Consider the following 57,446-nt stretch of genomic DNA (forward strand, 5'->3'; position numbering starts at 1 on the left):
GACCGCGGGGCCTCAAAGGCGGACGCTCCTGCCGGAGGGGCGACAATCGGCCTGGCGGCCGATGGCGCCGGACGGGCTGGTTCCCGTCAAAGTTAGCCAACCTGATGGTGAAGATGACGGTCCCGCACGGGGTTAGGAAGACCGGGCTGGTCCCGTCAAGTAGGCCAACTTGATGGTTAAGGCGACGGTCCCGCACGGGGGTTGGGAAGACCGGGCTGGGTCCCGTCCAAGTTGGCTAACCTGATGGCGAAAGGGACGGTCCCGCACGGGGTTAGGAGGGCGGGGCTGGTCCCGTCAAAGTTGACCAACTTGGCGGTGAAGATGACGGTCCCGCACGGGGTTGGGAGGGCGGGGCTGGTCCCGTCAAAGTTACCGACTCGGCGGTGAAGGTAACCGTCCCGCACGGGGCGGGAGGCGGGCTAGGCGGGGACGGCGGTGTAGCGGCGGGTGCGGGGTGGGAGGGTGCCGGCGGCTGCTTCGGTGTCCAGGTAGGACAGCAGAGTGGCGCGGAGTTCGGCGGCGGCGCGCGGGAGGCGTACGTCCCGGCGGTGGGCGAGTGCGACGACCCGGGACGGGCTGGGCTGGGCGAAGGGCGTGACGCGCAGATCGGTGCGGTTGGCGACCACGGTGGCCGGTACGACGGCGACACCGAGGCCGACCGCGACGAAACCCAGGACAGCGTCCATTTCGCCACCTTCGATGGCGATGGTCGGATCGAAGCCGGCCCGCTGGCAGGCGGTCATGGTGAACGTACGCAGGTCGTAGCCGTGCCGGAACATCACCAGCGGCAGTCCGGCGAGGTCCGACAGCCGCAGGCCGCCCGATGGGCTGCGTGGTTCTGGTGCCGCTGCGGCCGGCGAGGAGGCGACGATCAGCTCCTCGACGAGCACCGGGGTGATCACCAGCGCGCCCTCCTCGGCTGGGCCGCCCTGGGCCGGGATGACCAGTGCGAGGTCCAGCGCGCCGGCGGACAGCTCGCGGACCAGGTCGCCGGATCCGGTTTCCTGGACGACCAGCTGGATGCCTGGATACTCGCGGTGAAAGTCGCGCAGCACAGTCGGCAGCAGGCCCGTACAAACACTCGGAGTGGCCCCCAGCCGCACCCGTCCACGCCGCAGCTGCGCCAACTCCTGCACCTCACGGGTGGCTGTGTCGACGTCGGCCAGGATCCGCTGGGCGAGCGGAAGCAGCGCCTCGCCGGCCGCGGTGAGGGTGATATTTCCCCTAGCCCGACTGAACAACGTGGCCCCGAGCTCGCGCTCAAGGGTGGCGATCTGCTTGGACAGCGCCGGCTGGGACACGTTTACCCGCTCGGCGGCCCTGGTGAAATGCCGCGTTTGGGCCACCGCGACGAAATACGTGAGGTATTGGAGCTGCATGCTGTCCAACGATAACCAACGGCTATCGAGACGAGAGAAACGATCGCTTTTTCAAACCGTGGATCGCAGGCGTAGCGTGACCGCCTGTGGTACATGCCGTCGATACGGGAACTCTGCGCCCCGCTGGCTCGTTGCCGCTTTTTTCGGCGACACAGGTAAGGCTTACCTTATCGCCCGCGGTCGGGCCCCCGATCTGCGGCGCCGACAAACCGGGTTTAAGTTCCCCATGCTGATGTTCTGTCACACACCTCTGGAGGGGATGCGGTGAGCGCACCCGCGGCAGTTCGAGATATCGCCCGCCGACGCGCGACGATCGCTGGTCGCACGCTGCGCACCGACCGTTGGTGGCTGCAGCCGCTGATCACCGTGGTCGGCCTGGTCGCCTGGGTGCTTTACGCGGTGATCCGTACGGCGACGCAGAAGTACTACTGGGTCCCGCAGTATCACTACCTGACGCCGTTTGCGTCCCCGTGCATCAGCGCCTCCTGCATTCCGGAGGCGAGCCACCTCGGTCAGTGGCTGCCGGCCTTCCCGCCGCTGGTGCCGTTCGCGATCATCACTTTGCCGTTTCTGCTGGGATTCCGGCTCACCTGCTACTACTACCGGAAGGCGTATTACCGCTCCTTCTGGCTGTCGCCGCCGGCCTGCGCGGTGTCCGAGCCGCACAAGAAATACTCCGGCGAGACCCGGTTCCCGCTGATTTTCCAGAACGTGCACCGCTATTTCTTCTACGCGGCGGGCATCATCGCGCTGCTGAACACGTACGACTCGATCGTGGCGTTCCACGGCAAGACCGGCGGCTTCGGTTTTGGCCTGGGCAATGTGATCCTGCTGGCAAATGTCGTCCTGCTGTGGGCGTACACGGCGTCCTGCCACTCCTGCCGGAGCCTGGTCGGCGGCCGGTTGAAGCACTTCTCGAAACACCCGGTGCGCTACTGGATGTGGCGCCAGGTCTCGAAACTGAACGAGAAGCATATGGCACTGGCGTGGACGACGCTGGGCACGCTCGCGCTGACCGACGCCTACATCGGACTGGTGTCCGCCGGGGTGTTCACCGACCTGCGCTTTATCAACTAGGGATTGGGACGATGAGCGAGGAAATCGAGCGCCTGTCGTACGACGTGGTCGTGGTCGGCGCCGGCGGGGCCGGGCTGAGCGCGGCGATCGCCGCCCGGCAGGCCGGCAAGCGGGTCGCGATCGTGTGCAAGTCGCTGTTCGGCAAGGCGCACACGGTGATGGCCGAGGGCGGCGCCGCCGCGGCCATGGGCAACGTGAACCCGAACGACAACTGGGAAGTGCACTTTCGCGACACGATGCGCGGTGGCAAGTTCCTGAACCACTGGCGGATGGCCGAGGTGCACGCCAAAGAGGCTCCCGACCGCATTTGGGAGCTGGAAACGTACGGCGCGCTCTTCGACCGTACGCCTGAAGGAAAAATCAGCCAGCGCAACTTCGGCGGGCACGAATACCCGCGGTTGGCACACGTCGGTGACCGCACCGGCCTGGAGCTTATCCGTACGATGCAGCAGAAAATCGTCTCGCTGCAGCAGGAGGACAAGCGCGACCACGGTTCGTACGAGTCGCATATCCGGGTTTTCGCCGAGGCGACCATCACCCGGCTGCTGACCGACGGCAACAAGATCGCCGGCGTTTTCGGTTACCAGCGCAAGACCGGTGAGTTCTTCTGCCTGGACGCGCCCGCGGTCGTGCTGGCCGCCGGCGGCATCGGCAAGTCCTTCAAGGTCACCAGCAACTCGTGGGAATACACCGGTGACGGGCACGCGATGGCGCTGCTGGCCGGTGCCACCCTGATCAACATGGAGTGCATCCAGTTCCACCCGACCGGCATGGTCTGGCCGCCTTCGGTACGCGGAATCCTGGTCACCGAATCCGTCCGCGGCGACGGTGGGGTGCTGAAGAACTCCGAAGGCAAGCGCTTCATGTTCAACTATGTCCCGGAGGTCTTCAAAAAGCAGTACGCGACCACCGAGGAAGAGGGCGACCGCTGGTACGAGGACCCGGACAACAACCGGCGTCCCCCGGAGCTGCTGCCCCGTGACGAGGTGGCCCGCGCGATCAACTCCGAGATCAAGGCCGGTCGTGGTTCACCACACGGCGGCATTTTCCTGGACATCGCGTCCCGGCGTACGCCCGAATACATCCGCAAGCGGCTGCCCTCGATGTATCACCAGTTCAAGGAACTGGCCGACGTCGACATCACCGCCGAGCCGATGGAAATCGGGCCGACCTGCCACTACGTGATGGGTGGGGTCGAGGTCGACCCCGACTCCGCGGCGGCCCGCGGCAGCATCGAGGGCTTGTTCGCGGCCGGCGAGGTCTCCGGTGGAATGCATGGATCCAACAGGTTGGGCGGAAACTCGCTGTCGGACCTGCTGGTCTTCGGCCGGCGCGCGGGGGTCGGCGCCGCCGAATACGCGACCAAGATCGGCGAACGACCGAAGGTCGCACAGTCCGATGTGGACGAAGCGGTCACCGAGGCGCTCGCACCGTTTACCCGTGACAGCGGCGAAAACCCGTTCGCCCTACAGGCCGAACTGCAGCAGAACATGAACGACCTGGTCGGTCTCATCCGTACCGCGGACGAGCTGGAGCAGGCCATCAAACGGCTGCAGGAGCTGGCGGCGCGGGTCCACAACGCGGCGGCCACCGGCGGTCGCGCGTACAACCCGAGCTGGCATTTGGCCCTGGACCTGCGCAACATGCTGTTGGTGAGCGAATGCGCGGCGAAGGCGGCGCTGATGCGGCAGGAAAGCCGGGGCGGCCACACCCGCGACGACTTCCCGAAGATGGATCCGGTCTGGCGCAAGGTAAACCTGATCTGCAAGCTGGACGAGTCCGGGGTTCAGGTGGTCAAGCAGGACATCCCGGAAATCCCGACTCGGCTGCTCGACCTCTTCGAGATCGACGAGCTGCACAAGTACATGACCGATGAGGAACTGACCCGGCACCGCGACGGTGGGTCGCTGTCCGACACCACGGCCGCGAGCGAGGGGAGCCGTTAATGGGGTACGACGCGAAACTGCGCGTTTGGCGCGGCGACGACGAGGGTGGTGAGCTGAAGGACTTCACCGTCGAGGTGAATGAGGGCGAAGTCGTCCTGGATGTGATCCACCGACTACAGGCCACCCAGGCGCCCGACCTCGCCGTCCGGTGGAACTGCAAGGCCGGTAAATGCGGGTCCTGCAGCGCCGAGGTGAATGGCCGGCCGCGGCTGATGTGCATGACCCGGATGAACACCTTCACCGAGCAGGAAACCGTCACGGTCACCCCGTTGCGGACTTTCCCGGTCGTACGGGACCTGGTCACCGACGTTTCCTTCAACTACGAGAAGGCGTTGGAAATGCCGGCCTTCCAGCCGCCGGCCGAGCTCAAGCCGGGTGAATACCGGATGGCGCAGGTCGACGTCGAGCGGTCGCAGGAATTCCGGAAATGCATCGAATGCTTCCTGTGCCAGAACACCTGCCACGTCGTCCGTGACCACGACGAGAACAAGCCAGCTTTCTCCGGCCCGCGGATGTTCATCCGGGCCGCCGAACTGGACATGCATCCCTTGGACGCCGCGGAGAACCGTAAGGAATTCGCGCAGGAGTCGCAGGGCCTCGGAATGTGCAACATCACCAAGTGCTGCACCGAAGTGTGCCCCGAGGGCATTCACATCACCGACAACGCGATCATCCCGATGAAAGAACGTGTCGTCGACCGCAAGTACGACCCACTCGTCTGGCTCGGCAGCAAGATCTTCAAGCGCGCCGGCGCGTAGCAGCACTCGAAAGCCGGGGTACGCAGTCGCGTACCCCGGCTTTTTCTTTGGCTATAGTGGGGTCTGATGCCTCTTTCGGGCGGCGACTGGAAGTCGTTCTCAGCTGGCTGACGTGAGCTCTTTCGCCGTCGGCGGCGCGGTCGGCTTTTCGGTGGTCGTACGGTAAATGTGCTGTTCGTAGTCGACCACCGACCACCGCCCGACGCCGTGCACCCGGGTCTCCTTCGTTTTGGTCGGGTCTTTTTTCCTGACCGGCTTTCCGTCCTCCACCAGGCGTACGTCCGTCGGGAGCGGGTTTCGGGTGAGATCCACGGCATGGTTGTGGGCGACCGAAGAAGCACCGCGGCCGCTGCCCTGGTTGCCGCCGACGGTGCTCAGAAACCGCCCGTCAAACGAGATGGCGGTGGTGATGTGGTCGGGGTCGGTGCCGAAAGCGTTGTCGATCAACACCAGATCGCCGGGCTGGATGCCGTGAGCCGGCGGCGCCTGGCCAATCGCCTCGTACCACCGGCTCGACCCATGGTTGGTGTGGTATTCCGACAGTTTCTCCCAGTGGTCGAAGGCCCAGACCCACGGGTTCGAGGTGGCGCCCTGGTACGCCAGTGCGCCACGGATGCCACCTTCGCCCTGCATCAACGGCACCCAGTGAGAGTCCATGCCGGCCGCGAGGTTCTGTTGCGTGAAGGCAAAAGCACCGCACCAGGAGGCGTCCCCCGGCAGCCGCCCGACCCGGCGCGCCTCCGGCTCCGCGGTATCACCATGGCCAACCTGGTCGAGTGCGCGGCGGGACGCCCGGAGCCGCAGGGCGGCGAACACGTTCTGCTGCACGGTCTGGTTGAAGTGCTCATACCGGAACTGCGGATCACCGTCCATCAACACGTCCAGCCGGTCCGTGAGCTGGCTGTTCAGCTGGGTTTCGGTCTGCTCGACCGCGGCGGTGTGGTTGGCGCCGTCGGCGGCCACGTCGGCGGCCGGCCGGCCCTGGACGTAAAGCGCGGACACCTGGTCCATCACGGTGTGCCGGATCTCGGCGAGCGCGGCGCGCAGGTCCTCCGACGGGGTCAGCTGGTTCTGCGCCAGCTGCGTACGCAAGCGCTGGTTGAGCGCCCGTACGGCGGCAAGGTCGCCGCCCGCCAGCGCGGTTTTTGCCTCCTCGAGCGAACTGGTGGCCTCGCGTTGGATCACCGCGGTGACAGCGGCGTTGCCGCCGGCCGTCTGAAGCCGCTGGACGGCCTGTGGGCTCATCCCGCGCTGGCCGGCCAGCAAAGCGGCCACCTGCCGGGCGTCGCCGCTCTCAGCGGTCGCGCGGGTCCGGTGGACTGGCGGCCGGGTCGGTCCGGAGTCGCGATCGTGGACAGGCATCGAACCTCCCGCTTGGGTTTGATCACGACCCTGCCAGCACGACCGCAGGTCGGACATGGCCTCAGCGCTGTTCGCCGTGCAAGGACGCCTTCCTCATCGGGCACGCCGCGGCAGGGACGGCCGCAGCGCCTCGACGAACGGCAGGTCGGCGGGCATCCACCGGACCGAGTCCAGTTCGTCGGCGCCGAGCCAGCGCAGCTCACTGTGGTCGGAAGCGACCGGGGTGCCGACCACGATCCTGGCCCGCCACACCGAAAGCACGCCGTCGCCAGCAGGCAGCGCGGCGTCATCGGCGACCCGGTCGATCACCTCGACCAGAATGCCCAACTCCTCCTCGCATTCGCGGACCAGCGCCGCCTCGACGCTCTCCCCCGGCTCGACCTTCCCGCCCGGGAACTCCCACAGCCCAGCGGCCGAGCGCGGCTCTTTTCGGCGCCCCGCGAGGACGAATCCGATCTCATCCAGGATCGCGGCGCCGACCACCACCAGCCGGCTCAGGCCAGCACCGTCCGGTAATGGGTGGTCAGCCGGCCTTCGTCGTCCAAAATATGGAAAGCCAGTGATGGCGGCAGCCGCAGGTCGACGTGGTCGTCCGGTCCTTCCTGGGACTCCCAGGGAAACTTCAGGGTCGACACCACTCCGGGTGCCACCAGCAGCGGGCGGCTGGCGAAGGTGGTCACGGCGGGCGTGTGCGCGTGGCCGCAGAGGAATGCGACGATATTGCGGTGGCGACTGGCAAGATCGGCCAGCCGCTGCTCTCCGTACTGCCGGATCCCGTCCACATACGGCGTGTTCAACGGCACCGGCGGGTGGTGGAACCCGACCAGTACGGGCCGGTCGTCCGGGATCCCCGCCAGCACACCGTCGAGCCATTCCAGCGTCTCGTCCTGCAGATATCCGTCATCCTTGCCTGGCACCGAGGAATCGCACAGGACGACCGCGAATCCGGCCGCCTCAAACACCTGGTTGACCGGCTCCGCCGACCCGGGCTGACCCAGCAGATGCTCCCGGAATGCGGCCCGCTCGTCGTGGTTTCCCGGGCAGATCAAGACAGGATGCCTGGACGTCAACAATTTCCGCGCCTGCTCGTACTCGGACGGCAGGCCGTGGTCCGCGATGTCGCCGGTCACGAGCACGACATCAAGGTCGTACGCGAGATTTTCCAGATATGTCATCACCGCGCGGGTGCGCTCGACGCTACGCGCGTCACCGTCGATGTGGACGTCACTGAGGTGCGCGATGACGATCAAGGCGTACGTCCTCCGATTAGCCGAAGAGGCGTTTGAGTTCGACGTTGACCAGGCCTTCGGCCTTGGCGAGCTGTGATTCGGCGTCGCCGCCGTTCTGCACGACCTGGGTGACCACATCGCCGTACGCGCTCTGCATCTTCGGCGTCCACTCCGGCGGAGTGGAGTTTTTCGCGTACTGCTGGCTGAAAGTCGCCACGTCGGCGCCGATGCCGGACTTCAGCGCGGCGGCCTTGGCCAGCAGGCTGGTCCGCACCGGAATGTGGAAACCGTATTTGGTGGCCCATTCCAGCTGGTCATCGGTCTGGTCGATCCAGAGCCATTTCACGAACTGTTTGGCCGCGTCGACGTTCTTGCTCTTCGCGCTGACCATCGCACCCCAAGTGCCAATAGGCACCGACGGTTTGCCGGTCGCGGTCAGCGCCGGCCATGGCGCCACCCCGAAGTCATCGCCAAAGGCCGCCTTGATCTGCGGGATCGCCCAGATGCCTGACCACTGCATCGCGGTCAGACCCTGAATGAAAGCGGACGGGTCCGACCAGTCGGTGGGTGCGCCCAGCAACAGACTGCCACTGCTGAAAAGCTGGCGGAGCTGCTGCAGGGTCTGCACCACTCCGGGCTGGTGGAAGCCAACTTTGTGGTCCGGGGTCAGGAAATCCGCACCGGACGGCCACACCGACAGGGCGGACAGCACCGAGTTTCCGTTCGTACGGCTGAAGTTTCCGACGAACAAGCCCTTGACGGTCTTGTTGGTCAGCTTCTTGGCCGCCTCGATCAGCTCGGGAATGCTCTTGGGTGGCTGCACACCGGCCTTGGCCAGCAGGCTCTTCCGGTAGAAGAGCAGCTGCATGTCCTCGATCATCGGAATCGCATAAAGCTTTCCGTCATATGTGTTCGCGTCCACCGCGGGTCCGACGAAGTCGCTCTTCGCGGCGGCGAAAATGTCGTCCAGCGGGACGATCTGCTTGGCGCGTACGAGATCGACGTTGAGCTGGTTCTCGAAAACGTCCGGTCCGCTGCTGGACAGCAACCCGGTGGCCAGCTTCTGCGAGTAGTCTCCGGGCGTCCACTGGATCTGGACGTTCGCCTTGGTGTAGGCCTTGGCGAAACGCTCCGCGGCCTGCTGGGTGCCCTTCTCGCCGTACTGGTGATACCACTGGCTGATCCCGCCGGCGCCGGCCCGCCCACTGTTCGAGCCGCAGGCCGCGAGCGCACCGGCCAGGGCGACGGCGCCGGCCCCCCGCAACACGTCACGGCGGCTGTACGAAGCTGAAGTGCCCATTTCTCCGGTTCCCTTCACCAGGTGCGACCAGCAGGATAGCCCAACGGGTACGGATACCTGCCCGAACCGGACGGTGTCCCAGTATCCGTGTCCGCCCCTGGCCGCCGAACGGCAGCGCAATTCTGCCCGAACATCTGAAACTTGGCCTCCGATCGGGTATATCCAGCCAATCCCGGCCGCGTCCGGCCGCGCGGTGCCGCAGACTCGTCGAAGGCGATCAATGGTGATCAACGGCGAGCGAGGGAGACGTGCGGATGAGCAGCCCGTTTCCGCCCGTTCCGCATCGGCGTCCGGCGCCCCGACCCGCGTTGCTGATCACCCTGCTGATCTCGTCCAGCATGATCGTGCTGCTGGTCGGCATCATCACTTTCGCCCTGGCGGTCAGCTCCGGCAACGGCGTGTCGCCGGCCGCGACCACCAAGCCGCTGCCGCATTCCTCACACCGTTAAAGGTCTTCGTAAAGATTGTCCAGGACTGTCGCATAAAGGCCGGCGATCACCGCTCTGCGCGGTTTCAACGTCACCGTCAGCTCGCCGGAATCGATGGTGAAATCCCTGGGCAGGATGGCGAACCGGCGGATCCGTTCGACCGGAGCGTAGTTCGCGTTCGCGGCGTCCAGCTCGAAACGCCGGACTCTCCAGCCGACGGGACCCGGTTTTGCCCTTTGGCGTCGCCAACGGGCTGCCCAAACGGGTCGCCGATTGTTCGGTTCGCACCATCGCGGGGGCCGGACCGCCCGGGTCGGGCAGGGTGGTCGTCATGAAGCTTGAAGCACGGCTGGTCAGCAGCGTGGAGCGGCCCGAGGCGTACCGGATCATCAGCCACCGGCATGGCGTCATCCGGCCCAATAGCCGGATTTTGGTCGGCCTGCCGGAGTCCGACCGGTTTCAGGTATTCGACCTCGACACGTTGCTGTCCGGTGACCAGCGGCCGGCAGCGGACTTTCGCATTCCGGCGACCGCTGTGGGCGATCACGCGTTCACGCCAGATCTGCGCACGGCGGTGTTCTGTACGGCCGACAAGGTCGTCGCGACCGGAGAGTCCTCCTGGGAATGGCCGTTGGCCGTGGCCGGCAGCAAGAACGGCTCGGTTTTCGTTCCTTCCGATGGAAAGCACGTGTGGGCAGTGGTCCCTGCCGCGGGCGACGGCCAGGAATGGGTCGTACTCGACGCCGCTGACGGAAAACTCGTGGGCCGGGCCAGCCTGCCCTGGCGGGCCTACTCCACCCAGCAGCAGAGCATCGACGGCCGGGTCAGCGTGACGCTGATAGAACAGGACAGTTGCGCGATCTTCTGGGGCGAGTACGGGCAAGACGGGCTGCGGCTCACAGAGGTCTACTCCGACGAGGAGGTCCTCGCCGATGTCGATCCGAGTGGGCGGTGGCTGATGACCATCAACCAGCAGGGCTGGTTCGTCGGGCTGCGGACCATGCCGGACGGCAACTCGGTGGCCGGCTGGTGCGACAGCCGTGACATATCCCGAAAACTCGGTTTCAGCGGCGACGACCCCACTCACTGGTGGTCCACGTATGGAGGATTTGTCGACGAAACAACGGCAATCGTGTCCTGCCGCGACGACGACTGGGAGATCCATACGCACTGGCTGTTGCCGTCGCCGGCAACAGACGCCGACGAAGCGACGGTCGACCTGCGTGGACCCGTCAAATATCCAGGTACGGCTGCCGAACGGCTCTGGGCGTTGGGCGACGGCACCTGGATCACCGCCGACGACGACTCGATATGTCGATGGACGCTGGACTGATCCTGACGCCTCATCAGGATCCGCAGGTGTTCGGCGCTGGGCGGCCGGCGAAGCGGTCGGCGAGATACTGCATCGCGCCGGGCGCGCCGGTCACTGTCTCGCTGATGTGTTCGGCGATCAGGTCCTCGACGTGCTGGACTTTCGCTCCAGCGGCACAATAACGCGCGACCAGCTCGCGGTCCGGACCGATCGGCGCCAGCTCGTCCGGGATCGCGTGGTAGTCGTAAACCGGCGCGGACGGCGTGCCGACGACCCCGAGCGGACTGTTGTCGCGCATGAGTTTTTCCACCCAGGGAAGGTCGATGGCGTTCGGAGTTGCTTCGAAATCCGTTATCTTCTTGCCCAGATGCCGGGTGATCGCGTCCGCGATGCAGTCCTGTGCACTAACGGCCATCGCCTGTCTTCCCGCCGCATTAAGCACGGACGACAGGTTGGCCTCCGGATAGCCGCGGTTCAGCCCGATCACACCAATGATTGCCGCGCCTGCCAACGGGGTGGCGTTGAAGGCGTCCAAAGTGGACCTGATGTCACCGACGACCCCGCCCAGCGCGATTCCGGCGAACTTCAGCTCTGGTGCGTACGACGGCTGCAGTTGGGCGGCGACACTTGTCGCGTACGCGCCGCCGGAATAGCCGATCATGCCGATCGCTGTGGTCGCCGGGAATCCGGCCGGGCCAAAGCGCAGCACGGCTCGTACGCCATCGAGAACGCCGTGCGCCGACTGACCCGCGCTCAGAAAAGTGGACTGCGGGCCCTCGTAGTCAGGCGCGACCACCGCCCACCCGCGACCAAGGGCGGTGGCCATCAGAGCCGATTCCAACGAGGAGTTTGTGACTCCGGCCGCCAAACCGGCCCGCAACGAGTACGAAGGCGTGCATTTGAGCCCGACGCCGTCTTCCGCGGTCTGGTACGACAGCAGCGGCCGCGGGCCTTTTCCCAGCCAGGGAGCCAACGGCACCATGATCGTGGTGACATCGGCGGTCGGCTGCTGGTGGCTGTCGAGCGACTTGTACTGCAGCTGCCACGCTTTCACCGCCAGCGGGATGCTGTACGCGTTCACCGCGACCTGGCGGGATTTCAGCACGGTGCCGTTGGCCACGCCACCGATGTCCGCCGGCACGCTGTAGAAGGGATCGTTGTCCGGCAAGGGAACCAGCGCGGCACTCGCCGGCTGCGCGGCCGTACCCATCAGTGCCAGCGCCAGAACCGCGGCCGCGATCGTACGAATCATGACGCGCACGTGCTGGGAGCGGGCTTTGCGGCGAACCGGTCGGCCAGGTAAGCCACCGCGAGCGGCGCACCAGTGACGGCGAGCGAAGCATGCTCGCTGGCCGGGTCGCGATAATGCTGTACGGTGACGCCTTCGGCGCAGTATTGGGCGGCCAGTGCGTCATCGCCGGCGATCGGGATCAGCTCGTCGAAAATCGCGTGGAAATCGAAGATCGGACCAGCCGGCCGGTGCTGGCCGAGGTGGTTCGCGGCGATGACCTGCTGGATGCGCGGCAGCGCCAACGGATCCGGCACGGTGCTGTATTCCGCCATGCGATGAAATGCTCCGATAGCGGCGATGTCGGTGATGCATTTGGTCCCAATGCTGGCGACCAGCTGCTTGCCTTTGTCGTTCAGGATCGCGTTGATGTCCATTTCCGGATAGGCCCGACTCAGGCCCACCGCGACGGCGAAATAGATGCCGGCGAAGGCGCCGCCGTCGATGTTCCTGGCCACCGCGGCGAGGTCCGGTGGCACGCCGCCCTCGGCGACACCGGCCAGCTTCACCTCAGGCGCGTAAGTCGGCTGCAGTTCGGCGGCCCATGCCGAGGCCAAGCCGCCGCCGGAATATCCCCACAACCCGATGGGCGCACTGGCGGCGATGCCAGCCGGCGCGAAGTGCAGGGTCGCTCGGATGGCGTCCAGGACAAAATGGCCGGCCTGATAGCCCGCACCGTATTCGGACTGTGGGCCCTCGTAGTCGGACACCACGACCGCCCAGCCCTTGGCGAGTCCCAGGCTGATCAGTGCCAGCTCTTTCTCCGTGCCAGCGGGCAAAGTCGCCGACGGCGCGCAACCGGTGGCGAGGCTGTCCTCGGCCGTCTGGTACGACAGCAGCGGCCGTTTCCCATGTACGTACGGAATCAGCGGCACCAGGACGGTAGCCACGCCGGTTTGGGGCTGTCCTTTGGCATCGGTGGACGCATAATGCAGCTGCCACGCGCGTACCGGCACCGGTAACCCGACCGCGCTGATGGTCACTGATTTCGAGCTCACGATCGTGCCGGGCGCGGTTGCCCCGCGCACCGACGCGGCGGCCGGGGCAAAGCCCACCAGGGCCGCGACCAGCACCGCCGGCAACAGCAGGCGCCACAGTTTTCCAGGCATGGACGGATTCCTCACGACTCGTTGAGCAGGACGGAAAGCTGGCTGAGCGGGGTGGCGCCGGACAGGCCGTCGCCGACCACGGCAATGTCTGTTCTGCCGTCACCGTTGAAATCCGCGACGACCGGAGTCTGCGGATTGGCGTCAACCGGGAACTTCCCGCCGAGCGAGAAGGTCCCATCTGGGTGACCGAGTTGGACTACCTGGTTGTTGAGCAGGGTGTCGCTGCCGATGATGTCGAGGTTGCCGTCACCGTTCAGGTCCGCGATTTCGGCGTTGGCGTCGGCGAAACCAGCGTCATAGTGCTTGGCCGGCAGGAATCCGCCATGCCCGTCGCAAATCAGGACGGCGAGCGAGTTGGTGCCGGTGTCGAACTCGTCGATGGCGGCCAGGTCCGTACGCCCGTCATGGTTGAAATCCCCGGCCACTACGCTGCCCGGCACCACGGCCGTACTGCCGTCGCCGAGCCCGACGTATCCACTTGCGCCAGCGGTAAACCCGCCTTTGCCGTCCCCATAAAGGGTAAACGCCTGCTGGCTGATCGCATTCGCGCCGGCGAGATCGGGATAGGCGTCGCCGTTGAAATCATTCAGCGTGATGCTGGAGGTGGACACCGCGGGCGCGGGCAGTGCGGAAAACGGGCCGACGCTGAAAGTCCCGTTGCCGCGGCCCAGGTAACTCTGCACTCCAGCCGCGGTCTTCACCACGAAATCGAGCTTTCCGTCGTGGTTCAGATCCCCGATCGAGGCATCGTCCTGAAATCCCTGCGGGAGCACCGCGTCGTACGACACGGTGAAAGTGCCGTTGCCGCGGCCGAGGTCGATCTGCACCGCCAGATCGGTGGTCAGCAACAAATCCGGTTTACCGTCGGCGTTGAAATCGCCGGTGTAGACGATGCCGACCGGCCCGGCCGGCGGCGCCGGCACCGACCGGCCCGGGCTGGTGAACGTGCCGTCACCGCGATTGGTCAGCAGAAATGGTGGGCCGAAGGCAAAGTAGTCGGCGGCCACCACATCCGGCCGGCCGTCGCCGGTGAAATCCGCCGCCGCGACACTGTGGGCGTGCCAGCCGCTGCCACCCACACCGCCGGTCCAATAGTTGGCGACGGCACTGAACCGTACCGCCGCGGCCGCGCCAACTGGGGCCGCGATGCCCAGTATTGTCAGGAAAACAGCAGCGAGGGCGAGCGTTTTCAGGCGGGTCATCGGTGGCTCCTTTGACGGGAGGCGGGAATGCCGGCCATTTCGATGCGGACCCGATACAGTGGCGCCATGGCAGGTGTGGTGCGGCGGACCCAGGCGCAGCGGCGCGCCGCCACTCGGACGGCGTTGCTGGACGCGACGCTGGAAAGCCTTGTGGAGCACGGATATGCGAATGTGACGGCGGCCCAGATCGCCGCTCGGGCTGGCGTCACCCGGGGCGCGCAGGCGCATTATTTCGCCACCAAGGCGGAGTTGGTGACCGCGGCGCTGGAACACGCGGCCGACCAGATTACCGACAAGTTCCGGGCCGATCCGCCGATTTGTGACAGTGAGACGAAAACCGTGATGGCGTTGGTCGACCGGCTGTGGGATCTGCACGACAGTCCCACTTTCGTGGCGATCGCGGAGTTGTGGCTCGCCAGCCGGACGGACGCCGAGCTGCGCCCGCACGTCATTCGGCTCGACAAGCGGGTGACCGTCGCGGTGACCGAGATTCTCACCAGTGCGGCGCCGGGGATGATGGCGAGTCCGGACGCGACCGCCGTCATGCTGACCGCGCTCGCGGTGATGCGGGGCGTCCTGCTGACGAGCTTCGTGTCCAGCCAGCGGTCCGTCGCGGCGCTCTGGGCGACCACGCGCGGCGAGCTGGAGAAGCTCATCGCCGTCGCCGCCGACCACTGATGCCTCCCCTACCACGCGTGACCCCGATCACTGCGCAGAAACATACCGGCTCGCATGTATATTTTCTAGTGTTCTGGGTTCGAAGTTCGTTGCTTTATTCGGTGATCCAGACGGTGGCCTGAGTGCACCGGAGGATCGTCCTCATACTGGTGGTATGTGGGCGATTCTCCGGTGCTCTCAGACGCCGTCTGGGCGCCGGAGAAAGTAGCGAACTTCGGGCGCAGGACACTAGAGGAAGATCTGTACGGGTTTGCCAGCGCGGCTGTTTATGGCAGAGAAGTGAGCGGAACGGCGTAGAGAGTGCGGCCGCACGTCTGCGCGGCGGCAGTGCAGTCCGAAGGCGACCACTCGGACTGGGACCAGACCAGGCCGGTGGCCCAGTCGTAGGTGAGCGCCTCCGGATGCATCGCCCAACACACCGTCGTCGAAGTGGCACCACAGGTGGCCGACTTGCTGGCGGCGGTGGTCTGCGCCCAGAGCTGGCCGGGCTGGGTGGCCGAGCTGTGCGCCACATACCAGGTGCCACCGTGGGCCAGCACGCCTTGCATGTTGCCGACGTGGCTCCGGTACGCGTCCTGCGCCGGCACAGTCCCAGAAGTCGCGGCCAGCAAATAGTCGGTGCCCATGTTATAGCGATAAAGGCGACCGTAGAGACTCTGATCGGAGAAGTATTCGGTGGTCACCAAGCTGTCCGGTGACGTGCTGCGATCCAGTGAGATGGACGAAAAACACGGCACACCCGAGTCCGACGCCATGTCACAAGTGCCACCCGCGTACGTGTAATAGCCGACCTGCATCATCGCGTATTTGTAGCCGTACGCGGCATAACCGCCGGATGTTTTGCCGATCGCGCTGGAACTGTCGGTCATCTGCAGAATATGCGTCGTACTGAAAACCCGGATCGCGGTGGACGTGTCGCCAACCGCCGTGACGTAGATTTTATCGCCGTACCAAACCATCCCGCCCATGTGTGCCTTGGCTGCGATAAAAGTGCTGCCAGTGCTGTTGGGTACGGCCAGGTAAACCATCCGGAATGTCGGCGCGGCGGGATTGTCATAGTTGACGACCATGATCCGGGCGTCGTTGTATCGACCCAGCGCGTCGGTGCCATGCCAGCCGGACAGGATGATCTTGTCCGCTCCCCACCTCCCGTCCGCGTCCGCGTCACCCGACGTGGTGATTCCCTGTGGCGACCAGGCCGCACTGCCGGCCCGGTCCGAGTCCCAGCACATCGAGGTGGTCGCGGCCGGCGCGATCGGCAGCGCGGCCTTCTCGGTGCTCGTACAACCCGTCATGGAGTAGTCGCCGTCGTGCGCCACCGTGTTGGCGCTGACGTTGGGCAACGCGTTGTCGAGCGCGGTCAGCGCGGCGGCTGGGGTGGCATGCCAGTCGAGGCTCTGCTTGGTCGTCGTGGTCAGCGGGTCGGCGTACGCGGCACTCGCCGCGCTGGGCACGGCCACTACCGCGGCCAGGACAACGCAAACCAGGACACCGCAGATCACCCGCATGACGGCCCTCCGCAGTAGGAATTCACCCGCGAATGTAACGAAACGGCCCGTTTTGTGAGCCGTTCCGTTACATTCGCGACTGTTAGTGAGTTCGCTAATAGCCCTGGGCGCCAGTCGCGAGAGTCCCGCGCCCACCGCTAGGCGGTAGCTGTGACGCTGACGACCTGGTTTCGGCCGGCGGTTTTGGCGGAGTACATGGCTTTGTCGGCGGCCTGCAGGAGGCGGTCCACGCCCGTGCCCGCATGCGGGTAGGTGGCGACGCCGATAGAGACCGAAAGATTGTTGATCACCGCGGTGTCGTCGTCGGACAGTACGGTGACCGCGAGGTCGGCGACCGATTCGCGGACCCTTTCGGCGACCGCGAGCACCGTGGTTTCGGGGATGTCCGGGAGAAGTACGACGAACTCCTCGCCGCCGAAGCGGCCAACCGAGTCATAGACCCGGACAGCGTTGCTGATGGCGGTGGCGACACCTTTGAGCACCTGGTCGCCGGCCAGGTGCCCATGAGTGTCGTTGACCTGCTTGAAATGATCGAGGTCGATCATCAGGATGCCGAAGCTGGCCTGGGCGTGCCGTTGGGCCCGGGCCAGCTCCTGGGTCGCGATGTGCCGCCAGGCGGTGGTGTTGAAAAGGCCCGTCTTGTCGTCGGTGGTGGCCGCGATTTCCAGCTGTTTGGCGAGAACTCCGCGATGCAGCAACAACATCGGTGGCACGACTATCAAAGCGAGCGCCGGCAGGGTGGCCAACGCGAGCGCGGTCAACATGCCCAGGCACAGGGTGGCGATTTCGAGCAGGTTGTCCGCCCAACCGCCAAAGAACTCCTTAACTGACGGCTGGGTAATCGTCAGGCCGGGGAGGGCGACCAGTGCGCCGACCACGAAATAGACGATGGCCGCGCCGCCAATCGCGGCGACGCCCTGCCATTGTGCGGTCAGCGCGGCATGCATGCCGGTGACGCCGGCGTACGCCAGCACCGACGCGGCGCTGTAACAGGTCAGGATCACCAGGGACGCGTTGAAAATCGTCCGGAAAGCTGGCACTCTGCGCAGCCGATACCAGCTGCGTACGGCGAGGTGGGTATAAAGCACGGCGACCAGCAGTGCGACCAGGGCCGGCGGCAGCAGGAGGACAGCGGCGAAGGTCCACACCGAGGTCATGTTGATGTGCGGAGTCGCGTTCACCAGCCGGCGCAGCCGCTCCACCTGCCGGCCCAGCTCGGCCTGCGCGATCCCCATCCCGGCCAGCCCGGCGAGCACCACCGCGTCGGTCAGCTGGAGGTGCGTCCTACCGACGAGAAACACCGTGGCCGCGATTGCGACGACCTCAACCAGCAGGCAGTACGCGATCAGCCGCGGCCGTTGCGTCCACAACGTCCACCGATGCGGCGATATCATCGCCCGGGTCGTGGCTCGTACCACCGCGGCGGTGTCAACGGGCAGCGCAACGGCACCGCCGCCGACTGTCACGTCATCCATACTCATAACAACGCCACCCCTGGTATGTCGCCCACCAGTGTCCACCCGAAAATCGCCGGGGCCAAGGACGAACCTCGTACTTCGCCCCCAAACCGCCCTGGAGGGGGTTGTTGTCATGCGCAACCGCGACACGTGAGCCCCACCTGTCCCAGCCGACACACGCAGCCGCAGAGGAGGGCCGTCATCATGCGAAACCGGGACACCTGAGCCATCCCTGGTACGCCGTCAAACAGCCATGAAGGAGGGCCGCAGCCATGCGCAACCGCGACACCTGAGCCTCATTCGTCCCACCAAACACACACAGAAAGGCCGCCGTCATGCGCAACCGCGACACGTGAGGCCATCGTCTCAGTCACTCCTGCCTCGTACGTCACCAACAGCCACAAAGGAGATCGACGTCATGCGCAACCGCGACACCTGAGCCCATCACTCACCCACCACGTCACATTCGCGGCTGATCGGCCGCGATCGAGCCGATCAGCTCACGCATGATTCGTACGTCGACAGGTTTTCCCACGCCTTATCGCGCTTATTCTCCCCAAGAGGGTGACATTCGGCACACGGCCAACTACATTGAGTCGTCGGCTGAGCGGGGATATCGATGGCGCAGACTGGCGAACGAGTGCGTTTTGCGGCCGTCTTCGCGATCGCCGAGTTCCGGGCGATGTGGACGGCCGAGCTGTTGTCGGTCGGCGGCGACCAACTGGCCCGGGTCGCGCTGTCCGTGCTGGTCTTCCAACGGACCAGTTCGGCCTTCCTGACCGGGCTGACGTATGCCCTGACCTTCGTACCCGCATTGGTGGGCGGGATCCTGCTGTCCGGCCTCGGCGACCGGTACCCGCGTCGCGAGGTGATGGTGGTCGTCGACCTGGCGCGCGCGGCGCTGGTCGGTGCGATGGCCATCCCAGGCCTGCCGCTGTGGTCCTTATGTGCGCTCGTCACAGTCGTGACGCTGCTCAACGGCCCCTTCAAAGCCGCGCAACAGGCGTTGCTTCCAGACGTACTAAGCGGCCCGACGTACACGGTCGGGATGGCGATCCGGAACATCACCAGCCAGTCGGCGCAGCTGGTCGGATTCGCCGGCGGCGGCCTGCTGGTGGCCGCGATCAACCCGTCCGTCGGGTTGGGGTTGGACGCGGTCACGTTCTTGCTGTCCGCCGCGCTGCTTCGGCGCGGAGTACGCCGGCGTACGGCCGCCAGCCCGCAGACCGCGACCGGACGCCGGCCGTTCCTGGCATCGACGGTCGTCGGCGCACGAGTGGTGTTCGGCGATCCGGGACTGCGCGCGCTGATCGCGTTGTGCTGGCTGGCCGGCTTCTACGTGACGCCCGAAGCACTGGCCGCGCCGTACGCCTCGAGCCTGCGAGCGGGGGCCGTGGCGGTCGGGTTGATCATGGCCAGCGACCCGGTCGGCAGCGTGATCGGCGGCATCATCTTCGGGAAGTGGGTCCCCGAACACCTGCAGATTCGGGTAATCGGCGTTTTGGGGATATTCGCTGGAATCCCACTGATTCTGTGCGTGCTGAAACCCTCGCTGCTCATCTCGATGGCGTTGTTCGCGATGTCCGGCATGCTGGCCACCGCGTACAACATCCAGGGCACGGCCTCGTTCATGCGCCGGCTCCCGGACGCACAACGCGCCCAGGGAGCCGGGCTGTTGTCCTCCGGCCTCATCACCGCTCAAGGACTCGGCGCCCTGGGCGCGGGCGTACTCGCCGACCGCCTCGGGCCGGCACCCACCGTCGCACTCGCCGGCCTGGTCGGCGCATTGGTCGCCATTCCCATCGCCATCGGCTGGCACCGAGTCGCCAAGAACCGTTAGCTGGAGCCAGCTGGACTTCACGGTGCGCCGGCGTGGGCGGTACGTTTGGACCTTCGTACGCTGCGGCGTACGAAGGACACGAGGGGAGCAGCGGATCCGTGGGCGCCGAACCGAAAATTGACACCACCGTTCCCAGCATCGCGCGGGTGTACGACTACGCGCTCGGCGGCAAGGACCACTTCGAGGTCGACCGGGCCGTCTTCAACAAGATGATCGCCATCGACCCGCACATGCCAACGGTCGCCCGGCTGCACCGGGACTGGTCACGCAAGGTGGTCCGCTGGCTGGCGGAGTCGGCCGGCGTCGACCAGTTCCTGGACTGCGGATCGGGCCTGCCCACCATGGACAACACCCACGAGGTGGCCCAACGCGCCAACCCGGACGCGCTGGTCGTGTACGTCGACAACGACCCAACGGTGGTGGCACACGGGCGGGCCCTGCTTGAGGACAACGACCGTACCGTCTTCGCCGCCGCTGACCTGCGCAAACCAGACGAGCTGTTCGCGCACGACAAGATCCGCGGGTTTCTGGACCTGGACCGCCCGATCGGGATGATCCAGGGCTCCACCCTGCACCACATCGACAAGCTCAGCGACCAACAGTCGTTGATGGCGCGCTACCTCGGCTACCTCCCGTCCGGGTCGTATGTGGCGCTGACCCACGTGCACAACCCGCATGACGACAGCGAGCTGGACCGGATGACCACGGCGATCGAAGAGGCATACCGGACCACTAACGCGACCACCCATTTCCGGCCGTACGAGGAAATCGTCACGCTCTTCGACGGTCTGGAATTCGTCGAGCCGGGCCTGGTCCAGCTGCACAGGTGGTGGCCTGGCGGCCCGCTGACCGGCAGCGAACCGACCATTTACGGCATGGTCCTGGGCGGCGTCGCCCGAAAGCCCTGAACTGTCGGCCCAAGGTCACGAGAAGCCGGACCAGCCCCGCTCGGGCTGATCCGGCTTTTGGTTACCAGGAAATGAAAAATGATTCTCGTCGCGTACGGAAATGAGCTCCAGCGCCGAGAAGTGGCGCGGGAGCTCATTTCGCAGGTGTTGTCTACCGCCGGCCGTATCGGCCGCCAAAACCACCCCGGATGGACAGGACGACATCGAGGAAGCCGAAAATGCTGCCTCCGCGACAGCGCCGACGCTCGTTGTTGCTGCTCATGTTTCTCCACCTCCTTTCAATAAATCCGCCAGCTGACAGAGAAGTTTCGCTGGCTTTGAACTTCCTTACCTAAAGCATTCGGTGCGGATGCGGTCCCGGTTCATTGTTTTGCTTTGTCTGTTGAGGTCCACTACCGGCCAGCGATTCCGCGGTCAGCAGCTGGGTTTGCGCCAGCGTACGATAGAGCTCGCTGCTCGCGAGCAGATCCTGATGCGTGCCGGCGGCGTCCACTGTGCCGTTGTTCACCACGATGATCTGGTCCGCGGCGACCACGGTGGACAGGCGGTGCGCGATGGTCAGCACCGTCGTGGTTTCGCGCAGGTTGTCAATGGCCTCGATCAGAAAACGTTCGTTGATGGCGTCCAGGTTGGCGGTCGCCTCATCCATCAGCAGAATTCTGGGCCGCCGAAGGAAAGCGCGGGCGATGGCGACTCGCTGACGCTCGCCGCCGGACAGCCGGGTGCCGCGATGGCCGACCATCGTGTCCAGCCCGGCCGGCAGCCGTTCCACCAGCGAAGTCAGCCGGGCCCGCCGGACCGCGTCATCGACCTGTTCCTGGCTCGCGCTTTGGTCGGCGAGCAAGAGATTGTCCAGCAGCGAGCCGGAAAGCACTGGGGCATCCTGCTCGACATAGCTGATCATGGCCCGCAGTCTGCGCAGTTTCCAGTCGTCGATAGCCCGGCCACCGACCTCGATCTTGCCCGAGTTCGGTTCGAAGAATCTTTCCAACAGCGCAAAAATGGTCGACTTGCCGGCGCCCGACGGGCCGACGAACGCGGCCGTGCTTCCGGCGGGTACCTGGAAACTCAGATTGCGGTGCACCGCGGGATCGGTTTCCTGGTAACCAAACCACACTCGGTCGAACCTGATCGCGGCCGGACCCGGCTGAGCGGGCCGGGTGCTGGCGCCACGGCGCTGCTCGGCGGGCTCGATCGGCAGCCGGTCCACCTGCTGGATGCGGGCCACCGCGGCCGCGCCGACCTGCAGTTGGGAAATCGCCTGGACCAACTCGCTGAGCGGTTCGGCAAGGTAGAAAAGATAAAGCAGGAAAGCAATGAGTTCGGCGACGCGCAGCCCGCCGGAGGCGACCCGGGCACCGCCCACCCCGAGTACGGCCAGAAAGGCGACCTGCAGCGAAAGTCCGGTGGACGTGCCCGCGATGGCCTGCCATTTCGCTTCCAGTACGCCCTGTTTCCAGGCGGCCCGCGCGGTGGTGTCGATCGCGTCGTACTCATGTGTCTCGGCGCCGGCGGCCTTGACCGTACGAAAGGCGCCCAGCACCCGCTCCAGCGCCGATCCCATCGCCCCGACCGCTTCCTGCGCGCGCAGGGTGGCCTGCCGGATGCGCGGCATCATGACCGCGGCGATGACCCCGATGACCGCGACGACCGCGGCCGTGACGCCCAGCAACGGCAGGTCAACCACTGCCATAAGAACAATCGTGCCGACCAGCATCAGCGAATTCGTCGCCAGCTGGACCAGCGACTGGGTGGTCACCTGGCGGAGCAGGGTGGTGTCGGCGGTGACCCTGGACATCAGGTCGCCCGGGGCGAATTCGTCCACCTCGCGCATCCGCAGCCGCAGAATCCTGCCCACCAGCTGCCGGCGGGCCGCCAACACGACCGACTCGGCCGTACGTTCAAGCAGGTAGTAGCCCAGTGCGGAGATCACTCCCGCGCCCATCACCAGGCCGGTGAGCAGCACGACCGCGGTCCAGACGGACCGGTGCTCGCCGAGCGAGTCGATCACCGCGGCCGCCGCGAGCGGCTGCGCCAACCCGGCGGCGCCGCCGACCAGGCTGAGCGTTCCACCCAAGACCAGCACCCGGCGAAGGCCTTTGGTATACCCCAGCAACGCCCGCCATGGCCGGTCGGCTGGTACGCCGGCCTCGGGATCGGCACCCGCCACGATCATCGCCTCCAGCCCCTCCGTACTCACCGGCATGCGCGGATCGCGCCGTGCACCGGACTTACCTGACGTTCGGTACGAACCCTCGGCTTGGCCTTGTCCGGCGAATGTCAGTGCGCGATGTCCGCAACGCCCGTTGCTTGCGGCGGGCGCGCGCATCGGGGCGTTGCGGACATGGGGCTGGTATGGCTGCTCGATCAGCCGCCGCTGGTGTTGATAGCGCCGTTGACGCCGTTGGGAAAGAAGCCGCCGGCGGTGGCCGTTTTCGGGGTGAGATAAACGACGTTCAGCACCCGGTCCGCGGACCGGGAATACGCGACACCGTTACTGTCGGTGGGAACGATGTTCGCGTTGCCCTTGGCGGTGATGCCCTGGTCGTCGTCGGTCGAGCCGTCGAGGCTGTCCCGGGCGTCCGAGATCTTGTTGGCAGCGCTGCACAAGTCGCGCTGGAAGAGCGTGCTGCGGATAGTGGCGGCATGGTAGGCCTCGACGGCGAGAATCCCGGCAGCGGCTTCCAGGTAGGTTTTGTTGCTGACCAGCGGGGCCGCGCCTTTGTACGCGGTGACGCCGACGTCTTCGAAGATGAAGGCGGCGAGCAGGAAATTGTTCTCGTTCTGGTAAGGGTCGAACGTCTGGTGCGACCCGATCAGACCGGCCGCGCGGGCAGCCGCGGTGAAACTGTTCTTGATGTCGATCGCCGGCCGGGACACCGCTGCACCGCCCAAGGCCGTACGCAGGAATTTCACGTGCGCCAATTCGTCGCCGGCGATTTCCTGGGCGAACTGGCGTACCGTACGGGACAGAAACGGCACCGCGCGACCGCCGGTCACGCCGCCCCGGGCGCCGGTGCCGGTGGTGAGGCTGTCCGCGAGTCCGTAGCCGTGGACTGCGTACGAATAGAACTCCGCCTCCAGGTATTCCAGGTTCAGCGCGAAGTTCAGGATCGCCGAGTCACTGATCGCGGCGGCGGAGGCCGCCTCTTTCTTGGCGGCCGGCGCGATGGCGGCGTTCGCCGTCGGCGCGAGAGCGGTCGCCAGCGCACCCGTACCCACCAAGCCGAGGCCGGCGGCGCCAGCGGCGGCCAGGAACTTACGACGATCTGGGCCGCTTTCAGCGCTGCGGCTGATGAGGTCGCGAACGAAGGTTTTTCCGAACACTGGATGGACCTTTCTCGAGCTGCTGAGTCGCGAGGGTTCCCGCAGCTATGTGTTCGCGATCACTCCTGCCCCGGTTCAGATTTCTTTTTCGCATCCCCGTCCGGTCACAAAAAGCCCGACCAGCCCGCTTGGGCTGATCCGGCCTTGGGGTTGCTAGTGGTCTGTCTGTGATTTGGGATGGTGGATCCGGTGATCCAGGAGCCGGCTGGGTGTGCCGGGGGATCGCCCTCATACCTGGTCGTATGGGGGCGGTCCCCCGGTGCGGCCAGACGGCTTCTGGGCGCCGGAGCCGCCGTGCCAAATCACAGACAGACCGCTACCTTACGCCGGCGGCATCAGGACAGTGTCGACGATGTAGACGGTGGCGTTGGCGGTCTGCACGTTGCCGCAGACGATTTTCGCGTTGCCGTTGACGGTCAGGTCCTCACCGCTGCCAGCGACGGTCAGGGTGCCCTTTTCGACGGTGGTCTGGGTGCCGATGACCTGCTCCGGGGTGAGCTTCTTACCGGCCACCACGTGGTAGGTAAGGATTTTGGTGAGCGTCGCCTTGTCCGCGAGCACCTTTTTCAACTGGTCCGCCGGGATCTTGGCGAAAGCTGCGTTGGAGGGCGCGAAAACGGTGGCCGCCGGGAGGCTGTTCAGAGTGTCCACCAGACCGGCCTGCTTAACCGCTGCGACCAGCGTGGAAAGCACCGGGTTGGCGCTCGCGGCGTTGGCGACCGAGGCGCCCGACATGCCCTGGAAGCTGCCGGCACCGGTCTTGGGCACGGACGCACAGCCCGAGCCGAAGTTCTCCCCGACCGGGGCGGCCGCGGCCGCGGAGGTGGCTGGCGCGGCCGGCGCCGAAGAATTGTTCGAGGAGGCAGTGGTGCTGCCACTGCAGGCACTCATGCCCACGGCGAGCGCGCCGGCGACCACGACCATGCCGACCCGAGTCAGTTTCTTGGTGTTCCACGGGTTCACGGTGGAACTTCCTTTCTGGTAACCGGCCCTGCCGGTAATCTTCCGCGCCAGGACCGGTGTCCGGGCGGTCAAACGGGTTTGTGCTGTTTTGTTGCGGCGATTCTGAGCAACGTTCGGGGCGTCTGGCGGATTGGATTGCCCCTCGTCGAAATTTTTCGACTGACTCTCCAACCGTCGGTCGAGAACCGCCACGTGAAGTGTTCGTAGCACTTGTCATTTTGGTTTGCCGGTTGCCACGAATTTCTCTTTCCCCCGTGCTGACCTGCGAAAACCACGACAGGTATACGTGCGCGGCGGATTTTCGGATGGGCACGTACGATCACATCTCACCCCACTGTCGAGATCATCGCGAGCGGTTAGCCGTACCGGGAATCCGGATCGGGTTCGGTGACGAACGAATGGCATGACGAGGAGTCCCATGGTCGGTCAGACATCGTCAGGCGCCAGCAGGGCGTCGGGCCGTCGGACAGCGGAACCAGGTGAGACCAGCGACGCCGAGCTGATGGCTCAGGTGGCCGAGCGGAACACGTCCGCGCTGGACACTTTGTACGAGCGTTACGGCAAACCGGCGTACAGTCTGGCCCGCCGGATCACCGGCGACGAAGGGTTCGCCCAGGACGTGGTCCAGGACGTTTTCCTGGCGCTGTGGAAAGATCCCGACAGTTATCACCGGGCGCGCGGCGGTTTCGCGTCCTGGCTGCTTTCGGTGACCCACCACAAGGCGGTGGACGCGGTCCGCCGGGAAGAGTCGCTGCGGCGCCGGCGTAGCCTGGCCACCCAGGAGTTTCTGGTGGAACAAAACGCCAACGGCGTGTCCCAGGCGGTGTACGACCGGGTCTGGACGACAGTCATCGGCGAGCGGGTCAGAGGCGCTCTCAGCCAATTACCCAGCCCCCAGCGAGATGCTTTGGTGCTGGCGTATTTCGGCGGCTACACCCAACGCGAGGTCGCGACCTTGACCAACACTGCGCTGGGCACCGTGAAAACCAGGATGTTGGCCGGCATGCGCCGGCTCCGGGTGGTGCTCGGCGCGGGTCTGGCACCAGAAGGAGGTGCGCTGTGAGCGAGCTCGACCTCACCGACGCCCGATCTCATCAACGGTTCGAGGAACTCGCGGCGGGCTGGGCGCTGCACGGCCTCGATGTCAGCGACGAGCAGCTTTTCCAGCCGCATCTGGACAGTTGCGAGGGTTGCCAACGTACGGTCGACGAACTTGTTGACACACTGGGAGATCTCGCTTTCGAGCTGCCCTCCGACGAACCGCCGGCGACGCTGGGCGATCGGATTCGGGCGGCAGCGGCACATTACGAGGCAGGTTCAGTACGGCCGCTGATTTTGAGCGTAAGCCGGAAGGACCGATCAAGGCGTCCAACAGTGCGATCGGTGCCCTGGATGGTCACCGCGGCCGCCGCTGTGATCGTGGTCGCGCTCGGCGGCTGGAACGTGGTGCTGCGCGGCTCGCAAACCAGCGATAGCCACGCCACCGTCCAACAGCAGCATCTGATCCACCAGCTGCTGGCACCCGGCAGCCAGTCGACCGCATTGTCCACATCGGACGGGCACCGAGTCGCGTACGTCGTCACCAGCGGCGCGGATCTGGAAGTGGTGACGGACGGCGTCGCCGCCAACGACTCCGCGCGTACGCGATATTGGCTGTGGGGCGTGTGGGGTGCGAACACAGCACCCCGGCCACTGGGCAGCTTCAGCGTCTCCGGTTCCGGTGCGGTGCCCCGCCCTGTCGATCTGTTGGTGGGTGGCAAGCAGGTGGGCAAGGCGACCGCTTTCGCCGTGAGTCTTGAGTCGGGACAAAGCATTCCGGCTCGGCCGAGCGTGGTGATCGCTAGCGGCCTCACCACCCACTAGCGCATTTCCCGGTCATTCAAGTGGCTAAGCGAGATCCGTAACGAGCGAAGCGCCGCGATCGTACGAGTTTTGACCGTACCCAACGGAATCCCAGTGGCCTCGGCGATCTGGGACTGGGTGTAGCCGCGAAAGTAGGCCAGCACGATCAGCTCGTGCTGTCGCCGCGGCAGCTCGTTCACCGCCTGCAACGCGCTCAGTACGGCATCCGCGGTCCACACTTCCTGAAACGGGTTCGACGCGGCGACGCCGGTGGCGCTGGCCGCGAGATCCTGCAGCGAACCCACACCAGTCGACTTTTCCTTGGCTGCCCGCCGAATGTGGTCGACCGCCCGGTGGTGCACGATCGTTCGCAGCCAGGTGACCGCGCGAGCCCGGCTGGCCTGGAACCGGGCCGCCCCGGTCCACACCGAAAGAAAGACATCCTGCACCACGTCTTCGGCGCCGGCCGGATCCTGGACAATCCGGTACGCGTACTGAATGCAGAACCGGTAGTGGCGCAGGAAAAATCGTCGGAAAGCCTGGTGATCTCCCCTCGAGATTCGCTTCAACAGGTCAACGTCGTCGAAATCGGGATCTGTCATGACCGTGAACCCGGTGATGGGGTTGGTCCTGCTGTCCGCATCCACCATCACCTTCCGTTCCAGAGCAGCACAAAGCCGTAAAGCCCCGGCCGAGTAAGGGCGAGCGCTATGCCTGGCTGGGTCCGCTGGCTACCACTTGAGTGGGACGGATCGGTGTGGTGGTCGCCGGCTCCAAACTGATCGCGAAGGTAACGGCCGCCGAGATCGTGGAAAACCGGACCGCCAGTGGATGCAGAGCCGGACCCGCGTCATCGGTGGAAAACCCGGCCAGCGGCCGCGCCACGGTCCCACTGACCGCCCAAGCCCAATACCGCTGCCCGGCTGGACTCGAGGCCAGCCCGTCCGCGATGAATTCGACCGTGCCACCACTGGCCACCAGATAGCCGACCGGTTTCCCGACGGGGGTGGCCAAGGTGGCGAGCCGCGACCGTGGCTGTTCCAGTTCCCGTACGAGCCGCTGCTCAGCGGCGGCCCGTGCGACATATCGGCTTTCCAAGCCGTATGCCCCGCCGGCCACCACCACGACTAGCGCCATGGCAGCGGCCAACAACCGATATCTCGGACGTCGTTTTCTCCGAATTCCGACGAATTCCTTCGCCGGTAGCGGACCAACCTCAATGGGTACGGCCTTGCGCTGGGAGTGCGCCAGGTCGTCGGCGGCGACCGCCAGTCGAATCCGATCCCCCAGTTCCGCCGGCACGCCGTCCACGAATTCGCCTTCCAGCGTGAGCAAACCAAGCGTGCTGATCAGTCTTCCGACCCCGTGTTGGCAAGCTGGACAACGAAACAAGTGCTCCGCGTACAGGACCTCCTCAAGGGGTTCCAACGCGTTCAGCGCCCATCCCGGTGCCAGCAGTTCGAAATCCAGGTGCCAGGGGTCGTCTTCGGCCGGGTTCACCGGAAAACTCGATCGGCCGGCAACCCGTCACGATGATGAGAGCGTGAGACCGTCGCTCGGCTTACTTTCATGCCTGTCGTTCGTACGCCGGCACGGTCTGGATTTGCGGGCTTCCCGATCGAAAACTAAGCCAAAAGAAAGAACCAATCGGCCCGATCGTACGAACACGTTAAGTCAAGGCGACGCTAGTCCTGAATCAGCACAGAACTCGCCGTTCGGCGTACCCAGAACACGGGCGACATCAAGGAACACGTCGACCTCAGTGCTCCGAGATGCTGCGGCCCAGGCGCAGCGCCGATACGAGGAAGAAGATGCCGCCGAGCGTGGCGTAGCCGGCCACATTGAGGAGCGAGGGATCCGGCCCCGCCGCCATGAACAAGAAGCTGGTGCCGGCAATCACGGAGATGCCGCCGCTGAGCATCATCGGCCACTGGCCGCCCAGCGCTCGCCGGTTGATTCCGACGACGAGCTGGATCAGGCCAGCGACGACGGCCCAGACACCCCAGACGCGCAGGATCGCGGGGATTCCGGAGGTGACGGCGACGCCGAGTCCGGCGGTGGTCAGGAGGCTGACGGCAATGTTCAGGTAGAGCCCCCAGCGTGAGGACGACGACTTCGATGCCCGGACATCGACGATGGCGGAGGCTACGTCGAAGAGAGGGTAGAGCAGGACGAGTGCGGCGGCAGCCGGCCCGAACTGGCTCCCTGTGACGACGATCAGCGCCGCCCAGACGACGGCGAACGCAAACCGGACGAAGTACAGGCGCCGCAGTGCCGGAGCGGATCCGACGGCGACGGGAGTGGCAGCGGTACTCATGAGGGGCTCCTTCGAGGCCAGCTAACTATAGATAGAACGTTCTGTCTTGTAGCCTCTTCGCATGTTCGCAGGACGGTTCGGCGTTTGTCAAGAATGAACGTTCTATCTGGTAGCGTCGGGGTGTGCAGCGAGGTGTGGGCAGTCGACCGTCCGAGGCGCGGTCGCGGCTGCTGGGGACGGCGAGTCGGATCTTCTACGCCGAAGGTCTGCACTCGGTTCCGGTCGACCGGATCATCACCGAAGCGGACACGACTCGGGCCACGTTTTACCGGCACTTCCCGAGCAAGGAAGACCTTGTCATCTCCTACCTCGGCGCGGCCGACCGCGCGCTGCGCGACCGCTTCGCGGCAACCCTGGCGAGCAGCGAGTCGGCCGAGGACGCGGTTCGCGGGATCACCGCCGACATCGCCGCGGACATCCGGCGGAAGGACTTCCGCGGGTGCGCCTTCCTCAACGCGGCCGCCGAATACTCCGATCCGGCGCACCCGGTGCACCGTACGGTCCTGGAACATCGCGAATGGTTCCTCGACGCCGTGGCTGACCTGCTGGGGCAGATCGGGGACGGTCCCGCCAAGCCGGCGGCCCGGCACCTCGTGATGCTGCGAGACGGTGCGATGGTGGCCGGATGCCTGGCGGACGCGGAAGCGGTGTGCACGACGTTCGTCGACGGCGTCGAAGGGCTGCTGTGGTCGCGCTCCGTGCCTGGCGCTCTGCGGAGTTGAGCCGCAGATCGCGTTGGTCCAACTGTCGACCGCAACACTGTCATCAGCGAAAACGACCTACGGCGTTGCCGGAACCAGTACGGGTGTGCGCATCTGACGCCGCACCATCAGTCGGCCAGCTGGTCCATTTGTGCCCGGAGGCCCTCCAACGCCTGCTCGAACCTGGGCAGTTCGGCCTTCGGGACACCGTTGCCAACAGCGACTTCTCTCCAGCCCGCGGTACCGTCCAACACCTCGCGAAGCACTCGACGGCTTTCTGCGTCCGACAACCGGAACGACTCGGCATTGGCCAGCAACCCCGCAAGTTCGTCATCACGGCGGTACGCGCCGCCGATACCTGTCACGCGCTGGCTGCCGTCGTCCGGGTTCGGGTTGATATCGAAGGCCGGCGCCAGCCGCCAACCGGACGGTCCGTCGCGAAGAAAGCCGTGGTTGCGCAAATGATCATCCGTGTTGTGAATGGCGACGGAGAAGGCCATTCGTCGCCACAACTCCCGCAGATCAACGCCAACGCGTGATCCCAACTCGGTCAACGTCTCGGCCACCTCGAGATAGTCCTGCGGGCTCCCATCCTGACCTCGCACCAATGTCATCGCGCTGATGTACCCCATCCGGCGATCGGCTTCGCGGTCGAATCGCTCCAACATGAGTACGGATCTGCCGCCAACGGCGGTGAGCCGGCGGGCCGGAACGTCGATACCGGCACGCTGAGCCAGGTCGAGCGCGGTCTTCTCCCACGCAATGACGTCCCATTCGTCGCTGTGATGAGGGAACTTGGCGATGAACAGCCGGCCACCGTCGCGCACGGAAGCCTTGGGCCGAGCACCGCCGAGTGAACCTGAGCCGGCGTCCAGCAAGTCCTTGACGGCCGACAGGTCGTCGGGATCGCGTGCCACCGCATCGGCGGCACGCAACAGCCTCGGCAGTTCCACCAACGTGGCGACAGTCAGATCCGGGTTCAGGTACGGGCCGTCAGGCTGGGTACGAAAGCGCAGTGCTCCCTGACGAGTCAGGTCGCTCACACCCAGGAGGTAGTCATTCTCACTGAGTGACGAGCTGGTCTTTCCCCCGCGGAGCGCCCGAAGCCGTACGCGCTTCGCGATCAGGTTCTTTCCCCAACAGTCCGGAGAGCAGTCGGCGAACGATCCCGGTAGACCGGCGATGACATGGGTGCCCTGCGTCAGCGGCATCGCGGGGTCGATCGCATACGCATTCCGTCGAGCCAGATACTCCTCGTCATAACGAAAAGTCGTCGACAACACGTTGCGGCGTCGACTGAAATACGCGACACCAGCATCGACGGCTCGCCCCGCGAGCTCGACGGACACCAAGACGGCTTCGCTCATCGCCGGACCCGCTTCGGCAGAGCCTGATCAGCACGGGCGCGACCCAGATCGGTCTCATACGGGTCGAGCGCCTCGACAGCCCGATCGAGCGTGCCCAGGACCCGGGCAACGTTGAGAAACACGTCAAAACCGACGGTCACCTCACCGTGTTCCAGCTTGCGCAGAGTGTCTCGGGACATACCAGCCCGATCGGCCACCTGCTCAGCCGTAAGGCCCTGCAACTTGCGCCATACAGTGAGGTACTCACCGATTCGCTGGGCAGCAAGACGCGTTCGCGCCGGGACAGAAGATCTCGCCACCACGGCCTCCCTTGCTATAACGGCGACTAAAAACCCCATTATACGCCCTAATGGCTAGCCTACTAGCCATTAACCGAGTCCGACACGGGAGCGCAGGGGCTCAAAACGTTAGAGCTTGACCCCAGTGGTCATCGGTGTTGTCGAGCCGGAAGGGAAGGCGACGCCCAGCCTGGCCGGCGTCTCAGGCAAGTACTTGCCTGAACGGAAAGCGTGAGGTACTTTCTCTTCAGGCAAGTATTTTCCGAGGAGGTTAAAGTGATGCCGGCAACAGAACTCCAACTACCGTTGGAATCGACACAACAGCAGGTCAAAGGCCTGCCTGTTGGATACTTCGTGCTGGCCGGACTGCTGGTGGCCAGCTTCGACATCAGCCAGCAGTTCAGCTCGCAGTACCCGCTGGTCGGGCTGCTGCCGCTGGTCATTGTCGCGGCGCACCTCACGCTCTGGTTCACGTTGCTCTCGCGTCGCCGTCAGTACATTCGCGCGGTGTGGCGGTCACCGCGGGCCCGGATGCTGGTCATACTGCTGGTCGGCGTTCGCGTCCTACTCCAGTTGGGCCTGACCCGGCTGACCGACAGCGCGGCGCCGCTGCACAGCTACGCACACTTGATCATGGGGTTGGTCCTGATGGTGCTGACCACAACAGGCGCATGGTTTGATCAGTGGCTCATTCTGCGCACCGTGAACAAATAACATGCGAAGGAGCGGCACGGTGAACGAGCCAACGCCGGAAGAGGCGGCGGCAGCGCTACGCTCGGTCCACGAGGGCAAGGAGCGGGTGATCAACTCCGCCGCGGGGTCCCGGTGGCTGTGGATCGTCAGCGGTCTGGTCATTTTCCTCTACTGCGCGGTCAACGCCCTGTTCCCAGCGACACAGGTCTGGCTGATCTGGGTGCTGGTGGCCTTCACCGTCGCGCTCACCCTCGCTCTGCGCACCCGGGTGGGAAGTGCGTTGCTCGGCCGTCCGGTCACGGTGTCGAGCCGAAGCCTTCCGCTCAGCTTCTCCTGGCGTCTGCTGCGGATGGCTCCGGTGTTGGGGATCGGGATCGTGGTGGCCCTGGTCGTCCTGCTGCTCCACGTGCCGTACGGCCAGATCTACTACGGTGCGCTGGCCGGGCTCTACATCGCCACCATTGGCCCCAGGTTCCAGCTGTGGCTGCTGCGCAGGCAAGGCAAGGATTGAGTCGTGGCCGAGCTCGACCAACTCCTGCTGGACCCGACCAGACTAGCCATCGTCGCCCTGCTCGCCGCCGCCGATTGGGCGGAGTTCGGATTCGTCCGAGACTCGGTGAAGCTGTCCGACTCCGCGCTGTCCAAACAGGTCACCACCCTGTCCAAGAACGACTACGTAGAGGTCCGCAAAGGTTATGTCGGCAAACGTCCGCGTACCTGGCTCAACCTCACAAACACCGGCCGGCAGACCCTGGCCGGACACATCTCCGCGCTTCAGGCGATAGCCGAGAACGCCCGATCGGACGGCGCTGAGCAACCTCGCCGCTAAGCGGAATCCGCACCGACCGCTGCACAAAATGCCGATGGACCGGGCGAGCCGGTTACACGTTGAACCGAAACTCCACGACGTCGCCGTCGGCCATGACGTAGTCCTTGCCTTCGATGCGGACCTTGCCGGCCGCCTTCGCGGCGGCCATCGCGCCGGCGGCCATCAGGTCGTCGTACGAGACGACCTCGGCCTTGATGAAGCCGCGCTGGAAGTCGGTGTGGATGACTCCGGCGGCTTCCGGTGCGGTGGCCCCGATCGGCACCGTCCAGGCCCGCGACTCTTTCGGGCCGGCGGTCAAATAGGTCTGCAGTCCGAGCGTCGCGAACCCGACCCTGGCCAGCTGGCTCAGCCCTGGCTCAGGCTGGCCGATCGCCTCCAGCAACTCAGCAGCTTCGTCGGCCGGCAACTCGGAAAGCTCCGACTCGACCTTGGCGTCCAGGAAGATCGCCTCGGCCGGCGCGACGAGTTCGCGCAGTGAGTCAAGGAAAGTCTCGTCGCCGAGCTCTTCTTCGTCCACATTGAACACGTACAAGAATGGCTTGGTGGTGAGCAGGTTCAGCTCACGCAACAAGTCGACATCGACACCCGCGGCCTGCGCGCCGGAGAACAGCGTGATGCCTTTTTCCAGCACCTCATTGGCTTTCTTGGCGGCCTCCGCATAAGGCACGGTGTCTTTCTTAAGTCTGGCTTCCTTTTCCAGCCTCGGCAGCGCCTTCTCCAGCGTCTGCAGGTCGGCCAGAATCAGCTCGGTGTTCACCGTCTCGATGTCGTCGACGGGCGAGACCTTGCCGGCGAAATGCACCACGTCCGGATCCGAGAACGCCCGGATCACCTGGCAGATCGCGGAGGCCTCGCGGATGTTGGCGAGGAACTTGTTCCCCAACCCCTCGCCCTCACTGGCCCCCTTGACGATGCCCGCGATGTCCACGAACGACACCGTCGCCGGCACGATCTTGGCGGACTTGAACAGCTCGGCCAGCTTGTCGAGCCGCTCGTCCGGCAACGGCACGACGCCAACGTTGGGCTCGATGGTGGCGAACGGATAGTTCGCCGCGAGCACGTTGTTCTTCGTCAACGCGTTGAAGAGGGTGGATTTGCCGACATTCGGCAGGCCGACAATGCCCAGGGTGAGACTCACAACGGTCCAGTCTACGTTTCGCCCTCGCTCGGTCGCCGCCCACCCATCTCCCCTGCCGTTTGGATACCTCGCTTCCCGCGGCTTGATGGGTAGCACGTCGGTGTCGTGACTATCCGTGACGACTGAGGCGACTGTCGTGTTTGTCCGGCTCGGTGAGTACGGGCCAGTGCGCTCGCCGTCGACGAGTCGCGGGTTTCCCAATGGCGCCAAAAGTGTGGCGTTCGGCGAGCGCCGCCGAAAGACCGACGGCCGTCACCCCGCCGGTCCGCTAGCGGCCTGACTGCACAATCGGACTCCGATTGCGCAGGCTCTACATAGGGTGCGGCGCGAAACTGTCGTACCCACCCCCAAAAATCACCCCCACCCAAAGACGGGTGGGGGGCGGGTTCGAGGACCAATGTCCAAACAAAAAATTTAAGGTCCACCTCTCAACCCACCCCCCGCCCGTTCAAAGGGAGGGGGAAAGAAAAACAGACACCTACGACAATTTCGCGCTGCTACAGCCTGTAATAGGCAACCCGGCTGAAGGCGATCTGGCTCCGGCGGTCGACTTTCGGGACCGGGACGGCCCAGGCAGCCGTACCCGGGCAACCGAACACAGACGTCCGTTTCCCGCTAGCTAACGACCGCCAGTCGAGCGACCATTAACCGCGTGAGTCCTTTGCCGGAGTTGGATGTGTGTTACCGGGCGGTCAGCAGTCGCGACGCCCGGTTTGACGGGTGGTTTGTGATGGCGGTGCAGACGACCGGCATCTACTGTCGGCCGTCCTGTCCTGCGATGACGCCGCGGCGTGCGAACGTGCGTTTCTATCCGACGGTCGCGGCGGCTCAGCGGGCTGGGTTCCGGGCGTGCCTACGCTGCCGGCCGGATGCCGCGCCTGGGTCGCCGGAGTGGAATACCCGGGCTGACCTGGTCGCTCGCGCGATGCGGCTGATCGGCGACGGGGTGGTGGAGCGGGATGGGGTGGCCGGGTTGGCGTCGCGGCTGGGTTACACCGAGCGGCACCTGCATCGCCAGTTGGTGGCCGAGCTGGGAGCTGGGCCGTTGGCGTTGGCGCGGGCGCAGCGGGCGCAGACGGCTCGGGTGCTTATCGAGACGACGAAGGTGTCCTTCGCCGACATCGCGTTCGCGTCCGGGTTCGCCAGCATCCGGCAGTTCAACGACACGATCCGCGAGGTGTTCGCGGCGACTCCGACCCAGCTGCGGGCGAAGTTCCACGGCAACGGCAGCGAGTCGGCGCCGGGGACGATCACCGTACGACTGCCATACCGGCCGCCGATGGACGCCGAGGGTCTGATGGGTTTCCTCAGGTCACGGCGGGTGACCGGCATCGAGGAGTGGGACGCGGACACGTACAAGCGCGCGCTCCGGCTCCCGCACGGCACAGGAACGATGGCCTTGGCCGTACGCGATGGATATGTCGAGTGCACGTTGCGGCTGGCCGACCTGCGTGACCTGTCGACCGCGGTCTGGCGGGCCCGCAGGCTGCTCGACCTGGACGCCGACCCGGCCGCCATCGACGCCGCGCTCGCGACCGACCCGGCGCTGGAGCCGCTGGTCCTCAAGCGACCCGGGATCCGGGTGCCAGGCGCTGTCGACGGACTGGAAATCGCCGTACGGGCGGTGGTCGGTCAACAGATCTCGGTGGCGGCGGCGCGTACGGTTCTCGGCCGGATCGTCGAGGCGCTCGGCGAGCCGCTGGCCGAACCAGACGGCGGCCTGACCCACGTCTTCCCCACCGCGCAAGCACTCGCGGCAGCGCCAGATGAGGCGCTGCCGATGCCGGCCGCACGGCGTCGGACGATCCGAGAGCTGGGGGCCGCGGTCGCGGACGGCCGCGTCCAGCTGCATCCGGGTGCGGCCGCCGACGAGGTCACCGAGGCGCTCTGCGCATTGCCCGGCGTCGGCCCATGGACCGCCGGCTATGTGACGATGCGCGCGCTGGCCGACCCTGACTCGTTCCTGCCTACCGACCTCGGCGTGAAGCGGGCCGCTGACCTCAACGGCCTGCCGACCGATCCAGCCGCGCTCACCGAGCGCGCAAAGGCGTGGCGGCCTTGGCGGGCGTACGCTCTGATGCACCTTTGGCACAGTGAAGCCAGCTGAGAAACGGCTGTTGAGCTGTGATCATGCGCCGGTGGACCTCGTAGACTGGGCGCCCACCACGACGGGGTTGATGAGGAGCGCACGATGAGCTTCCTGGACAAGGCAAAAGAAGCCGCCAAGGACATCGCCGACAAGGCGGGCCCGGCGGTCAACCAGGGCATGGCCAAGGCGAAGGAGGCCGTCGACAAGGCCAAACCCATCGTCGCGGACGCGGTGGACAAGGCCAAACCAGTGGTGGCCGGCGCCGTGGAAAAGGCGAAACCAGTGGTCGCCGACGCGGTCCAGAAGGCCAAACCCGTGGTCGCGAAGGGCGTCGACGCGGCCAAGACGAAAATCGACGAGCTGAAGAACTCCCGCAAGTCGTAGCCAGCTGACGTACGCCTCGACCTCACCACGAGACCGGGGCGTACGCCCGCAAATACGGGTGGATGATCAGCTGCCAGCCGCATTCACGGATCTTTTCCTCGCTTTGTGAACGCACAAGCGTTTGAATGGAGTGGGCCGGGTCACATCATGACCGGCGAACTGACCGGCTGGTCAGGGACACTCCCGCGAGGAAGGACGCCATGACGACCGACTACGAGCAGATGTTCATCGGTGGGGAATGGATCCGCCCGAGTTCGGCGGCGGTCATCAACGTGACGTCGGCGAGCACCGGCGAGGTCATCGGCACTGTCGCGCAAGCGCAGGAAGCCGACGTCGACGCCGCCGTCGCGGCCGCCCGCCGGGCGTTCGACGACCCCTCCGGCTGGTCCCAGTGGGAGCCAGCCCGCCGGGCCGCGGCAATGGAGAGCCTGGCCGCTCAGCTGGAAAGCCGCGGCGAGGAGATGGCCCGCCGGGTCAGCTCGCAGAACGGCATGCCGATCTCCATCGCGACCCAACTGGAAGCCGCTTTCCCGGTCCTGCTGTTGCGTTACTTCGCAGGCCAGGCGAGGGACTCGGTGTTCGAAGAGGAACGCCCGCACATGCTCGGCGGTACGACGACCGTACGGCGCGAACCGATCGGCGTGGTCGGCGCCATCGCGCCCTGGAACTACCCGCAGACGCTGGCCGCCTTCAAACACGCCCCGGCGATGGCCGCCGGCTGCACCGTCGTTCTCAAACCGTCGCCCGAGACCGTACTCGACGCCATGCTCTTCGCCGAAGCGGTCGCCGCGTCCGACATCCCGGCCGGTGTCATCAACATCGTGCCTGGTGGACGCGAGGTCGGGGCGTATCTGGTCCAACACCGCGACATCGACAAGGTGGCCTTCACCGGCTCCACCGCCGCTGGCCGGCAGATCGCCGAGACCTGCGGCCGGCTGCTGCGGCCGGTCACCCTGGAGCTGGGCGGCAAGTCCGCCGCGATCATCCTGGACGACGCCGAGCTGGATCTCGCCAAGATCGGCAACGACCTGTTCGCGGCGACACTTATGAACAACGGCCAGACCTGCTATCTCGGCACCCGGGTGCTCGCACCGGCCTCCCGGTACGACGAGGTGGTGGACATCCTCGCGGCCTTCGCCACCTCGCTGACCGTCGGTGACGCACTGGACCCGGCCACCCAGATCGGGCCGATGGCGTCGACCACGCATCGCGACCGGGTCGAGGGCTACATCGCCAAGGGCGTCGGCGACGGCGCCAAGCTGGTCACCGGCGGCGGCCGTCCGGACGGTCTGGACGCCGGTTGGTTCGTCCAGCCGACGATCTTCTCCGAGGTGGACAACGGATCCACGATCGCGCAGGAGGAGATCTTCGGCCCGGTACTGTCCGTTATCCGCTACGGCGACACCGATGACGCCGTACGGCTCGCCAACGACTCCGACTACGGGCTCGGCGGCTCGGTCTGGACAAGCGACCCGGAGCGCGGCAAGTCCGTCGCCAACCGGGTCCGCACCGGCACGATCGGCATCAACCGTTACATGGTCGACCCGGGCGCTCCCTTCGGTGGCGTCAAGGCCAGCGGGATCGGCCGTGAGCTGGGACCGGACGCCATCCGGGCGTACCAGCAGCAGAAGACGATCTACTCCTGACCTCGGCGAGGGTGACGTCGTGGGTACGCTTTGCCCCGATTTATCGCCTCACAATGTCACTCTCGCGGCGGGCAACACGCCGGGCTAGGTCGTCGATTCTGTCGGTCCCTCGGTTCAGGATCGGGGGATGGACATTGTCGCCGCTGTCGTTGTCGGGCTGATTCTCGGCGCGGTCGCCGGGGTGGCGTTCGGATTGCTGGCCGGCCGGTCGAAGGAAGCCGGAGTGTCGGCTGCTCTGACCGCTGAGCGTGACGCCGTGCGCGTCGAGCGGGACGCGCTGCGCACTCAGCTGGAGGCGGGGCGGACGGCGGTGTTGGCGTCGGACCAGCGGGCCGGGGCCGCCGAACAGCGGGCCGGCGTCGCCGAACAGCGGGCCGCGGCCGCCGGGGCACAGGCGGACGCGCTGCAGACCGCGTTGGAACACGAGCGGCAGAGCGCCGCCGACGTCGAGCAGCGGCTGCGGGAGGCCTTCGGGTCGCTGGCGGCGGACGCGCTGCGGTCCAACAACGACAGCTTCATCCGGCTGGCCAGCGAGCGGTTCGGGCAGGCGACGACGGCGGCCAAGGGCGATCTCGCGCAGCGGGAGCAGGCCATCAAGGCGCTGGTCGATCCGCTGGCCGACCAGCTGCGCCGGCTGGACGAGCGGGCCCGTCGGCTCGAGCAGGAGCGGACGAGCGAATACGCCGGGCTGAAGACGCATGTCGCGGAGATGATCCGGACCAGCGAGGGCGTCCGAAGCGAGACCGCGCAACTGGTGTCCGCGCTGCGGGCGCCGCAGATCCGCGGCCGCTGGGGCGAGATGCAGCTGCGCCGGATCATCGAGAGCGCCGGCATGGTCGAGCACTGCGACTTCGAAGAGCAGCACACTGTTCGTACGTCCGACGGCGTGCTCCGGCCGGACGTGGTGATCCAGTTGGCCGGCGGCAAGTCTGTGGTGATCGACGCCAAAGTGCCGTATGAGTCGTTCCTCGCGGCCCAGACAGGCGACACCCAGACCCGGCAGGCGAAGGTCGCCCAGCACGCAAAAGCGGTCCGCGACCATGTCAAGAAGCTCGCGGACAAGGCATATTGGAACTCCTTCGAGAACAGCCCCGAGTTCGTGGTGATGTTCATGCCCGGCGAGACGCTGCTGGCCACCGCATGGGAGGCCGATCCAGGTCTGGTCGAGTATGCGACCGAGAACCACGTGGTGATCGCTACCCCGACCACGCTGATCGCGCTGCTGCGCACCATCGCCTACACCTGGAAACAGGACGGTCTCGCGAAGAACGCCCACTTGGTGCAGGCGATCGCCAAGGAGCTGTATTCGCGGCTGGCGACCATGGGAAGCCACGTCGAGCGGCTTGGCAACGCGCTGGATGGCGCGGTGAAGGCGTACAACCAGAGCGTCGGCTCGTTGGAGGGCCGGGTGCTGGTGTCCGCCCGCAAGCTGGCCGACCTGAAGGTCAGCGAGGAGCTGCTGCCCGAGCCCACCCAGATCGAGCGCACCCCGCGGGCCGTCTCCGCTCCGGAGCTGGTCGCGTCCGCCAGCGACCAGCTTCTCGCCTTCGAGGAACTCGACCATCACCGAGTGTCCTGACCTTCGCGAACTCGGCGTTTCGGTGGCGACACGCGGGTGATGACGGGGGTGATCTGGACCACGGCGTCGAGTCATGGGATGAATCGGCTCCTAACCTGACGAGATGGTGGCCCACGCGAGTACGAGGCCGGCCGCATCGCAGTGGGGCGGTGCCCTTGTCCTGCTGATCGCGGGGTTGACGGCAGCCTCGGCGGCGGTCAACGGACTGGGCCGGTTCGCGTACGCGCTGGTGCTGCCGTCGATGCGGGCCGACCTGCACTGGTCGTACGCGACCGCCGGGCTGCTGAACACGGTCAACGCGGCCGGCTACCTGACCGGTGCGCTGCTCGCGGCACCAGTGGCGGCCCGGCTGGGCCACCGGCGGGCGCTGCTCGCCGCGTTGGTGGTGAGTGCGCTGGCGGTCCTCGCGGCGTCCGTCAGCGGACTCGTGCCTGTCCTGCTCATCCTGCGACTGACCAGCGGCATCGCCGGTGCGATCGCCTTCATCGCCGGTGGCGCCCTGACCGCCGCTCTCACCGCCGACCTGCCACCGCGTCGCGCGGTGTTGTGCCTCGGGCTCTACTTCACCGGCCCCGGAGCCGGCATCGTGGTGTCGGCGGTGGCGATCCCGCCGCTGGTCAGCGCGTACGGGTGGCGGCTCGGCTGGGTGACGCTGGGCGCGCTCTGTCTCGCCGGCCTGGTCCTGACCGCGGCCGCGGTCCGCCGGCTGCCGGCCGACCCCGTCGCCCGCGACCGGCCCAAGCGCCGGAGTGCCCCGCTACGGCCACTGGTGTCGGTGCTGGTGACGTACGCGATCTACGGCGCTGGCTACACGGCGTACATGACGTTCGTGATCGCCTTTCTGACCGCAGCCAGCGGCGGCTCGGTGATCACCCTGTTCTGGCTGGTCCTGGGTGGCTGCGGGGTCGCCTCCAGCATCGTATGGACCCCGTTGCTGCAGCGGCTGCCCGGCCAGGTCATCGCCGCGATCCTGCTCGGTGGCACGACGGCCGGCGCCGCGTTGCTCGTCCTGGTGCCAGGCCCGGTGGCGTGGTTCGGGTCCGCGGTGCTCTTCGGTGGCTCGTTCCTGACCGTCGTCACCGCGATCACCGGCTGCGCGCAACAAATGCTGCCCCCGGATCGCTGGGCCGCCGCGATCGCCGCGCTGACCATCGCCTTCGCCATCGGCCAGTGCGTCGGACCGGTGCTGGCCGGCACCCTGTCGGACCGCGTCGGCGGCGTACCCGCCGGCCTCGCCATCGGAGCCGCCCTGCTGGGCGTCAGCACCCTCACCGTCCTCACCCACCGCCGCCCAGCCCGTACGTAGCTGCCGAAACTGTCGGCCCGCACGCGAATACTCGATTCGGGGGCGCCATTTTCGGCTGCCGAAAATGCCGCCCCCGAATTCGAGAATCCTCGCTGGCACCGACAAAACCATGCCGGGCCGGTCGTCGAGCGGCACATTTCTGGTGTCACTCGTCGAGGAAAGTGCGGGATTGGCCCATGATCAACAAAGGTGTCCGTCGGTGGAGGGCCATCTGGAAACTCAGCAGCCAAAAGACCCAGGTGCGGCGCGAAACTGTCGTACCCAACCGCAAAAGTTGCCCCCACCCAGTGACGGGCGGGGGGGTGGGTCGAGAGGCAAGGGCTGAATTATAAGTTGGACGTCGGTCCTCAAACCCACCCCCCGCCCGTTCAAAGGGAGGGGGCTAGAAAACAGCATCGGTACGACAATTTCGCGCCGCACCCTATGTAGACCGACACAATCGGAATCCGATTGTCACAACGGCGACGGCGGACAGGTGTTAGGCCTGGGCGGCGCGGAGGTCGCGTTTGATTTGCTGGGGCAGCGAGAAGGTGAGCCGTTCGTCCGCGGTGGTCACTTCCTCGACCAGGTCGAAGCCGTGCCGCGCGAGTCGGTCGAGGACCTCGGCGACCAGGATTTCGGGTACGGACGCGCCGCTGGTCAGGCCGACGGTGGTCACGCCGTCCAGCCACGAGTCCTCAATTTGGTGCGCGTAGTCGATCAGCCGGGCGTCGTCGGCGCCGGCTTCCTTCGCGACCTCGACCAGCCGGACCGAGTTGGACGAGTTCGTCGAGCCGACCACCAGCACCAGCTCGCAGTCCGGGGCCAGCTGCTTGACGGCGACCTGCCGGTTCTGGGTGGCATAGCAGATGTCGTCGGACGGCGGCGCTTCCAGGTTCGGGAAGCGCTGACGCAGCCGATCGACAGTCTCCATCGTCTCGTCCACGGACAGTGTGGTCTGGGACAGCCACACGACCTTGCTCTCGTCCACCACGTTGACCGCGTCCGCGCCGGCCACGCCGTCGACCAGCTGAGTCGCCTCCGGCGCCTCGCCGGCGGTGCCCTCGACCTCCTCGTGACCCTCGTGCCCGATCAGCAGGATCTGATAGCCGTCGTCAGCGAACCGCTTGGCTTCCTTATGGACCTTGGTGACCAACGGGCAGGTGGCGTCGATCGTGGTCAGGTTCCGCGCCTGCGCCTCGGCGTGTACGGCCGGAGACACGCCGTGCGCGGAGAACACCACCATGGCGCCCTCGGGCACCTCGGAAGTCTCGTCCACAAAGATCGCGCCGCGTTTCTCCAGCGTCTCGACCACGTGCTTGTTGTGCACGATCTGCTTGCGTACGTACACCGGGGCGCCGTACAGCTCCAGCGCCTTCTCCACGGTGATCACCGCGCGGTCGACGCCGGCGCAGTAACCGCGCGGCTTGGCGAGCAGGACACGCTTCCTCGGCGACGACATGGCCACCATCGTAGGTCGTACGTTCCCCATAGGCTGAGGAGCGTGAGTGACAGCACCCGCAGCACCCCCGACCAGCCCTGGCCGGTCCGGCTGGTCAGCGCCAAGATCGGCCAGTGGATCGGCCGGCTCGGTGACGTCTGGGTGGAGGGCCAGATCACCCAGCTGTCCCGGCGGCCCGGCGGCGGCGTCGTCTTCCTGACGCTGCGGGACGCGAGCGTGGACATGAGCCTGCCGGTGACCTGCAAGGTCTCCGTCGCGGACGCCTGCGAGACACCGTTGGCTGAGGGCGTCCGGGTGATCGTGCACGCCCGGCCCGACTTCTACCCGGCGCGCGGCACGTTGTCGCTGCGTGCGGACGAGTTCCGGGCCGTCGGGGTCGGCGAGCTGCTGGCCCGGATCGAGCGACTTAAGCGCGCGCTCGCCGCCGAGGGCCTGTTCGCGCCGGAGCTCAAGCGCCGGCTGCCGTTCCTGCCCAGCTGCGTCGGTCTGGTCACCGGCCGCGCGTCCGCCGCCGAGCGGGACGTCGTCACCAACGCGCGCGCTCGCTGGCCTGCTGTGGAGATGCGGATCCGCAATGTCGCCGTGCAGGGCGTGACCGCGGTCCCGCAGCTCATCGAGGCCGTGAACGCACTGGAAGCGGACCCCGAGGTCGATGTGATCGTGCTGGCCCGCGGCGGCGGCAGCGTCGAGGACCTGCTGCCGTTCTCGGACGAGGCGCTCATTCGTACGGTCTTCCAGTGTCGTACGCCGGTCGTCTCGGCAATTGGCCACGAGCCGGACAGTCCCCTGCTCGACCTGGTCGCGGACGTACGCTGCTCGACCCCGACCGACGCCGGCAAGCGGATCGTGCCGGACTGGACCGAGGAACGCGACCGGATCGCGATCGCCCGGTCCCGGCTGGCCGCGGCCATCACCGGCCGGTTGGACCGCGAGCAGTCCTGGCTCACCGGCACCCTGTCCAGGCCCGCGCTGGCCCGGCCGCAGACGCTGCTCGACCAGCTCGCCGAGCAGGTCAAGGCATTGACCGAGCGCGCGACCCGCGTTCTGCGACACCGCACCGACTCCGCCAGCAACGACATCGCCCATCTGCGCGCCCGCGTTGTGTCGCTGTCACCAGCGGCCACCATGGAGCGCGGATACGCTGTCGTACAAAGGAAAGACGGCCAGGTCGTCCGCAAACCGTCCGATGTGGACACTGGCGACGAGGTGCGGCTGCGGCTCGCCGAGGGCGAGCTGCACGCGACCGTGACCGCACCTGAGCGGTAACCGAAAAATGCCAGTCGGCCGATACCGCGGGGCCGCTCGTACGAGTAATGACTGTCCCTGGAGTTACTGAACGGGGACGCACATCAAGGCTGACCAACCGTCCAGACCCATGTCCGGTCCACCGATCCCGGATCGGCAAGACAGCGCGCGAATGCGCTGACGTGTACGCGCGTGCCGAATCCGTTCAGGACACCACGGTGGCCCGGATGGGCAGAATTTCGGCGCTGGCGATGCCAACAGCTGGCCGCCTTCGTACCTTTATCAAGGAGGCCAGGAGTAGCTGGACTTATACAGCCTTTAGACCTGCCAAAACAGCTAGTCCTGGTCTCCTTGATAACAGTCGGCTCAGTAGCGGAACACCGCTCAAAGACGGGGTCTTCAGCATGGCAGCAATGCCTCCACCGCCAGGCTCGTACGGGCCGTACATGCCGCTTCGGCGCCGCCGGACCGGTCCCTGGATCTTCGTCGGTTTATCGTCCGTCATCCTGTTGGTCGTGCTGGCCGGAGGGGTCGTGTTCTTCCTGACCAGTAACCGGTCCACGGACCAGTACTCCGGCTACTTCCAGGTGGAGAATCTCGTCACCCCGGTCATGATCAGCGACGGTGCCACCGGCCCCACCACTAAGACGTGTAACCGCAAGGAAAACAAACACTCGCTGTTTCGCGGCTGCGCATGGGTGGGCTCCAACCGAGCGGACGGGAAGCATTCCCGGTTCTACGTCGAAGTCGACGTCTTTCCCAGCAGCTACCAAAGCAAGGGCTCGGGGGCAGACGCGGCCAAAGCCGCCGCGCGAGAGGACGGGCAGGACCTGACCGGATCCGTGTCGGTGCCTGGCTTTCACTCGCCCGCGTACGGCGGCTGGCTGCCCACCCCGGGCACCGCTCAACTGATCTTTTCCCACGGGAATGCCGAAATCCTGGTCGACTTCGCATTGACACCAGGCGGGGCACACGATCCCAGCTGGCAGGCGCACGCCGAGAGTGCCGCGAAGAAAATCGAGGCCGCCCTCTGACTTTGCCGTGCCGCCGGCGGACCTTCCCCACCTGCCGTGTCGGCGGCAGGCCGTACCAACGCGGTGTCGACGGGGGGACGTACGATCGGCCGGTGGCTGCCAAACCGTCCGTGAACGCCGATGTCCGCGACCTGTCGTACGAGCAGGCCCGCGCCGAACTCACCCAGGTCGTCCAGAAACTGGAGACCGGCGGCGCCACCCTGGAGGAGTCGCTGGCCCTGTGGGAGCGCGGCGAGGCGCTCGCCGACGCCTGCCAGGCCTGGCTGGACGGCGCCCGCAAGAAACTCGAAGCCGCCCGCGCCGCCCGCGAATCCACCCCTGAGTAACCACCAACGGGCGTCGCGGAGCGTGACCGAGGGTGGTCGGCGGAGGCGGCGAGGGCTACCTGGCTGGGTGGAGGGAAGCGGCGAGGGCGTTCAGCTCGGAATCGGGCATCTGGCCGATGACCAGGATGGTGACCTTGGGCTGCTGCCACACCAGCGCGCGCTCCTTGCCGCGGCCGGAGTAGATCTGCCAGTCCCGGCCGCCGACGGTGCGGTCACCGACCGGCGGGCGTACGCCACCAAGCTCGTCCGGCAGCAGGCTGGTCACCGGCACGTCGCTCTCAACGATCCGCGCCGACCCGCCGCTCGGGCTCACGTAACCGATCCGCAGCGTCGCCGTACCACCGTTGCCGTGGTCCACATCAGCACGCGTCACCGTCCAGCCGGTCGGCAGCCCCTGCGGCTGCAGCACCGGGAAGCGGTCCACGGCCCGGGCCGACTCGTACGCGGACGAGGGGTCCACCGCGGCCGGGCCACCGGACAGCCACTGGACCACCAGCACGACGGCCACGATCGGGATCAGCAGCACGCCGAGGCTGATCGCCATGTTGCGCGGCAGTGGATTGGCGCGGGACGGCGCGGAAGAGCTACTCACTCCCCCATCGTCCGCCATCGGCGCTGGCCGACTGACCCCGGTCCGCCCCTGCCGGACCGGACGTTTCCAGCGAGCGTACGAACGAGGCCGACCAGCGGTCGGGGCCACCGCCAGTAGCATGAGACGCACCGACGAGGGAGCGTCGCCGCGACACCCAGCGCGGCGTCAGGGAGGCACACGTGAACGAGCACGGCCGCATGGGCGGCGCCGGACCGGACCCGGCGGAGCTCGGGTCGCACCAGTACACCCCGATGCCCACCACGACTGGCCCGCAGGCCCCCGACCGCAACCTCGCCCTCGAGCTGGTTCGGGTCACCGAGGCGGCCGCGATGGCGGCCGGCCGATGGGTGGGGCGGGGCGACAAGAACGGCGGCGACGGCGCCGCGGTGGACGCGATGCGCCAACTGATCAACGGCGTCTCGATGAACGGCGTGGTCGTCATTGGCGAAGGCGAAAAAGACCACGCGCCGATGCTCTACAACGGCGAGCGGGTCGGCGACGGTACGGGCCCGCAGTGCGATGTGGCGGTCGACCCGATCGACGGTACGACCCTGATGGCGAAGGGCATGCCGAACGCGATCGCCGTTCTCGCGCTGGCCGAGCGAGGCGCGATGTTCGACCCGTCCGCGGTGTTCTACATGGAAAAACTCGCCGTCGGGCCGGACTGCGCGGGCGTCGTGGACATCACCGCGCCGGTGTCGGACAACATTGCCCGGATCGCGAAGGCGAAGGACACCGGCGTCGGTGACGTGACGGTCTGCATCCTGGACCGTCCCCGGCACGGCGAGCTGGTCAACCAGGTCCGCCAGACCGGCGCCCGGATCCATTTCATCTCCGACGGAGACGTGGCCGGCGCCATTTCCGCGGCCCGCGACACCAGCGCGGTCGACGTCCTTATGGGCATCGGCGGCACACCTGAGGGAATCATCGCGGCCTGCGCGCTCAAGTGCATGGGCGGCGAGATCCAGGCCCGACTGTGGCCGCGGGACGAGGCCGAGCGGCAGAAGGCGCTGGATGCCGGCCACGACCTGGACCGGGTGCTGTCCACCGACGATCTGGTACGCGGCGACAACGTGTTCTTCTGCGCGACCGGCGTCACCGACGGCGACCTGCTGCCGGGAGTCACGTACCGGCGCGGCGGCGCGGCCACCCACTCACTCGTGATGCGTTCCAAGAGCGGCACCATCCGGGTGATCGACAGCTGGCATTCGCTGACCAAGCTGAAGGCGTACTCACTGATTGATTTCGACCAGGCGCCGTGAAAACAGGATTGTCCACAGTGGACCCAGTTATTGCCGTGATCGGCGAGAACATTGTCGATTTGGTGCCCAACGGCGACGACGGTCTGCTGCGTCCGATCCCCGGTGGCAGCCCGGCGAACATCGCCGTGTCGGCGGCCCGGTTGGGCTCGCCGACGGCACTGCTGGCGCGGATCGGCGCCGATGCCTTCGGCCGGCAGATCCGCCGCCGGCTCCGCGAAGACGGCGTCGACGAGCGGTTCCTGGTCGACGCCGCCGAGCCGTCGTCACTGGCAGTGGTGTCCTTCGACGAGCGGCGCCGGGCGTCGTACGACTTCTGGGTCACCGGCACGGCCGACTGGCAGTGGCGGCCCGGCGAGCTGCCGGCCCGGCTGCCCGCGTCCGTACGAGCGTTGCACCTCGGCTCGATCGCGGCGCTGCGGGCCCCGGGCGCGGCCACCATCGAGGCCTTCGCCCGGGAGCAGGCCAGTAACGACGAGGTCACGCTCAGTCTTGACCCGAACCTGCGGCCCTCCATCGTCGGCTCCGGGCCGGAGGTCACCGCCGCGGTCGAGCGACTGGTCCGGCTGTGCCAGCTGGTGAAGGTCAGCGACGAGGACCTCGACCACCTGCACCCCGGCCGTGACCCCCTGGAGGTCGCGGCACGATGGGCTGCCAGCGGGCCGTCACTCGTCGTGGTCACTCGCGGCGGCGACGGCGCGGTCGCGCTCGCCGGCGACCAGCGGCTGACCGTGTCCGCACCGGAGATCGCGCTGGTAGACACCGTTGGCGCCGGCGACAGCTTCGCCGGCGCGCTGCTGCACGGGCTGGCCGCCGCCGGGCTGCTCGGAAGCGCACTGCCCAAGGCCCTCGCGGGCGCGGATCTCACGGCGACGATCGGTCCGGTCGTACGAGCGGCCGTCGTCGCGGCCGCGCTGACGTGCACTCGGGAGGGCGCCGATCCGCCCACCCGGACCGAGCTGGAAACCGCACTGGCCGGTTATCCACAGGACGCACTCAGCTAGTACTACAGGGCTACTCAAGCGGCGATAGCCGAGCCCAAGTGTCGACTGACGGCACGGCGAAACCGCCCACGTGGCGCTGCCACGCAGGGCGGCCCCGCCGCACCGTCAGACGACACTTGGATCTCGACTCTCATCCGCATGAGTAGCCCTGTAGTACTAGTCCCCTACCAGCAGGCATATCGTCGGGTAGTTGGAGAAAAATCACACCGGCAAAGCGGACCAGCGGCGGCCACGGACGTGCCGAGAGTCTGTACGGACGAGTAGCGTTCAATCTACCGGCTTGTATCGGTCTCCCTCGGGGAGTCGCACCCATGACCTGGGCGCTCCCCGCCCCGGACGAAAGGCCCCTTGATGACTGACCAGAGCACCACCGTCCTTCGTTATCCGGGCGGCGAGCTCGAGATGCCGATCATCCCGGCGACGGAGGGTAATGCCGGGATCGACTCTTCCAAGCTGTTGGCCAAAACCGGCTACGTGACCCTGGACACCGGTTTCGTGAACACCGGTTCGTGCCAGTCGGCGATCACCTACATCGACGGTGACGCCGGCATTCTGCGCTACCGCGGCTACCCGATCGAGCAGCTCGCGCAGAACTCCACCTTCCTGGAAACCAGCTACCTGCTGATCTACGGCGAGCTGCCGACCACCGAGCAGCTGACCGCGTTCGATTCCTCGATCCGGCACCACACGTTGCTGCACGAGGACATGAAGCGGTTCTTCGACGGCTTCCCCCGGGACGCGCATCCGATGCCCGTTTTGGCGTCGGCTGTTAACGCGCTTTCCACCTTCTATCAAGACAATCTTAATCCGACCGACCCCGCCGGGGTGGATTTGACCACCATCCGGCTGATGGCCAAGCTGCCGACCATCGCCGCTTACGCGTACAAGAAGTCGATCGGCCAGCCGTTCCTTTACCCGGACAATTCGCTGGGTACGGTGGAAAACTTCCTGCGGATGACGTTCGGTTTCCCGGCCGAGCCGTACGAGGTCAACGAAACCGCGCGGGCCGCCCTTGACCTGCTGCTGATCCTGCACGCCGACCACGAGCAGAACTGTTCGACGTCAACCGTGCGTACGGTCGGTTCGGCCCAGGCCAACATGTTCGCGTCGATCGCCGCCGGCATCAACGCGCTGTCCGGCCCGTCGCACGGTGGCGCCAACCAGGCGGTGCTGGAAATGCTGGAGAACATCCACCGCAGCTCGGACGACGTGGATGGTTTCGTGAAGCGGGTGAAGAACCGCGAAGAAGGCGTCCGGCTGATGGGTTTTGGCCACCGCGTCTACAAAAACTACGACCCGCGCGCCGCGTTGGTGAAGAAGATGGCCGACGACGTGCTGACCAAGCTCGGCGTTTCGGACCCGCTGCTGGACATCGCGATGGAGCTCGAGCAGCACGCGCTGTCCGACGACTACTTCATCGAACGCAAGCTCTACCCGAACGTGGACTTCTACACCGGTCTCATTTACAAGGCACTGGGTTTCCCGAACCGGATGTTCACCGTGCTGTTCGCGCTCGGCCGGCTGCCCGGCTGGATCGCCCAGTGGCGGGAAATGATGCAGGACCCGGCATTCAAGATCAGCCGTCCCCGGCAGATCTACACCGGCCCCGGCGAGCGCGACTACGTCGGCGTCGGCAACCGTTAGTCATGACCGAAAACCTGCGGGTCGAGCGGGACGGTCCGGCCTTGACCGTCACGTTCGACCGGCCGCGGCAACGCAACGCGATGACCGCGAAAATGTACGACGGCCTGGTCGAGGCATGCGATCGGGCCGACCGCGACGAGGACGTGAAAGTCCTCGTGCTGCGCGGCGCCGGCGGTGAGGCTTTCATCGCCGGCACGGATATCGGGGAATTCGCTGGCTTTTCCTCCGACGGCACCGACGGCATCGGGTACGAGAAAAAGGTCGGCGACGTGCTCGACCGGGTCGAGTCCGTACGAGTGCCGACCATCGCCGTTCTCACCGGCTTCTGCGTCGGCGCCGGCGTGCCACTCGCATCGGCCTGCGACCTGCGGGTCGCCAGCGACGACACCAAGATCGGCATCCCGGTCGCCCGTACACTCGGCAACTGCCTGTCGGCCAAGACGTATGCGCTGCTGGTCTCCCGGTTCGGCGCGAGCCTGCTGCTGGACATCGTGGTGCGGGCCCGGCTTATCTCCGCCGCCGAGGCGCAGGCGGCCGGTTTCCTGTCCGAGGTGCGACCGGCCGCCGAGCTCGACGCGGTGGTAGCAGACCTCGTACGCACGGTCAGCTCGCACGCCCCGCTGACCATGTGGGCGACCCGCGAGTCGCTGCGCCGGATCCGCAACGCGAACCTGCCCGCCGACGAGGACATCCTCGCGACCGTCTACGGCAGCGCCGACTTCGCCACCGGCGTACGTTCCTTCCTCGCCAAGGAACGCCCCACCTGGACCGGCCGCTAACGCCCGCTCACTGGCACCGCTGCGATGTCGTAGGTGGCCGGTACGGTCCGGCTATGACTCTTGATATCAGCATGGTCACCATTGACTGCGAGGATCCGCAGCGGCTCGCCGGGTTCTGGGCACCGGCGCTGGATCTCCAGGTGCTCGGCGACTACGGCGAGTTCGTGCTCCTGGGCCGCGAAGGTGCCGCGGTGAACCTTGGCCTGCAGAAGGTGCCCGAGCCGCGGACGGGCAAGAACCGCGTCCATGTCGATCTCGGCGGCGAACCCCGCGCCGAGGCGACCGAGCGCCTGGTGGCTCTCGGCGCCACCTACAAGACCGAATATCGGCAGCCGGGGCTCCGGTGGTCGGTGCTGGTCGACCCCGAGGGCAACGAGTTCTGCATCGGCGAACACTCGGGCTGAGCCTCTATTCGACGACTTCGCCGTCGATGACGTGCGTGTGGTGGGTGTGTACGAACATCCGGCGGGCGCGGTCGGCGACGCGTTTGGTGGAGATGAGGTCGAAGGCGCCGCCGACGACCGCGCCGACCACCGGCACCACCCGGCTGGCACCGACGGCCGCCACCCGGGACGCGATCGCGCCGGCTGTCTTGCCGGCGGCCACCCGGGTCGCCACCCGGGCGGCGGCGCGGGCCTGGATCCGCGGCAGCACCACGCCGGCCGCCTTCTTGCCGGCGGTGATGCCGGTGCTCTTGGCCGCGGCGGCCTCTGTGGTGCCGCTCACGCACGCCTCGACGGCGCTGCGTACTTCCAGGTCAGCGAGGTCATGGCCGTGCGCGTACGCGATCGCCGCGGTCAGCCGGGCCTGCACGAGCAGGGTGGCGGCGAGCCCGACCGGGGCGCCGACCGCCGCGGTCGCGATGCCGCCGACGCTGGTGACCGCGCCCTGCACGGCCGCGTGGCCGCACTGCGTACGCACCAGCCGGTCGGCGATCTGGCTGGGGGTCATTCCCTTGCGCTGCAACGGGTCGACGAGGTCACGGGCCCCCCGGAACGGCCCCACGCCGTCGATGCCGGCGTCCACCGCGCGCTGCAGCCAGGACATCAGCACGTGGTCCGTCTTCTTGGCCAGCACTGACACGGCGCCTCCGATTTGAGTCCATCTTGTGGTCATCCCAGTCTGCCTTGGCCGCGCCGTTCGTGCTTGGCTAGGGGACATGGCGACGAACACTTCCGCCGAGGACGGCGAGCAGCAGTACCGGATCGAACACGACACGATGGGCGAGGTCAGGGTGCCCATCGGCGCGCGCTGGCGGGCCCAGACGCAGCGTGCGGTGCAGAACTTCCCGATTTCCGGGCGGACCCTGGAGCCGGCGCACATCGCCGCGCTCGCCCGGATCAAGGCCGCGGCGGCGAAGGTGAACGCCAAGCTCAAGGTCATCGACGCGGACATGGCGGCGGCGATCCAGGAGTCCGCGGCGGAGGTGGCGGCCGGCGAGTGGGACGCCCAGTTCCCGATCGACATCTTCCAGACCGGCTCGGGCACCTCCAGCAACATGAACACCAACGAGGTGCTGGCCACCCTCGCGAGCCAGAAGCTGGGCCGTGCGGTGCACCCGAACGACCACGTCAACGCGAGCCAGTCGTCCAACGACGTGTTCCCGTCCTCCATCCACATCGCCGCCACCGACGCTGTCGTACGGGACCTCATCCCGGCCCTTCAGCACTTGGCGAAGTCGTTGCGGGGCAAGGAAAAGAAGTTCGCTGACGTCGTCAAGCCGGGGCGTACGCACCTGATGGACGCGACCCCGGTGACCCTCGGCCAGGAGTTCGGCGGCTATGCCACCCAGGTCGAGCGGGGCGTCGAGCGGCTGGCGGCGTCGCTGCCCCGACTCGCCGAGCTGCCGCTGGGTGGTACGGCGGTGGGCACCGGCATCAACACCCCGCCCGGCTTCTCCGCGGCCGTCATCGCCGAACTCGCCGAGGCCACCGAGCTGCCGCTGACCGAGGCCGTCGACCACTTCGAGGCGCAGGGCGCCCGCGACGGCCTGGTCGAGGCGTCCGGCCAGCTGCGTACGATCGCGGTCGGACTTTTCAAGATCGCCAACGACATCCGCTGGCTCGGCTCGGGTCCGCGTACCGGCCTTGGGGAAATCTCGCTGCCGGACCTGCAGCCGGGTTCGTCGATCATGCCGGGCAAGGTGAACCCGGTGATCTGCGAAGCCGTGCGGCAGGTGTGCGCGCAGGTGATCGGAAACGACGCGACCGTCGCGTTCGGCGGCGCCACCGGTGACTTCGAGCTGAACGTGATGCTGCCGGTGATCGCGGCCAACCTGCTGGAGTCCATCCGGCTGCTGGCCAACGTTTCCCGGCTGTTCGCGGACAAGTGCGTCGACGGCATCACCGCGAACGTCGATCGCGCGCATCAGCTGGCCGGCTCGTCGCCGTCGGTGGTCACTCCACTGAACCGCTACATCGGGTACGAGAGCGCCGCCAAGGTCGCCAAGCACGCGATCGCGCAGGGGCAGACGATCCGGGAAGCCGTCTTCGATCTGGGTTTCGTGGCCGACCAGCCGGGCGAAGGTGTCGTCACCGAAGCCCAGCTCGACGCCGCCCTGGACCTGCTCTCGATGACCCATCCGTAGCCTTTGTTCATTCGACAGGTGATTTCGGCCCACGAGTCGCGGGCCGGAATCCGTTGGGATGCCTTGTGAACATCGACCGTGTCGTCAGCCGGCTGCAGCAGGCCGCGCGGGTGGTGGTGGAGGAGACCGCGCAGGCGGGTGGGAAAAACGAGGTCACGCTGGCCAGCGGCCCCGCCACTTTGGACGGGCTGCGGGCCGAGTTCCAGGAGCGGGTGCCGCCTGAGGTCACCGAGTTCTTCAGCGCTGTCGACGAAGTGCACCTTCCGGACCTCTGGAACGGCTATTTCATCGGCTCGCCCCAACAGATCGCCGACGTCCACCGGGCGCGCCGGCCGCAGTTCGTCAAGCACGCCGGGAAACTACACGACGTGATGATCGTGGCGACCACCGGAAACGGCGTACGTTACGCGATCCCGGTGCCGGAGGACGGCCCGGTCTGGGTGCTGCCGCCGGCCCCGATCGTCGACGGCGCATACCAGGCCGACGACGCCGAGGCGCTGGTTTTTCGGGTCATCGCACCACATTTTGGCTTCTTCGTGGAACAGATCGCGACCTACGCCATCGTCGAGGACGGCGATCCCTTCGACCCGTACCGGTTCTCTTAAGGGCAAATTGGGTCGCGCGGTGGTCGGCGGCGTGAGATCGTGCCGGACGTGGACGACTATATCGCCGTTAACAAAGCCAACTGGGACGACCGGGCGGCGGCACACGCGGCTTCGCCGGACTACTCATTGGAGAAGTTCCAGAGCGATCCAGCGTTCCTGAGCGGCGTCGTACGGTTCGACCTGCCGCGGCTGGGCTCGATCGAGGGCCTGCGCGGCGTACACCTGCAGTGCCACATTGGCACCGACACGATTTCGTTGTCCCGGCTCGGCGCCCGGATGACCGGGCTGGACTTCTCGGCCGCCTCCCTCGACCAGGCTCGCAAGCTTGCCGGCGGTCTCGGGGCGGACGTGGATTTCGTGCAGGGCAACGTGTACGACGCGGTCGAACTGCTGGGCGCTGGCCAGTTCGACCTGGTTTTCACCGGCATCGGCGCGTTGTGCTGGCTGCCGGACATACGCCGATGGGCTGACGTGGTGGCGGGCCTGCTCAAGCCCGGCGGCCGACTGTTCATCCGGGAAGGGCACCCGATGCTGTGGGCGCTGGACGACCCCCGCGACCATGGCCTACTGGCGGTCGAGTTTCCCTATTTCGAAAGGGAAGAATCCACAGTTTGGACTGGGGGCGGCACGTACGTGGAGACCGACGCGGTCTTCACCGCGAACACCACCCACGAGTGGAACCACGGCCTCGGTGAGATCGTCACCGCGTTGCTGGCCAACGACCTGCGGCTGACGATGCTGGAAGAGCACGACAGCGTGCCGTGGCCGGCGCGGCCCGGCGAGATGGACTACGTCGGCGAAGGCGAATACCGGCTCACCGACCGGCCGTGGCGGCTCCCGCACAGCTACACCCTGCAGGCGGTCAAAGGCCACACGGTGGGCCAGTAGTGGCCTGCGTCACTGTCTCGGTGTACACCCGCCGGTAGCGTCGGAACCCGCTAGTACTACAGGGCTACTCATGCGGATGAGAGTCGAGATCCAAGTGTCGTCTGACGGTGCGGCGGGGCCGCCTGGCGTGGCAGCGCCACGTGGGCGGTTTCGCCGTGCCGTCAGGCGGCGCTTGGGCTCGGCTATCGCCGCTTGAGTAGCCCTATAGCACTAGAACAGGTCCCGACGGAGGAGTCCGGTGAGTTCCACTCTGAGACTGGAAAAGCTGCGCATGCCGGTGGCCTCGCCGCAGGCCCAGAGCCCGCTGCCGATGCTGCGCGGCACCGATATCCACGCCAGCGTTCGCGGCGGGGAACTCGACGTCGAGTACGGGCGGATCAGCCACCTGCTGCCGTACCACGCCCAGGACGACTACAGCCGCGAGCCAGTCGACCGTGAACTTTCGGTTGCCGTACTGGAAAACGAGTGGCTCACCGCGACTTTCCTGCTGGAGTTCGGCGGCCGGCTGTGGTCGTTGGTCGATCGTACGAACGGCCGCGAACTTCTGCACCGGCCATCGGTGCTGCAGACCGCGAACCTCGCGCTGCGCAACGCCTGGTTCGCCGGCGGGGTGGAGTGGAACCTCGGCACCACCGGGCACTGGCCGCTGACGTGTGCGCCCATGCACGCTGGCTGGGTGTCCGGGCCAAAAGGCGTGCCGGTGTTGCGCATGTGGGAGTACGAGCGACTGCGCCGGATGGTCGTCCAGCTGGACGCGTGGCTGCCGCCCGATTCCAGGGTTCTGTTCGTACGCCCGCGGCTGCACAATCCGCACCGGGAAACAATTCCAGTTTACTGGTGGTCCAATGTGGCCGTACCGGAAACCGACGCGACCCGGGTGCTGGCGCCGGCCGACACCGCCTGGCAGTTCGGCTATGAGGCGGAGCTAAGGAAAACTCCGGTTCCCGGTCCCACCGACGGATATCCGGCCCGGGCAGCCACCGCGGCGGACTATTTTTACGATATTCCCGATGACAGGGCCGGCTGGATCGCCGCCGTCGACGAGAACGGCGACGGATTTTTCCAGACGTCGACGCGTCCGATGCGTGGCCGGAAACTCTTCTTCTGGGGCACTGGCCAGGGTGGCCGGCGTTGGCAGGAATGGCTGGGCGACGGACGCTATCTGGAAATCCAGGCGGGCCTGGCTCGTACGCAGCTGGAGCACGTGCCGATGCCCGCCGGCGAAACCTGGTCCTGGACCGAGGCGTACGGCCCGATCGCGGTGGACGCCCAAGTGGCCCACGGCGACTGGACACGCGCTAGCCAAGCCGCCGGCGAAGCGGTCGCGCGGGTGATCCCGGCCACCGACCTGTCCACTGTGGACACCGAAGCCGCGCGGTGGGCGGCGCAAGCGCCAGTTGACCGACTGTCGGTGGGGTCCGGTTGGGGTGCGCTGGAGGTACGCACCGGTGGCCTGCCCGCCGAGGCCGCCACGCCGTTCGCCGACGACACCCTCGGCCCGGATCAGCAACCGTGGCTCCAGCTCTGGGAAACTGGCGCCTTCCCTGCTCAAACTCAGCCGGTCAGCACAAACGTTGGTCCACAGTGGACAGATAAACTGCTGACCCTGGGCGACGACTGGCACGCCCTCCTGCACCTGGGTCTACTGCGCCATTCCACCGGCGACCACGCCGGCGCCCGCGCGGCCTGGCAGAAATCGTCCGCGCTGAAGGAAAACCCGTGGAGCCTGCGCAACCTGGCGGTGGTGGAGCAGGACGCCACCGCGGCGGCCGCGCTGCTGACTCATGCGCATGCGCTGCTGCCCGGAAATTGGCAGCTCACCAACGAAACCCTGGCCGCGCTGCTACGAGCCGGGTTGGCCTCGGACGCGCTGGACCTGATCAGCGGGCTCGATTCGGCGCAGCGAGCGCACGGCCGGATCCGGCTGTGCGAATGCCGGGCAGCGCTGGCCGTTGGCGACACCCAGCGAGCCGGCGCGATTCTGCGCGGTCCGTGGGAAATCAGCGACCTCAAGGAGGGCGAAGACAGCCTCGGCCGGCTCTGGTCCGACTACCAGCGAGCCGCCGGTACCGACGAGCCACTACCCTACCGCTACGACTTCCGCATGCACCCGGAGCCGGCTCCCTGCTGAGTTTCAGCCTGACCGGGCGAAAGTTCGGCGATACGCGGCCGGCGTGGTGCCGATTTGCCGGCGAAAATGGGTACGCAGCACACCGGCGTCCGCGAAACCGCAGCGGGTCGCCACCCGATCGACGGAAAGATCGGTACGCTCCAACAACTCCGCGGCCCGCCGAACCCGTTCGGCGAGCAGCCACTGCAGCGGCGAGACGCCGGTCTCGGCGACGAACCGGCGCGCGAAAGTACGCTCGCTGACACCGACTCTCCCAGCCAGACCGGCGACAGTGTGCGCGGAATCAAGCCGGTCACGGGCCCAGTCTTGGACGGCCGCTATCGACGGTGCCGGCGGGCGTACGGGCGGGACCGGCACGTCCACATACTGGCGCTGACCGCCGTCCCGGTGTGGCGGGGTGACCATCCGGCGGGCGATGGTGCCGGCCACCGCCGAGCCGTGCGCGAGGCGTACGAGATGAAGGCAGAGATCGATGCCGGCGGCCGTGCCAGCCGAGGTCCACAGTGGACCGTCGCCGATGAACAGTGCGTCGGTTTCCATTTTGATATCAGGAAAATCGACGGCCAACCGGTCGGCTAGCAACCAATGTGTGGTGGCCCGGTGGCCGTCCAACAGACCGGCTTCGGCCAGCACGGCGGCGCCCGAACACAGCGCGGCCACCGTCGCCCCGC

General features: G+C 66.6%; 54 protein-coding genes (1 of these 54 only partly in view). 31 read left to right on the forward strand and 23 right to left on the reverse strand.

Annotated elements, in window-relative coordinates; translation table 11 throughout:
• Positions 1–419: 419 nt before the first annotated feature.
• Positions 420–1,379, reverse strand: coding sequence for a LysR family transcriptional regulator (locus ABD301_RS32630; protein ID WP_344314093.1), 960 nt, complete (start codon positions 1,377–1,379; stop codon positions 420–422).
• A gap of 264 nt (positions 1,380–1,643) precedes the next feature.
• On the opposite strand from ABD301_RS32630, the gene ABD301_RS32635 reads away from it, so the two are divergent.
• Genes ABD301_RS32635 through ABD301_RS32645 form a run of 3 tightly spaced genes read left to right on the forward strand, consistent with a single transcriptional unit; the run spans position 1,644 to position 5,160 of the window.
• Positions 1,644–2,456: a hypothetical protein gene (locus ABD301_RS32635; protein WP_344314094.1), complete on the forward strand. Its 813-nt coding sequence runs from the start codon at positions 1,644–1,646 to the stop codon at positions 2,454–2,456.
• Between the two features lie 11 nt (positions 2,457–2,467).
• Positions 2,468–4,402, forward strand: coding sequence for a fumarate reductase/succinate dehydrogenase flavoprotein subunit (locus tag ABD301_RS32640; RefSeq protein WP_344314095.1), 1,935 nt, complete (start codon positions 2,468–2,470; stop codon positions 4,400–4,402).
• Positions 4,402–5,160, forward strand: coding sequence for a succinate dehydrogenase/fumarate reductase iron-sulfur subunit (locus ABD301_RS32645; RefSeq protein ID WP_163570874.1), 759 nt, complete (start codon positions 4,402–4,404; stop codon positions 5,158–5,160). The genes ABD301_RS32640 and ABD301_RS32645 overlap by 1 nt, the downstream gene beginning before the upstream one ends.
• Before the next feature lie 99 nt (positions 5,161–5,259).
• Here ABD301_RS32645 and ABD301_RS32650 read toward each other — a convergent pair whose 3' ends face one another.
• The 4 genes from ABD301_RS32650 to ABD301_RS32665 form a co-directional block, all read right to left on the reverse strand.
• Positions 5,260–6,522, reverse strand: a complete 1,263-nt coding sequence (locus ABD301_RS32650) for a DNA polymerase III subunit delta (protein ID WP_344314096.1) — start codon at positions 6,520–6,522, stop codon at positions 5,260–5,262.
• 93 nt (positions 6,523–6,615) lie between these two features.
• Positions 6,616–7,008: a (deoxy)nucleoside triphosphate pyrophosphohydrolase gene (locus ABD301_RS32655; RefSeq protein ID WP_344314097.1), complete on the reverse strand. Its 393-nt coding sequence runs from the start codon at positions 7,006–7,008 to the stop codon at positions 6,616–6,618.
• An 8-nt stretch (positions 7,009–7,016) separates the two neighbouring features.
• Positions 7,017–7,772: a metallophosphoesterase gene (locus ABD301_RS32660; protein WP_344314098.1), complete on the reverse strand. Its 756-nt coding sequence runs from the start codon at positions 7,770–7,772 to the stop codon at positions 7,017–7,019.
• Between the two features lie 16 nt (positions 7,773–7,788).
• Positions 7,789–9,051: an ABC transporter substrate-binding protein gene (locus tag ABD301_RS32665; protein WP_344314099.1), complete on the reverse strand. Its 1,263-nt coding sequence runs from the start codon at positions 9,049–9,051 to the stop codon at positions 7,789–7,791.
• A gap of 254 nt (positions 9,052–9,305) precedes the next feature.
• Between ABD301_RS32665 and ABD301_RS32670 the strand changes: the two genes are divergently transcribed.
• Entirely contained in the window at positions 9,306–9,500 is a 195-nt protein-coding gene (locus ABD301_RS32670) for a hypothetical protein (protein ID WP_163570880.1), read from the forward strand.
• A gap of 310 nt (positions 9,501–9,810) precedes the next feature.
• Positions 9,811–10,812, forward strand: a complete 1,002-nt coding sequence (locus tag ABD301_RS32675) for a hypothetical protein (RefSeq protein ID WP_344314100.1) — start codon at positions 9,811–9,813, stop codon at positions 10,810–10,812.
• 13 nt (positions 10,813–10,825) lie between these two features.
• Here ABD301_RS32675 and ABD301_RS32680 read toward each other — a convergent pair whose 3' ends face one another.
• The 3 genes from ABD301_RS32680 to ABD301_RS32690 are packed head-to-tail and all read right to left on the reverse strand — an operon-like array spanning position 10,826 to position 14,390.
• Entirely contained in the window at positions 10,826–12,043 is a 1,218-nt protein-coding gene (locus ABD301_RS32680; protein WP_279581708.1) for a lipase family protein, read from the reverse strand.
• Positions 12,040–13,188: a lipase family protein gene (locus ABD301_RS32685; protein ID WP_344314101.1), complete on the reverse strand. Its 1,149-nt coding sequence runs from the start codon at positions 13,186–13,188 to the stop codon at positions 12,040–12,042. Before ABD301_RS32685 ends, ABD301_RS32680 begins: the two co-directional genes overlap by 4 nt.
• A gap of 11 nt (positions 13,189–13,199) precedes the next feature.
• Entirely contained in the window at positions 13,200–14,390 is a 1,191-nt protein-coding gene (locus ABD301_RS32690; RefSeq protein WP_163570890.1) for an FG-GAP repeat domain-containing protein, read from the reverse strand.
• 66 nt (positions 14,391–14,456) lie between these two features.
• On the opposite strand from ABD301_RS32690, the gene ABD301_RS32695 reads away from it, so the two are divergent.
• Positions 14,457–15,068, forward strand: a complete 612-nt coding sequence (locus ABD301_RS32695; protein WP_279581710.1) for a TetR/AcrR family transcriptional regulator — start codon at positions 14,457–14,459, stop codon at positions 15,066–15,068.
• Between the two features lie 266 nt (positions 15,069–15,334).
• Here the strand turns inward: ABD301_RS32695 and ABD301_RS32700 are convergent, their stop codons facing one another.
• Positions 15,335–16,576: a hypothetical protein gene (locus ABD301_RS32700; protein ID WP_344314102.1), complete on the reverse strand. Its 1,242-nt coding sequence runs from the start codon at positions 16,574–16,576 to the stop codon at positions 15,335–15,337.
• A gap of 137 nt (positions 16,577–16,713) precedes the next feature.
• Complete coding sequence (locus tag ABD301_RS32705; RefSeq protein WP_344314103.1) at positions 16,714–18,057, reverse strand: GGDEF domain-containing protein; 1,344 nt, start codon at positions 18,055–18,057, stop codon at positions 16,714–16,716.
• Between the two features lie 595 nt (positions 18,058–18,652).
• Between ABD301_RS32705 and ABD301_RS32710 the strand changes: the two genes are divergently transcribed.
• Both ABD301_RS32710 and ABD301_RS32715 read left to right on the forward strand, forming a co-directional pair.
• Positions 18,653–19,873, forward strand: a complete 1,221-nt coding sequence (locus ABD301_RS32710; protein ID WP_344314105.1) for an MFS transporter — start codon at positions 18,653–18,655, stop codon at positions 19,871–19,873.
• 98 nt (positions 19,874–19,971) lie between these two features.
• The gene (locus ABD301_RS32715) at positions 19,972–20,781 is read left to right on the forward strand and encodes an SAM-dependent methyltransferase (protein WP_163570894.1); all 810 of its coding nucleotides are present in this window, start codon (positions 19,972–19,974) and stop codon (positions 20,779–20,781) included.
• Between the two features lie 331 nt (positions 20,782–21,112).
• Here ABD301_RS32715 and ABD301_RS32720 read toward each other — a convergent pair whose 3' ends face one another.
• The 3 genes from ABD301_RS32720 to ABD301_RS32730 form a co-directional block, all read right to left on the reverse strand.
• The gene (locus tag ABD301_RS32720) at positions 21,113–22,987 is read right to left on the reverse strand and encodes an ABC transporter ATP-binding protein (RefSeq protein WP_344314106.1); all 1,875 of its coding nucleotides are present in this window, start codon (positions 22,985–22,987) and stop codon (positions 21,113–21,115) included.
• A gap of 161 nt (positions 22,988–23,148) precedes the next feature.
• On the reverse strand, positions 23,149–24,108 hold the full coding sequence (locus tag ABD301_RS32725; protein WP_344314108.1) for a ferritin-like domain-containing protein: 960 nt from the start codon (positions 24,106–24,108) through the stop codon (positions 23,149–23,151).
• Between the two features lie 321 nt (positions 24,109–24,429).
• Complete coding sequence (locus ABD301_RS32730) at positions 24,430–25,071, reverse strand: fasciclin domain-containing protein (RefSeq protein ID WP_344314109.1); 642 nt, start codon at positions 25,069–25,071, stop codon at positions 24,430–24,432.
• A 418-nt stretch (positions 25,072–25,489) separates the two neighbouring features.
• Here ABD301_RS32730 and ABD301_RS32735 point away from each other — a divergent pair, with 418 nt between their 5' ends.
• Together ABD301_RS32735 and ABD301_RS32740 are read left to right on the forward strand one after the other, a co-directional pair.
• Entirely contained in the window at positions 25,490–26,134 is a 645-nt protein-coding gene (locus ABD301_RS32735; RefSeq protein ID WP_163570895.1) for a sigma-70 family RNA polymerase sigma factor, read from the forward strand.
• Positions 26,131–26,934, forward strand: a complete 804-nt coding sequence (locus ABD301_RS32740) for an anti-sigma factor (RefSeq protein ID WP_344314110.1) — start codon at positions 26,131–26,133, stop codon at positions 26,932–26,934. The genes ABD301_RS32735 and ABD301_RS32740 overlap by 4 nt, the downstream gene beginning before the upstream one ends.
• On the opposite strand, the gene ABD301_RS32745 is transcribed toward ABD301_RS32740, so the two are convergent.
• The 3 genes from ABD301_RS32745 to ABD301_RS32755 form a co-directional block, all read right to left on the reverse strand.
• Positions 26,931–27,515 (reverse strand): RNA polymerase sigma factor, encoded by a 585-nt coding sequence (locus ABD301_RS32745; protein ID WP_344314111.1) that lies wholly within the window; start codon positions 27,513–27,515, stop codon positions 26,931–26,933. The genes ABD301_RS32740 and ABD301_RS32745 overlap by 4 nt on opposite strands.
• Before the next feature lie 106 nt (positions 27,516–27,621).
• Entirely contained in the window at positions 27,622–28,413 is a 792-nt protein-coding gene (locus ABD301_RS32750; protein ID WP_163570904.1) for an anti-sigma factor, read from the reverse strand.
• Positions 28,414–28,672: 259 nt separating this feature from the next.
• Positions 28,673–29,230, reverse strand: coding sequence for a hypothetical protein (locus ABD301_RS32755; protein WP_163570907.1), 558 nt, complete (start codon positions 29,228–29,230; stop codon positions 28,673–28,675).
• A gap of 122 nt (positions 29,231–29,352) precedes the next feature.
• On the opposite strand from ABD301_RS32755, the gene ABD301_RS32760 reads away from it, so the two are divergent.
• Entirely contained in the window at positions 29,353–29,952 is a 600-nt protein-coding gene (locus ABD301_RS32760; RefSeq protein ID WP_344314112.1) for a TetR/AcrR family transcriptional regulator, read from the forward strand.
• A 107-nt stretch (positions 29,953–30,059) separates the two neighbouring features.
• Here ABD301_RS32760 and ABD301_RS32765 read toward each other — a convergent pair whose 3' ends face one another.
• Positions 30,060–31,298, reverse strand: coding sequence for a type II toxin-antitoxin system HipA family toxin (locus tag ABD301_RS32765; RefSeq protein ID WP_344314113.1), 1,239 nt, complete (start codon positions 31,296–31,298; stop codon positions 30,060–30,062).
• Complete coding sequence (locus ABD301_RS32770) at positions 31,295–31,636, reverse strand: helix-turn-helix domain-containing protein (protein WP_163573307.1); 342 nt, start codon at positions 31,634–31,636, stop codon at positions 31,295–31,297. Before ABD301_RS32770 ends, ABD301_RS32765 begins: the two co-directional genes overlap by 4 nt.
• 219 nt (positions 31,637–31,855) lie before the next feature.
• On the opposite strand from ABD301_RS32770, the gene ABD301_RS32775 reads away from it, so the two are divergent.
• From ABD301_RS32775 to ABD301_RS32785, 3 genes are read left to right on the forward strand one after another with little or no spacing between them, the layout of a single operon-like run.
• Positions 31,856–32,290, forward strand: coding sequence for a hypothetical protein (locus ABD301_RS32775; protein ID WP_344314114.1), 435 nt, complete (start codon positions 31,856–31,858; stop codon positions 32,288–32,290).
• A gap of 19 nt (positions 32,291–32,309) precedes the next feature.
• Positions 32,310–32,780, forward strand: a complete 471-nt coding sequence (locus ABD301_RS32780; RefSeq protein ID WP_163573306.1) for a hypothetical protein — start codon at positions 32,310–32,312, stop codon at positions 32,778–32,780.
• A 3-nt stretch (positions 32,781–32,783) separates the two neighbouring features.
• On the forward strand, positions 32,784–33,098 hold the full coding sequence (locus ABD301_RS32785) for a transcriptional regulator (RefSeq protein WP_163573305.1): 315 nt from the start codon (positions 32,784–32,786) through the stop codon (positions 33,096–33,098).
• Positions 33,099–33,150: 52 nt separating this feature from the next.
• On the opposite strand, the gene ychF is transcribed toward ABD301_RS32785, so the two are convergent.
• Positions 33,151–34,236, reverse strand: coding sequence for a redox-regulated ATPase YchF (gene ychF / locus ABD301_RS32790; protein ID WP_344314115.1), 1,086 nt, complete (start codon positions 34,234–34,236; stop codon positions 33,151–33,153).
• 652 nt (positions 34,237–34,888) lie between these two features.
• Here ychF and ABD301_RS32795 point away from each other — a divergent pair.
• From ABD301_RS32795 to ABD301_RS32815, 5 genes are all read left to right on the forward strand, one after another.
• The gene (locus ABD301_RS32795) at positions 34,889–36,343 is read left to right on the forward strand and encodes an AlkA N-terminal domain-containing protein (protein WP_344314116.1); all 1,455 of its coding nucleotides are present in this window, start codon (positions 34,889–34,891) and stop codon (positions 36,341–36,343) included.
• Between the two features lie 84 nt (positions 36,344–36,427).
• Positions 36,428–36,709 carry a hypothetical protein gene (locus ABD301_RS32800; RefSeq protein WP_163573304.1) on the forward strand — a complete coding sequence of 94 codons (282 nt, stop codon included), beginning with the start codon at positions 36,428–36,430 and terminating at the stop codon, positions 36,707–36,709.
• 200 nt (positions 36,710–36,909) lie between these two features.
• Positions 36,910–38,355, forward strand: a complete 1,446-nt coding sequence (locus ABD301_RS32805) for an aldehyde dehydrogenase (protein WP_344314117.1) — start codon at positions 36,910–36,912, stop codon at positions 38,353–38,355.
• A 127-nt stretch (positions 38,356–38,482) separates the two neighbouring features.
• On the forward strand, positions 38,483–39,934 hold the full coding sequence (locus tag ABD301_RS32810; RefSeq protein ID WP_344314118.1) for a DNA recombination protein RmuC: 1,452 nt from the start codon (positions 38,483–38,485) through the stop codon (positions 39,932–39,934).
• Positions 39,935–40,037: 103 nt separating this feature from the next.
• The gene (locus ABD301_RS32815) at positions 40,038–41,240 is read left to right on the forward strand and encodes a YbfB/YjiJ family MFS transporter (RefSeq protein WP_344314120.1); all 1,203 of its coding nucleotides are present in this window, start codon (positions 40,038–40,040) and stop codon (positions 41,238–41,240) included.
• Positions 41,241–41,718: 478 nt separating this feature from the next.
• Here ABD301_RS32815 and ABD301_RS32820 read toward each other — a convergent pair whose 3' ends face one another.
• Positions 41,719–42,711 carry a 4-hydroxy-3-methylbut-2-enyl diphosphate reductase gene (locus tag ABD301_RS32820; RefSeq protein WP_425552004.1) on the reverse strand — a complete coding sequence of 331 codons (993 nt, stop codon included), beginning with the start codon at positions 42,709–42,711 and terminating at the stop codon, positions 41,719–41,721.
• Between the two features lie 12 nt (positions 42,712–42,723).
• Between ABD301_RS32820 and xseA the strand changes: the two genes are divergently transcribed.
• The 3 genes from xseA to ABD301_RS32835 all read left to right on the forward strand — a co-directional run bounded on the left by xseA (position 42,724) and on the right by ABD301_RS32835 (position 45,286).
• A complete protein-coding gene (gene xseA / locus ABD301_RS32825) occupies positions 42,724–43,947 on the forward strand; it encodes an exodeoxyribonuclease VII large subunit (RefSeq protein ID WP_344314122.1) in 1,224 nt (407 codons plus the stop codon).
• A gap of 392 nt (positions 43,948–44,339) precedes the next feature.
• Entirely contained in the window at positions 44,340–44,960 is a 621-nt protein-coding gene (locus ABD301_RS32830) for a hypothetical protein (protein ID WP_344314123.1), read from the forward strand.
• A gap of 92 nt (positions 44,961–45,052) precedes the next feature.
• Complete coding sequence (locus ABD301_RS32835; protein WP_163573296.1) at positions 45,053–45,286, forward strand: exodeoxyribonuclease VII small subunit; 234 nt, start codon at positions 45,053–45,055, stop codon at positions 45,284–45,286.
• 55 nt (positions 45,287–45,341) lie between these two features.
• Here ABD301_RS32835 and ABD301_RS32840 read toward each other — a convergent pair whose 3' ends face one another.
• Entirely contained in the window at positions 45,342–45,878 is a 537-nt protein-coding gene (locus ABD301_RS32840; RefSeq protein WP_163573295.1) for a DUF4245 domain-containing protein, read from the reverse strand.
• A 251-nt stretch (positions 45,879–46,129) separates the two neighbouring features.
• On the opposite strand from ABD301_RS32840, the gene glpX reads away from it, so the two are divergent.
• The 5 genes from glpX (at position 46,130) to ABD301_RS32865 (ending at position 50,968) form a co-directional block, all read left to right on the forward strand.
• Entirely contained in the window at positions 46,130–47,140 is a 1,011-nt protein-coding gene (glpX, locus tag ABD301_RS32845) for a class II fructose-bisphosphatase (RefSeq protein ID WP_344314146.1), read from the forward strand.
• A 17-nt stretch (positions 47,141–47,157) separates the two neighbouring features.
• Complete coding sequence (locus ABD301_RS32850) at positions 47,158–48,141, forward strand: carbohydrate kinase family protein (RefSeq protein ID WP_344314124.1); 984 nt, start codon at positions 47,158–47,160, stop codon at positions 48,139–48,141.
• Between the two features lie 351 nt (positions 48,142–48,492).
• Positions 48,493–49,785, forward strand: coding sequence for a citrate synthase (locus tag ABD301_RS32855; RefSeq protein ID WP_344314125.1), 1,293 nt, complete (start codon positions 48,493–48,495; stop codon positions 49,783–49,785).
• A 2-nt stretch (positions 49,786–49,787) separates the two neighbouring features.
• Positions 49,788–50,564: an enoyl-CoA hydratase gene (locus tag ABD301_RS32860; protein ID WP_344314126.1), complete on the forward strand. Its 777-nt coding sequence runs from the start codon at positions 49,788–49,790 to the stop codon at positions 50,562–50,564.
• A 53-nt stretch (positions 50,565–50,617) separates the two neighbouring features.
• Positions 50,618–50,968, forward strand: a complete 351-nt coding sequence (locus tag ABD301_RS32865) for a VOC family protein (protein WP_344314127.1) — start codon at positions 50,618–50,620, stop codon at positions 50,966–50,968.
• Between the two features lie 4 nt (positions 50,969–50,972).
• On the opposite strand, the gene ABD301_RS32870 is transcribed toward ABD301_RS32865, so the two are convergent.
• Positions 50,973–51,647, reverse strand: coding sequence for an EcsC family protein (locus ABD301_RS32870; protein ID WP_344314129.1), 675 nt, complete (start codon positions 51,645–51,647; stop codon positions 50,973–50,975).
• 76 nt (positions 51,648–51,723) lie between these two features.
• On the opposite strand from ABD301_RS32870, the gene ABD301_RS32875 reads away from it, so the two are divergent.
• The 4 genes from ABD301_RS32875 (at position 51,724) to ABD301_RS32890 (ending at position 56,775) form a co-directional block, all read left to right on the forward strand.
• Entirely contained in the window at positions 51,724–53,151 is a 1,428-nt protein-coding gene (locus ABD301_RS32875) for a class II fumarate hydratase (RefSeq protein WP_163573291.1), read from the forward strand.
• Between the two features lie 65 nt (positions 53,152–53,216).
• Positions 53,217–53,756: a hypothetical protein gene (locus ABD301_RS32880; protein ID WP_344314130.1), complete on the forward strand. Its 540-nt coding sequence runs from the start codon at positions 53,217–53,219 to the stop codon at positions 53,754–53,756.
• A 48-nt stretch (positions 53,757–53,804) separates the two neighbouring features.
• Positions 53,805–54,644 (forward strand): class I SAM-dependent methyltransferase, encoded by an 840-nt coding sequence (locus ABD301_RS32885; protein WP_344314131.1) that lies wholly within the window; start codon positions 53,805–53,807, stop codon positions 54,642–54,644.
• A 238-nt stretch (positions 54,645–54,882) separates the two neighbouring features.
• Positions 54,883–56,775, forward strand: a complete 1,893-nt coding sequence (locus tag ABD301_RS32890; RefSeq protein ID WP_344314132.1) for a DUF5107 domain-containing protein — start codon at positions 54,883–54,885, stop codon at positions 56,773–56,775.
• 3 nt (positions 56,776–56,778) lie between these two features.
• Here ABD301_RS32890 and ABD301_RS32895 read toward each other — a convergent pair whose 3' ends face one another.
• Positions 56,779–57,446, reverse strand: the 3' portion of a protein-coding gene (locus ABD301_RS32895; protein ID WP_344314133.1) for a GlxA family transcriptional regulator. Its footprint extends 289 nt past the window's final position; only the last 668 of its 957 coding nucleotides appear in the window; the start codon falls outside the window, past its right edge; its stop codon occupies positions 56,779–56,781.

This window comes from Fodinicola feengrottensis, from assembly GCF_039530045.1.
GTDB classification, from domain to species: Bacteria; Actinomycetota; Actinomycetes; order Mycobacteriales; family HKI-0501; genus Fodinicola; species Fodinicola feengrottensis.

What these genes read in the sequence shown, in the direction of transcription:
- ABD301_RS32630 (WP_344314093.1), bottom strand. Translation starts at nt 1,379, where the DNA reads ATGCAGCTCCAATACCTCACGTATTTCGTCGCGGTGGCCCAAACGCGG.
- ABD301_RS32690 (WP_163570890.1), bottom strand. Translation starts at nt 14,390, where the DNA reads ATGACCCGCCTGAAAACGCTCGCCCTCGCTGCTGTTTTCCTGACAATA.
- ABD301_RS32735 (WP_163570895.1), top strand. Translation starts at nt 25,490, where the DNA reads ATGGTCGGTCAGACATCGTCAGGCGCCAGCAGGGCGTCGGGCCGTCGG.
- ABD301_RS32680 (WP_279581708.1), bottom strand. Translation starts at nt 12,043, where the DNA reads ATGATTCGTACGATCGCGGCCGCGGTTCTGGCGCTGGCACTGATGGGT.
- ABD301_RS32820 (WP_425552004.1), bottom strand. Translation starts at nt 42,711, where the DNA reads ATGGGGAACGTACGACCTACGATGGTGGCCATGTCGTCGCCGAGGAAG.
- ABD301_RS32770 (WP_163573307.1), bottom strand. Translation starts at nt 31,636, where the DNA reads ATGGGGTTTTTAGTCGCCGTTATAGCAAGGGAGGCCGTGGTGGCGAGA.
- ABD301_RS32710 (WP_344314105.1), top strand. Translation starts at nt 18,653, where the DNA reads ATGGCGCAGACTGGCGAACGAGTGCGTTTTGCGGCCGTCTTCGCGATC.
- ABD301_RS32640 (WP_344314095.1), top strand. Translation starts at nt 2,468, where the DNA reads ATGAGCGAGGAAATCGAGCGCCTGTCGTACGACGTGGTCGTGGTCGGC.
- ABD301_RS32800 (WP_163573304.1), top strand. Translation starts at nt 36,428, where the DNA reads ATGAGCTTCCTGGACAAGGCAAAAGAAGCCGCCAAGGACATCGCCGAC.
- ABD301_RS32855 (WP_344314125.1), top strand. Translation starts at nt 48,493, where the DNA reads ATGACTGACCAGAGCACCACCGTCCTTCGTTATCCGGGCGGCGAGCTC.
- ABD301_RS32775 (WP_344314114.1), top strand. Translation starts at nt 31,856, where the DNA reads ATGCCGGCAACAGAACTCCAACTACCGTTGGAATCGACACAACAGCAG.
- ABD301_RS32720 (WP_344314106.1), bottom strand. Translation starts at nt 22,987, where the DNA reads ATGCCGGTGAGTACGGAGGGGCTGGAGGCGATGATCGTGGCGGGTGCC.
- ABD301_RS32765 (WP_344314113.1), bottom strand. Translation starts at nt 31,298, where the DNA reads ATGAGCGAAGCCGTCTTGGTGTCCGTCGAGCTCGCGGGGCGAGCCGTC.
- ABD301_RS32815 (WP_344314120.1), top strand. Translation starts at nt 40,038, where the DNA reads ATGGTGGCCCACGCGAGTACGAGGCCGGCCGCATCGCAGTGGGGCGGT.
- ABD301_RS32705 (WP_344314103.1), bottom strand. Translation starts at nt 18,057, where the DNA reads ATGAGTATGGATGACGTGACAGTCGGCGGCGGTGCCGTTGCGCTGCCC.
- ABD301_RS32830 (WP_344314123.1), top strand. Translation starts at nt 44,340, where the DNA reads ATGCCTCCACCGCCAGGCTCGTACGGGCCGTACATGCCGCTTCGGCGC.
- ABD301_RS32685 (WP_344314101.1), bottom strand. Translation starts at nt 13,188, where the DNA reads ATGCCTGGAAAACTGTGGCGCCTGCTGTTGCCGGCGGTGCTGGTCGCG.
- ABD301_RS32810 (WP_344314118.1), top strand. Translation starts at nt 38,483, where the DNA reads ATGGACATTGTCGCCGCTGTCGTTGTCGGGCTGATTCTCGGCGCGGTC.
- ABD301_RS32665 (WP_344314099.1), bottom strand. Translation starts at nt 9,051, where the DNA reads ATGGGCACTTCAGCTTCGTACAGCCGCCGTGACGTGTTGCGGGGGGCC.
- ABD301_RS32745 (WP_344314111.1), bottom strand. Translation starts at nt 27,515, where the DNA reads ATGACAGATCCCGATTTCGACGACGTTGACCTGTTGAAGCGAATCTCG.
- ABD301_RS32805 (WP_344314117.1), top strand. Translation starts at nt 36,910, where the DNA reads ATGACGACCGACTACGAGCAGATGTTCATCGGTGGGGAATGGATCCGC.
- ABD301_RS32675 (WP_344314100.1), top strand. Translation starts at nt 9,811, where the DNA reads ATGAAGCTTGAAGCACGGCTGGTCAGCAGCGTGGAGCGGCCCGAGGCG.
- ABD301_RS32695 (WP_279581710.1), top strand. Translation starts at nt 14,457, where the DNA reads ATGGCAGGTGTGGTGCGGCGGACCCAGGCGCAGCGGCGCGCCGCCACT.
- glpX (WP_344314146.1), top strand. Translation starts at nt 46,130, where the DNA reads ATGCCCACCACGACTGGCCCGCAGGCCCCCGACCGCAACCTCGCCCTC.
- ABD301_RS32875 (WP_163573291.1), top strand. Translation starts at nt 51,724, where the DNA reads ATGGCGACGAACACTTCCGCCGAGGACGGCGAGCAGCAGTACCGGATC.
- ABD301_RS32860 (WP_344314126.1), top strand. Translation starts at nt 49,788, where the DNA reads ATGACCGAAAACCTGCGGGTCGAGCGGGACGGTCCGGCCTTGACCGTC.
- ABD301_RS32865 (WP_344314127.1), top strand. Translation starts at nt 50,618, where the DNA reads ATGACTCTTGATATCAGCATGGTCACCATTGACTGCGAGGATCCGCAG.
- ABD301_RS32650 (WP_344314096.1), bottom strand. Translation starts at nt 6,522, where the DNA reads ATGCCTGTCCACGATCGCGACTCCGGACCGACCCGGCCGCCAGTCCAC.
- ABD301_RS32755 (WP_163570907.1), bottom strand. Translation starts at nt 29,230, where the DNA reads ATGAGTACCGCTGCCACTCCCGTCGCCGTCGGATCCGCTCCGGCACTG.
- ABD301_RS32670 (WP_163570880.1), top strand. Translation starts at nt 9,306, where the DNA reads ATGAGCAGCCCGTTTCCGCCCGTTCCGCATCGGCGTCCGGCGCCCCGA.
- ABD301_RS32700 (WP_344314102.1), bottom strand. Translation starts at nt 16,576, where the DNA reads ATGCGGGTGATCTGCGGTGTCCTGGTTTGCGTTGTCCTGGCCGCGGTA.
- ABD301_RS32645 (WP_163570874.1), top strand. Translation starts at nt 4,402, where the DNA reads ATGGGGTACGACGCGAAACTGCGCGTTTGGCGCGGCGACGACGAGGGT.